The organism is Armatimonadota bacterium (assembly GCA_022563855.1).
In the GTDB taxonomy this organism is placed as follows: Bacteria; Armatimonadota; Fimbriimonadia; order Fimbriimonadales; family Fimbriimonadaceae; genus JADFMN01.
The window spans coordinates 115344-165426 of record JADFMN010000008.1 but is presented as its reverse complement, the minus strand read 5'-3'; the positions used below and the strand labels follow the sequence as shown (position 1 = coordinate 165426).

General features: G+C 60.7%; 43 protein-coding genes, 3 tRNA genes and 1 other RNA gene. 26 read left to right on the top strand and 21 right to left on the bottom strand.

Annotated elements, in window-relative coordinates; genetic code table 11:
• Positions 1-58: 58 nt before the first annotated feature.
• Together IH944_11080 and IH944_11075 are read right to left on the bottom strand one after the other, a co-directional pair.
• The gene (locus IH944_11080) at positions 59-847 is read right to left on the bottom strand and encodes a DUF1080 domain-containing protein (protein MCH7905089.1); all 789 of its coding nucleotides are present in this window, start codon (positions 845-847) and stop codon (positions 59-61) included.
• A 95-nt stretch (positions 848-942) separates the two neighbouring features.
• Positions 943-1016, bottom strand: a tRNA-Gly gene (locus IH944_11075).
• A 73-nt stretch (positions 1017-1089) separates the two neighbouring features.
• Here IH944_11075 and rfbA point away from each other — a divergent pair.
• The 5 genes from rfbA to IH944_11050 all read left to right on the top strand — a co-directional run bounded on the left by rfbA (position 1090) and on the right by IH944_11050 (position 6056).
• Positions 1090-1965 carry a glucose-1-phosphate thymidylyltransferase RfbA gene (gene rfbA / locus IH944_11070; GenBank protein ID MCH7905088.1) on the top strand — a complete coding sequence of 292 codons (876 nt, stop codon included), beginning with the start codon at positions 1090-1092 and terminating at the stop codon, positions 1963-1965.
• An 86-nt stretch (positions 1966-2051) separates the two neighbouring features.
• Positions 2052-3332 carry a nucleotide sugar dehydrogenase gene (locus IH944_11065; protein ID MCH7905087.1) on the top strand — a complete coding sequence of 427 codons (1281 nt, stop codon included), beginning with the start codon at positions 2052-2054 and terminating at the stop codon, positions 3330-3332.
• Positions 3332-3949, top strand: coding sequence for a sugar transferase (locus IH944_11060; GenBank protein ID MCH7905086.1), 618 nt, complete (start codon positions 3332-3334; stop codon positions 3947-3949). The genes IH944_11065 and IH944_11060 overlap by 1 nt, the downstream gene beginning before the upstream one ends.
• Positions 3946-4854, top strand: a complete 909-nt coding sequence (locus tag IH944_11055; protein ID MCH7905085.1) for a GNAT family N-acetyltransferase — start codon at positions 3946-3948, stop codon at positions 4852-4854. Before IH944_11060 ends, IH944_11055 begins: the two co-directional genes overlap by 4 nt.
• Positions 4855-4871: 17 nt before the next feature.
• Positions 4872-6056 carry a DegT/DnrJ/EryC1/StrS aminotransferase family protein gene (locus IH944_11050; protein ID MCH7905084.1) on the top strand — a complete coding sequence of 395 codons (1185 nt, stop codon included), beginning with the start codon at positions 4872-4874 and terminating at the stop codon, positions 6054-6056.
• On the opposite strand, the gene IH944_11045 is transcribed toward IH944_11050, so the two are convergent.
• The 6 genes from IH944_11045 to IH944_11020 are packed head-to-tail and all read right to left on the bottom strand — an operon-like array spanning position 6034 to position 13659.
• Positions 6034-7203 carry a glycosyltransferase gene (locus tag IH944_11045; GenBank protein MCH7905083.1) on the bottom strand — a complete coding sequence of 390 codons (1170 nt, stop codon included), beginning with the start codon at positions 7201-7203 and terminating at the stop codon, positions 6034-6036. The genes IH944_11050 and IH944_11045 overlap by 23 nt on opposite strands.
• Positions 7200-8339 (bottom strand): glycosyltransferase family 4 protein, encoded by a 1140-nt coding sequence (locus IH944_11040; protein MCH7905082.1) that lies wholly within the window; start codon positions 8337-8339, stop codon positions 7200-7202. Before IH944_11040 ends, IH944_11045 begins: the two co-directional genes overlap by 4 nt.
• On the bottom strand, positions 8332-9633 hold the full coding sequence (locus tag IH944_11035; GenBank protein MCH7905081.1) for an oligosaccharide repeat unit polymerase: 1302 nt from the start codon (positions 9631-9633) through the stop codon (positions 8332-8334). The genes IH944_11040 and IH944_11035 overlap by 8 nt, the downstream gene beginning before the upstream one ends.
• Positions 9634-9658: 25 nt before the next feature.
• Positions 9659-10984 carry an oligosaccharide flippase family protein gene (locus tag IH944_11030; GenBank protein MCH7905080.1) on the bottom strand — a complete coding sequence of 442 codons (1326 nt, stop codon included), beginning with the start codon at positions 10982-10984 and terminating at the stop codon, positions 9659-9661.
• Positions 10981-12216, bottom strand: a complete 1236-nt coding sequence (locus tag IH944_11025; GenBank protein ID MCH7905079.1) for a hypothetical protein — start codon at positions 12214-12216, stop codon at positions 10981-10983. The genes IH944_11030 and IH944_11025 overlap by 4 nt, the downstream gene beginning before the upstream one ends.
• A 48-nt stretch (positions 12217-12264) precedes the next feature.
• A complete protein-coding gene (locus tag IH944_11020) occupies positions 12265-13659 on the bottom strand; it encodes an SLBB domain-containing protein (protein MCH7905078.1) in 1395 nt (464 codons plus the stop codon).
• Between the two features lie 185 nt (positions 13660-13844).
• Between IH944_11020 and IH944_11015 the strand changes: the two genes are divergently transcribed.
• The 3 genes from IH944_11015 (at position 13845) to IH944_11005 (ending at position 18524) form a co-directional block, all read left to right on the top strand.
• Positions 13845-15776 carry a polysaccharide biosynthesis protein gene (locus IH944_11015; protein ID MCH7905077.1) on the top strand — a complete coding sequence of 644 codons (1932 nt, stop codon included), beginning with the start codon at positions 13845-13847 and terminating at the stop codon, positions 15774-15776.
• Between the two features lie 47 nt (positions 15777-15823).
• Complete coding sequence (locus tag IH944_11010) at positions 15824-18001, top strand: ABC transporter ATP-binding protein (GenBank protein ID MCH7905076.1); 2178 nt, start codon at positions 15824-15826, stop codon at positions 17999-18001.
• Between the two features lie 64 nt (positions 18002-18065).
• Positions 18066-18524 (top strand): DUF1854 domain-containing protein, encoded by a 459-nt coding sequence (locus IH944_11005; protein MCH7905075.1) that lies wholly within the window; start codon positions 18066-18068, stop codon positions 18522-18524.
• Positions 18525-18588: 64 nt separating this feature from the next.
• On the opposite strand, the gene IH944_11000 is transcribed toward IH944_11005, so the two are convergent.
• From IH944_11000 to IH944_10980, 5 genes are all read right to left on the bottom strand, one after another.
• Positions 18589-21240, bottom strand: a complete 2652-nt coding sequence (locus IH944_11000) for a PAS domain S-box protein (GenBank protein ID MCH7905074.1) — start codon at positions 21238-21240, stop codon at positions 18589-18591.
• 3 nt (positions 21241-21243) lie between these two features.
• Positions 21244-21387, bottom strand: a complete 144-nt coding sequence (locus IH944_10995; GenBank protein ID MCH7905073.1) for a hypothetical protein — start codon at positions 21385-21387, stop codon at positions 21244-21246.
• 186 nt (positions 21388-21573) lie between these two features.
• Positions 21574-21648 (bottom strand) — tRNA-Thr (locus IH944_10990).
• Between the two features lie 13 nt (positions 21649-21661).
• Positions 21662-21747, bottom strand: a tRNA-Tyr gene (locus IH944_10985).
• Between the two features lie 37 nt (positions 21748-21784).
• A complete protein-coding gene (locus tag IH944_10980; protein ID MCH7905072.1) occupies positions 21785-22048 on the bottom strand; it encodes a hypothetical protein in 264 nt (87 codons plus the stop codon).
• 71 nt (positions 22049-22119) lie between these two features.
• Here IH944_10980 and leuC point away from each other — a divergent pair, with 71 nt between their 5' ends.
• The 9 genes from leuC (at position 22120) to tadA (ending at position 34106) form a co-directional block, all read left to right on the top strand.
• Complete coding sequence (gene leuC, locus IH944_10975; GenBank protein ID MCH7905071.1) at positions 22120-23505, top strand: 3-isopropylmalate dehydratase large subunit; 1386 nt, start codon at positions 22120-22122, stop codon at positions 23503-23505.
• A gap of 115 nt (positions 23506-23620) precedes the next feature.
• On the top strand, positions 23621-23755 hold the full coding sequence (gene rpmH, locus IH944_10970) for a 50S ribosomal protein L34 (protein MCH7905070.1): 135 nt from the start codon (positions 23621-23623) through the stop codon (positions 23753-23755).
• A 43-nt stretch (positions 23756-23798) separates the two neighbouring features.
• The gene (gene yidD / locus IH944_10965) at positions 23799-24269 is read left to right on the top strand and encodes a membrane protein insertion efficiency factor YidD (protein MCH7905069.1); all 471 of its coding nucleotides are present in this window, start codon (positions 23799-23801) and stop codon (positions 24267-24269) included.
• An 18-nt stretch (positions 24270-24287) separates the two neighbouring features.
• Positions 24288-25652, top strand: coding sequence for a membrane protein insertase YidC (locus tag IH944_10960; protein MCH7905068.1), 1365 nt, complete (start codon positions 24288-24290; stop codon positions 25650-25652).
• 26 nt (positions 25653-25678) lie between these two features.
• Positions 25679-26506, top strand: a complete 828-nt coding sequence (locus IH944_10955) for a KH domain-containing protein (GenBank protein MCH7905067.1) — start codon at positions 25679-25681, stop codon at positions 26504-26506.
• Positions 26503-27423, top strand: coding sequence for an LD-carboxypeptidase (locus IH944_10950; GenBank protein ID MCH7905066.1), 921 nt, complete (start codon positions 26503-26505; stop codon positions 27421-27423). Before IH944_10955 ends, IH944_10950 begins: the two co-directional genes overlap by 4 nt.
• The gene (locus IH944_10945) at positions 27411-28787 is read left to right on the top strand and encodes a phosphodiester glycosidase family protein (protein ID MCH7905065.1); all 1377 of its coding nucleotides are present in this window, start codon (positions 27411-27413) and stop codon (positions 28785-28787) included. Before IH944_10950 ends, IH944_10945 begins: the two co-directional genes overlap by 13 nt.
• Before the next feature lie 107 nt (positions 28788-28894).
• A complete protein-coding gene (locus IH944_10940; GenBank protein ID MCH7905064.1) occupies positions 28895-32092 on the top strand; it encodes a PD40 domain-containing protein in 3198 nt (1065 codons plus the stop codon).
• A 130-nt stretch (positions 32093-32222) separates the two neighbouring features.
• A complete protein-coding gene (tadA, locus tag IH944_10935; protein ID MCH7905063.1) occupies positions 32223-34106 on the top strand; it encodes a Flp pilus assembly complex ATPase component TadA in 1884 nt (627 codons plus the stop codon).
• On the opposite strand, the gene rnpB is transcribed toward tadA, so the two are convergent.
• Together rnpB and IH944_10925 are read right to left on the bottom strand one after the other, a co-directional pair.
• Positions 34106-34428, bottom strand: an RNA gene (rnpB, locus tag IH944_10930) — RNase P RNA component class A. The two genes, tadA and rnpB, sit on opposite strands and share 1 nt — an antisense overlap.
• A gap of 80 nt (positions 34429-34508) precedes the next feature.
• The gene (locus IH944_10925; GenBank protein MCH7905062.1) at positions 34509-35387 is read right to left on the bottom strand and encodes a polyprenyl synthetase family protein; all 879 of its coding nucleotides are present in this window, start codon (positions 35385-35387) and stop codon (positions 34509-34511) included.
• Between the two features lie 54 nt (positions 35388-35441).
• Between IH944_10925 and IH944_10920 the strand changes: the two genes are divergently transcribed.
• The 5 genes from IH944_10920 (at position 35442) to IH944_10900 (ending at position 40891) form a co-directional block, all read left to right on the top strand.
• On the top strand, positions 35442-36719 hold the full coding sequence (locus tag IH944_10920) for a DUF1015 domain-containing protein (GenBank protein MCH7905061.1): 1278 nt from the start codon (positions 35442-35444) through the stop codon (positions 36717-36719).
• Positions 36719-37525 carry a hypothetical protein gene (locus IH944_10915; GenBank protein MCH7905060.1) on the top strand — a complete coding sequence of 269 codons (807 nt, stop codon included), beginning with the start codon at positions 36719-36721 and terminating at the stop codon, positions 37523-37525. Before IH944_10920 ends, IH944_10915 begins: the two co-directional genes overlap by 1 nt.
• 124 nt (positions 37526-37649) lie before the next feature.
• Positions 37650-38564, top strand: a complete 915-nt coding sequence (locus IH944_10910; protein MCH7905059.1) for a tetratricopeptide repeat protein — start codon at positions 37650-37652, stop codon at positions 38562-38564.
• 68 nt (positions 38565-38632) lie between these two features.
• The gene (locus tag IH944_10905) at positions 38633-39241 is read left to right on the top strand and encodes a hypothetical protein (GenBank protein MCH7905058.1); all 609 of its coding nucleotides are present in this window, start codon (positions 38633-38635) and stop codon (positions 39239-39241) included.
• A gap of 732 nt (positions 39242-39973) precedes the next feature.
• Complete coding sequence (locus IH944_10900) at positions 39974-40891, top strand: PD40 domain-containing protein (GenBank protein ID MCH7905057.1); 918 nt, start codon at positions 39974-39976, stop codon at positions 40889-40891.
• A gap of 131 nt (positions 40892-41022) precedes the next feature.
• On the opposite strand, the gene IH944_10895 is transcribed toward IH944_10900, so the two are convergent.
• Positions 41023-42534: a cysteine--tRNA ligase gene (locus IH944_10895; protein MCH7905056.1), complete on the bottom strand. Its 1512-nt coding sequence runs from the start codon at positions 42532-42534 to the stop codon at positions 41023-41025.
• A 264-nt stretch (positions 42535-42798) separates the two neighbouring features.
• On the opposite strand from IH944_10895, the gene IH944_10890 reads away from it, so the two are divergent.
• The 4 genes from IH944_10890 to IH944_10875 all read left to right on the top strand — a co-directional run bounded on the left by IH944_10890 (position 42799) and on the right by IH944_10875 (position 45721).
• The gene (locus IH944_10890; protein ID MCH7905055.1) at positions 42799-43131 is read left to right on the top strand and encodes a hypothetical protein; all 333 of its coding nucleotides are present in this window, start codon (positions 42799-42801) and stop codon (positions 43129-43131) included.
• A 73-nt stretch (positions 43132-43204) separates the two neighbouring features.
• Entirely contained in the window at positions 43205-43951 is a 747-nt protein-coding gene (locus tag IH944_10885; protein ID MCH7905054.1) for a YebC/PmpR family DNA-binding transcriptional regulator, read from the top strand.
• Between the two features lie 88 nt (positions 43952-44039).
• Positions 44040-45047, top strand: coding sequence for a rhomboid family intramembrane serine protease (locus IH944_10880; protein MCH7905053.1), 1008 nt, complete (start codon positions 44040-44042; stop codon positions 45045-45047).
• Positions 45044-45721, top strand: coding sequence for a lysophospholipid acyltransferase family protein (locus tag IH944_10875; GenBank protein MCH7905052.1), 678 nt, complete (start codon positions 45044-45046; stop codon positions 45719-45721). The genes IH944_10880 and IH944_10875 overlap by 4 nt, the downstream gene beginning before the upstream one ends.
• Before the next feature lie 17 nt (positions 45722-45738).
• Here the strand turns inward: IH944_10875 and IH944_10870 are convergent, their stop codons facing one another.
• From IH944_10870 to rpsU, 5 genes are read right to left on the bottom strand one after another with little or no spacing between them, the layout of a single operon-like run.
• The gene (locus IH944_10870; protein ID MCH7905051.1) at positions 45739-47235 is read right to left on the bottom strand and encodes an HlyC/CorC family transporter; all 1497 of its coding nucleotides are present in this window, start codon (positions 47233-47235) and stop codon (positions 45739-45741) included.
• On the bottom strand, positions 47232-47942 hold the full coding sequence (locus IH944_10865) for a diacylglycerol kinase (protein MCH7905050.1): 711 nt from the start codon (positions 47940-47942) through the stop codon (positions 47232-47234). Before IH944_10865 ends, IH944_10870 begins: the two co-directional genes overlap by 4 nt.
• Positions 47943-48368 carry an rRNA maturation RNase YbeY gene (gene ybeY, locus IH944_10860; protein MCH7905049.1) on the bottom strand — a complete coding sequence of 142 codons (426 nt, stop codon included), beginning with the start codon at positions 48366-48368 and terminating at the stop codon, positions 47943-47945.
• Positions 48358-49851, bottom strand: coding sequence for an HDIG domain-containing protein (locus tag IH944_10855; protein MCH7905048.1), 1494 nt, complete (start codon positions 49849-49851; stop codon positions 48358-48360). Before IH944_10855 ends, ybeY begins: the two co-directional genes overlap by 11 nt.
• 48 nt (positions 49852-49899) lie before the next feature.
• Positions 49900-50070, bottom strand: coding sequence for a 30S ribosomal protein S21 (gene rpsU / locus IH944_10850; protein MCH7905047.1), 171 nt, complete (start codon positions 50068-50070; stop codon positions 49900-49902).
• Positions 50071-50083 lie beyond the last annotated feature (13 nt).

Below are 50083 nucleotides of genomic sequence, written 5' to 3'. Positions count from 1 at the left end.
ATTCCGAATAAACCCTAAAAAACCCGAACAAACCCCACCCCCCCCCCCCCCCCCTGTTCTAATCAAGCACCATGATCTCGATCTTGCGAAACTCGATCGGGTGGCTCTCGGACTGTAGCGAGATCGTCCCGCCCGACAGCATCAGCTGGCCGTCGATGATCAGCTTCTGAGCCTCTTTGTCGCCTGGGTCGTACTGCGGAGCGCCGTACTCCAGCACGACCACGCCGTTGATCATGTGCCGCACGAGCTTGTTGCCGCGCACTTCAATCTCCGCGCGCACCCACTCCTCGCCGTGGAAAGTCGGCGACGAGGAGTTCGTGCAGTGCCGCGTGTGCAGCTTGCCCGCCATCACGACGTGCGTCCCCGGAGTGCACAGATTCCCAGTCGGACGATCCCCAGAACCGCTGCCGCCGAGCAGCTGCACTTCGATCGAAACGGGGAAAGACTGATCCAGACCCATCGACGAAGCGCGCTGGCCGTGGATCATGATGCCGCTGTTCTTGAACGCCCACCCGGGGCCGCCCTTGACCTGGTCGCCGACGAACCGGTACTCGAGCCGCATGCGGTAGTTCGAGTACTCCGTCTTGTAGAACAGGTGCCCGAACCGCCCGTTGAACGGCCCCTCGTACTTGTCGTACCGCACGACGATCTTGCCGTCCTCGACGCGAAACGTGCCATACGGATCTTCGCCAAGCTCCTGCCCGACGATCTTCGGCGTCCACCCGTCCAGCGTCTTCCCGTCGAAGATGCTGACCCACCTATCCTGCCTAAAAGGGGCCAGCGCCAGGACAGCCACGACCAACAGAGAGGAGACGACCGCAGTGACCGGCAAGGGGCGAAGAATCATGCCAGTAACTTACCAGAGACAGCGAAGCGAGAGACAGCGCAGCAAGAGTCAGCAATGCGAGCGTCAGCGTAGCTATGGACAGCCAAAGGCGAAACTGGAGCGGGCGACGAGAATCGAACTCGCATGATCAGCTTGGAAGGCTGGAGCTTTACCACTAAGCTACACCCGCGCCAATCGCCATTGTACCAAGTCCCCGGGGCTCTGGTAACCTCGATACCCGGAAGAGCGGAACAACAAAACGTATGGTCAAGAAAGGAATCATCCTGGCCGGTGGCTCGGGGACGCGCCTGTATCCTGCGACGATCGCCACGAGCAAGCAGCTCGTGCCGGTCTACAACAAGCCGATGATCTACTATCCGCTCAGCGTCCTGATGCTGGCCGGGATTCGCGAGGTCGTCGTGATCACGACGCCGCACGAGCAGGACGCGTTCCGCCGGCTGCTCGCCGACGGGTCGCCCTGGGGCATGTCGATCGAGTACGAGGTCCAGCCAAAGCCCGAGGGTCTTGCTCAGGCGTTCATCATCGCTGAGAGCCGGATCGCAGGCGACCCGTGCGCGCTGATCCTCGGAGACAACATATTCTTCGGCCGCGGATTGACGAAGATCGTGCGAGGGGCTGCCGAAATCGAGAAAGGCGCGGTCGTGTTCGCCTATCAGGTTGAGCGACCGCAGGATTACGGTGTGGTCGAGTTCGACTCCGATGGCGCGGCGGTGAGCATAGAAGAGAAGCCCTCGGAGCCCAAATCCAGGTTTGCCGTGACCGGCCTGTACTTCTATGACGGAACGGTAGCCGAGCGGGCGAAGAGCCTGAGCCCGTCCGCGCGAGGGGAACTGGAGATCACGGACCTGAATTGCCTCTATCTAGCCGAGGGGTCGCTGACCGTAGAGACGCTGGGGCGTGGGTTCGCGTGGCTCGATACCGGCACTCACGCCTCGCTGTTGCAAGCGTCGAACTTCGTCGAGGCGGTCGAACTGCGGCAGGGCCTCATGATCGGCTGCCCAGAGGAAATCTCCTTCCGAAACGGCTGGATTGACGAGGAACAGATTTTGGCGCTCGCCAAGCCTATGGAAAAAACCCCTTACGGCCAATACTTAACACGTGTTGTTAAGGATTTGTAATCGCCAGGTTCCAAATCAGGCGCGTTAGACTCTTGTCCGCTTGAGCAGCGTTGGCGGCACACCCAGATTGCAGGGAGTAGCGTCAAATGAAGAAAGTTTGTGTCGTCGGCTTAGGCTATATCGGACTGCCAACAGCGGCCATGATGGCTGCGAAGGGGTTCCAAGTACTCGGCGTCGACGTTGATCAGAGCATAGTAGATACGGTCAATTCTGGCCACGTGCACATCGAGGAGCCGGGCCTCGTTGGGCTTGTCCGCCACGTGGTTTCCGCTGGCACGCTCACGGCAGCCATACGCCCCCAGTGGGCTCACGCGTACATCATCGCGGTTCCGACGCCGGTCAACGCAGATGGATCAGCTGATCTAGGGGCCGTTCGCGCAGCAGCCAGATCGATTGCGCAAGTGTTCAAGAAAGGAGCGCTGGTCGTCTTGGAATCGACTTCGCCTCCGCGCACGACGATCGATGTCGTCAAGCCGATCTTGGAGGAGTCTGGGCTCAAGGCCGGACCGGACTTCTATCTCGCATATTCGCCAGAGCGCGTGCTGCCCGGACGCATCGTCGAAGAGCTGAGAAGCAACGACAGAGTCGTCGGCGGGATCGATGATCCGTCAACCGAGGCTGCGGCGCGGCTGTACGAGCAGTTCGTAGAGGGCGAGATCCACCGCACGACGTCTTCGACCGCCGAAATGGTCAAGCTCATCGAGAACACGTTCCGAGACGTCAACATTGCGCTTGCCAACGAATTTGCGTTGGTCGCCGAAGTCGTCGATGTCAACGTATGGCAGGCGATAGCTCTCGCCAACTGTCACCCAAGAGTGAACATCCACTCGCCGGGGCCGGGCGTCGGCGGTCACTGCATCGCCGTTGACCCGTTCTTCCTCGTTGAAGCCGCGCCGGACCAGGCGAAGATCATCGCGCTCGCGCGGCAGATCAACGACGGCATGCCCGCCCATACGATCAGCGGCATTCAGGCTGCGGTACGCCAGGGCGCAACGATCGCGTGTCTCGGCCTCACCTTCAAGCCAAACGTCGACGACGTTCGAGAGAGCCCTGCATTGCAGATCGCTCACACGCTGAACGCTCGCGGCTATCGAATCCGGGCTCACGATCCGCACGTAGCCCCGGATGGCCTCGATTGCTTCAAAACCGTCGAGGAGGCGGTGGATGGTGCGGACGCGGTCGTCCTGCTTGTGGATCATCGCGAGTACTGGCAGATAACTCCGGAGACCTTGCAGCGGATGGCGGGTCGGAGTATCTTTGACACGCGCTCGTGCCTGGACGAGCAGCTATTCTTGGACGCAGGCTACGAATACCGCCTGCTCGGCGCAGGGAGTTTCATCAGCAAGAGACAGTTGGCGGCGGCGTAATGTTCGCTCCGCTCGACGCATTGCTGAAGCGGACGGTAGACATCGTCGGCGCGGCGTTCGCGCTCGTGCTGTTCGCGCCACTTTTCGTTTTATTGGCGGTTTGGATTCGGCTTGACTCGAAAGGCAAAGCGCTCTTCCGCCAACCCCGTCTTGGGAAACACGGCAGGCAGTTCACGTTCCTCAAGTTCCGGACGATGGTCGTCGATGCTCCTGATATTCGAAATGAAGACGGATCGACGTTCAACGCCGAAGACGATCCGAGAGTAACGCGGGCTGGCAGGTTCTTGAGGAAGACGAGCCTCGATGAGCTGCCGCAGTTCTGGAACGTCCTGATGGGTTCGATGAGCCTCGTCGGCCCCAGGCCGGACCTGGTGTCCCAGATGGAGCAGTACGACGCGAACGAACGAGCGAAGCTGAATGTTAAGCCGGGCATCACCGGACTGGCGCAGATCAACGGGCGCAACACGATCAGCTGGGTTCGGCGCAAGGAGCTGGACGTACAGTACTCCCGATCGCACAACGTGCTCTTCGACATGGCGATCATGGCGAAGACGGTCGTTTACGTCTTGAGCAGACGCGGAGTGTACGCCGAGTCGTCCCAAGGAGCGAGCCAGTGAGCGCGGCGCAGGCCTTGCTTTCAGGCGCCCTCGTTAATACTGTCAGCCTCCAAGCGCTGCACGACCTTTGCTCCCCGAATTTGGATCCTCGGCTGGCGTCGATCAGCAGGAAGCGGGCGATCGATGCGCTCTCCGGCTACGCTTGCTGGATTTGCGAGGATCGAGGAGAGCTGACCGGCATCGCGTGTGTCGATTCCGACTGTTTTGAGACCTCTGTGATCGGCAGCGCGTGCGGAAAGATCAGCTTGTTTCTTGCCACAGATCGTGAGACAGCCGGCGCGCTGCTCGACGGCCTGTCCAAGCACGCTGGCGCGCACAAGCGCCTATCGGTGAGGGTCGATAGCGACGCGATTCACTCCGTTCAAGCGTTGGAGGCAGCCGGGTTTCGGACCGTCGATGGGCTGTTGACGTACGGCAAGGAAGTGAAGGACGTCAGGAAGCCGAGGGGCGTTCGCGTCTGCCAGAAGAGCGATGCGTTCGGTATCGGAGCGCTGGCAGAGGCGTCGTTCGTGCAAGGGCGCTACCACGCTGATCCGTGGATAACGAGCGATCAAGCCGACGATTTGTACCGACAGTGGGGCGAGAACGCCGCGCTGGGGCGCATCGGCGGCACCACCCTGGTGCTCGACGGCGAGGAGGGCATCGCGGGGTTCGTGCTGTGCAGCGCGCACAGGACAGAGCAGGATTCAGTGGGATCGATAGATCTGATAGCGGTGGACAAAGCGGCGCGCGGTACGGGAGTCGGCAAGCGACTCGTGCGCGCAGCGATGCTGTGGTTCTTCGCCCAACAGTGCGGGTACGCGACGGTCGGAACCCAGAGCGCCAACGTCGCGGCGTCGAGGTTTTATCAAGCAAGCGGCTTCAGCTTGGTGTCCAGCAGCGTCACTCTCGCACGTGGCGCGTGACAGGTGTAGAATTGAAGATGGCTGTGTCAAGCGCGAATCGCAAGCGTAGATCGGAGATGCTGCCGTTCTCTCCGCCGCTGATCGGCGAAGAGGAGATTCAGGAGGTCGTCGACACCCTGCGGTCGGGCTGGCTCTCCACCGGCCCGAAAGTTAAGCTGTTTGAAGAGGAGTTTGCTGACAAGGTCGGGTCTGAATCGGCGCTGGCGCTGAACTCTTGCACCGCAGGTTTGCACCTGTCGCTGGCCGCTCTTGGCATCGGACCCGGCGACGAAGTGATCGTTCCCTCCATGACGTTTTGTGCGACCGCGAACGTTGTCGTGCATCTCGGCGCGACTCCCGTGATCGTCGATGTCGAGCCCGACACGCTCAACATCTCTCCAGACTGCGCCCGCGACGGTATGACAGAGAGGACGAAGGCGATCATGCCGGTGCACTATGCAGGTCATCCAGCAGACATGGACGCCGTACGCGCGATCGCGGCTGATCGCGGCGTTGCGATCGTCGAAGACGCGGCGCACGCGGTAACGGCGAAGCACCGGGGGGAGTTCGTCGGATCGGGCGCGAATCCGGCCGCCTTCAGCTTCTACGCGACCAAGAATTTGACGACGGGAGAGGGCGGCATGTTGACAGGCCCGCCCGACTTCATAGACCGCTGCCGCACGCTCAGCCTGCATGGGATGAGCCGCGACGCATACCGCCGGTACGACGCTGGCGGATCTTGGTATTACGAGGTGACCGAACCCGGCTACAAGTGCAACATGTCCGACATCCAGGCGTCGATCGGAATCTGGCAACTGCGAAAGATCGCGGCGTTTCAGGAGCGACGACGAGAGATCGTCGCACGCTACACCGCAGCTTTCTCAAGCCGGTCGGAGCTTCAGTGCCCGATCGAGCGAGACACCGTCGAGTCCGCCTGGCACCTGTACGTCCTGCGGTTGAGTCCAGACTTGCTCCAGATTGATCGAGCGCAGTTCATCGAAGAGCTGCGCGAGCGCAACATCGCGACGTCTGTTCACTACATTCCGCTGCACATGCAGCCGTACTACAGGGATCGGTTTGGACTCTCCCCGTCCGACTTCCCGGTCGCGACTCAAGCTTACGAAAACATGTTCAGCCTGCCGCTGAACGTCTGCATGACCGACGAGGACGTGGACGACGTCATCGCCGCAGTGCTGGAGATCAGTTTCGAGTTCGCGCGCTAGCTTCGTCCAGAAGCTGGTTGTAGAGATCCCAAGTTTCATCGAACATGCGTTTGATCGTGTACTCGCGCCGCACCTTGGTATGGGCGGCCTTGACGCACGCATCGGCCAGCGCCGAGTCGGTGGCCATTCGAACGATCGCAGCAGCTAGTCCATCGACCTCCCGGGCTTTTACGAGCAAGCCGGTCTCGCCGTCGTCGATCAACTCCGCGTTTGGAAGGATGTCGGTCGTGACGATCGGCTTCTGAGCGGCCATCGCCTCCATGATCGAGATCGAAAGCCCCTCCCAGAGCGACGGGCTGCAGAAAATATCGCACGCGGCGACGATGCGCGGTACGTCGCGCCGGAACCCAAGCATCCTGACGTTGTTCTGCAAGCTCAGTTCTTCTATGATCGCCTCTAGTTGCTCTCGCGCAGGTCCCTCGCCGGCGAGTACGACCACAACCGGCGTTTCGGCGAGTCCCTCCCTGATTTGCGGCAGCGCCCTCAGCAGATACGGCAGTCCCTTTTGATCTGCCAGCCGGCCGGTGGCCGCGATCAACAGCGTGTCCGGGTCCACGTCGATCTCCTTGCAGAACGCCAGCCGATCTACGTCTCGCGCTGCCAACTCCCACGGCTCGATGTCGATGCCGTTGCAGATCGTGACCAGCTTGTCCGCACGCCCGATTCCGAGCGTCTTCGACTGCTCCATCACCGCGTGGCTGACGCAGATGCTCTTCGTCGCGGCGTTGATGGCCATGCTCTCCAACCGGCCGAAGATGAGGCGGTGCGCCCGGCTGGAGAACTCCGAAACCGGGAATCCAGCCTGATGGTGCATCACGACTGGTACAGGGCTGAACTTGCCCACGATTCTGCCGAGAAAGCCGGGGGTCGAACTGTACGTGTGGAGGACGTCGTATTCTTCCTGCTTGAGCAGCGAACGCAGCGCGAACGCCGCGCGCACGATCTTCAGAGGAGAGATTTCGCGCGGGATGAGAACGTCGGCCATGATGTGAAGGCCTGGAATCTCGATCAGCTGCTCGATCGTCGGCTCGTCGGTCGTGAGGGCGTGCACTTCGACCCCTTTGTTGAGCAGGTAGCGGCACCACTCGATCAAGAGGTACGTCGCTCCGCCGAACTTCGAGTCGCCAACGATTTGGATCGTCTTCATTTCGCTTTTCCGCAGACCTCCTCGTACAGATCGCGAAGCCTCTTGCTCATGATATCGGGCCCGAACTGGTCGTGAAACAACTCTGTCGTGCGGATTTTGAACTGCTCTCGCTGTTGGTCGGTTCGATTTGCGAGCTTCTTGAGAGCGTCGTCCAATTCGGCCACGTTTCCGTACTCCACCACCTCTCCGAGATCGTGCCGGATCACGTCGTCGTCAACGCCGGTGTTGCGCGCGACGACGACCGGTACGCCGACCATCATGGCTTCGTACAGCTTGTTCGGACTCGAGTGTCGATGGTTCGGAAACGACGGGTCGTAGGTGATCGGCAGCACGTCTGCCACGGACGTGTGCTCAAGAACTTCGGAGTACGGGATCTTTCCGATGAACTGTACGTTCTCGCGGCCTTCTGCCACTTCGCGAATCTCGGCCTCGTCTCCGCCGATTCCTCCGATCACCAATTGCCAATCAGCGTGTCTTGCTACGACCTCCACTAGCTCGCGGAGGCCTCGCCGGACAGAAAGCACGCCGACGTACAGGACGACAAAGCGGTCGGGCTCTCTTTCTCTTTTGCCGGTTGGCTGCTGCGGTGGAACGTTCGCCAGGATCGTCAATCTCGGTGGCTCGACCTTGCCGAACAGCACACGCCGCGACTCGGTCGGCATCACGACAGCATCGCTCCTTTTGACGAAGAACATCTCCATCCTGTGCGCGAGACGGGCAAGCCAGGCCGGGCCGGTCGGAAACCGACTGACGGAGTAAAAGTCGCAAATATCGTAGATGAACTTTGCACGGCAAAGCCGCGCGCACATCCAGCACGGCAGCGCGGTATCCAGATCCATCGCGTGGATGGCGACCAAACGCCTCCTGCGCCGCCAAAGCGTCCAGAAAAGCCACCAAGACCAGCACGCGAGCGGCCACAGGTTCTTGATGCCTGCCCCGTGCTGGCCTGAGAACGGTGCCTGGACGAACTCGACATCCGGCCAATCCGGCGGAGTCCCTCGACTTTCCCGGGGCCAAGAGAGCGAGCACGCCGAATACCCCGCGTCTGCAAGCCATCGAACGGTGCGTTGGCTGCGGGCGTCGCTCGCCACGTCTGTTGCGCGTGCGACGGTCACGAGATTGCGCCCGCTAGACATCGCCTCCCGCTGAGGCCGGGCTCCTTTCCGCTTTCCAGACAAGGCGGATGCGCGGTAAGAGATCGTAAATGGCCGCGACCACGATCATGTTGATGAACAGGAAGGCGAGGGCCTGGAACCCCGCTCTCAGATACACCGCGGCCATCATTAGAAAGTAGCACCAGACAAGAAAGTGGTGCGGCCTGGACGCGCAGAACCGGCGCGCCAGTGCGATGATCACTCCGTAGAGGAACAGGTTGAGGCCGACGCCGGCGACGTCGAACTGCGCGAAGCCCTCTCCCCAGGCGGTGAACGTCCAGATCTGTACGGTCCCTCCGGGATCGAACTGAGAGCCGAACAGCTCCACCGTCATCCTGTTCTCGAACGCCGTCAAGGGCTTCTCAGGCCAAAGGTCGCGCGGGATGAACGTGAGCCACATCAGCGAGTAGTTCTTGCCGTACTCGTAATCGACGTCGCCATCGCTCAGCTTGGTGTACAGCATGGCCATCGGCTCGACGAAGTACGTGCTGGTCCCGAACGAGCTGAACCGGACTAGCTTGTCTTCGGAGAGATCCGAGATCGCGAAGTCGAGCCCCCCTCCGCGGAGCATGTTGAAGAACGCCGCCATGAGCACGAAACCAGCCGCCAGCGCGGCCAGCGCAGGCATCGTCAGCCGACGCACGTGATAGTGGAAGTAGAACGCCGGAAGCATCAGTATCACGAGAAGCTGAAGCCGAGTCGTGAACATCATGAAAACGCCGACGAACAGGGCGGCGTAAAGCATGCCGGCAGCCAGCCAACGCTTTCGCTGCAGCGTCACCATGATCAAGATCAAAAGCCCGACCTGGAACACGGTCATGACGTAGTTCAAGATCATGCCGAACCCGAGGCTCTTAGCCAGGGAGTACACGGTCACGCGCTCACCCAGCAGCCAGTCGAGGATCGAAATACCGGCGATCGTCGAGTACAGCTTGGCGATGGCCAGGGACGCCAATAGGTAGATCACGGACGCCGCTATCAGCCACACGCGCGACGGCGATCTGAGTCGCGGGCCGGCGCCAGCCGGACTGGTATTCGGCGGGATAACGTATAGCCCTGCGTAGAGCGCGATCTGACCCACCAACAGCGTTAGGCCAAAGCTGACGTCGGTCGCAAGAAGGTTTCGCGCAAGCGGGCTGAGCAGCGAGCCGACGAACAGCAGCAACACGATCGCTACGTCTATCAGCGAGGTCACAGCGAACGGATCGATGCGGCCGTGCCGACGATAGATCCAAGCCTGGTGCGCGATGGCAACGATGAGGAACAGCCAGTGCATACAGCCTCGCAGACCCTGTTCGAGTCTACCTGTGCACCTCCTCAATGCTAGTCCCCCCAGAACTTCGGTTGACGCGTTGCAAGTACGCGAACGACGTCGCCATGTGCCAGCCGTGACCGACGAGATATGCGATCGCCATCCCCTCTGCCCCGCCGTCCAACAACAGGATCGCTGCGGTGATCGTCACGACCGACGTCGCAGCGTTGAGCGCCATCCCCGCCCACGCCTTGTGAAGGCTCAAGAGGATGTTGCCGATCGGAACGGTCGCACCTGTGAGAACGGCGCTGACGACTAGCAGCTTTAGAACCGGCAGGCCGGATGCGAAGTCCTCGCCGTACGCTTCGATGATGAGCGAGGACCCAAGGTAGACCACGAGCGCAGGGGCAGCAACAGCCAGGGCAGAGATGCCTATGTTCGCGCGGCACAGCCTGCCGAACGATCGAGCGTCGCCTTCGCCAAGCGCGCTGTTCAGGAGCGGCACGAAGGTGGTGGCGATCACGCTCGGCAAGAACAGCAGCGCGAGCCGCCAAGTCAGACCGGCGTTCAGCAGCCCCATCTCGGCGAATCCTCCGGGCTCCCTGATCAGCATCACGGCGATCAACCAAGAGATCGGTACGTATGCAAGAGCGGAAAGCGTTTTCGGGACGAAGATCGAGGCGAACAGCTTGCGCTCCGCCTTGTCCGGGCGATCACCGATCGGCACTGACTCGTCTTTCAGCAGTCGCCGGATGACCATCAGGTTGCCGACGCATCCGATCAAGTTGAAAGCGCCCAGCCCGATGAGCGCACCCATGACCCCGAAGATCGGCACGAGCACCAGTTGGAGAGATATCCCGACCGCCGCACGGACGAGCCCGACGAGCGCCAGTGGCCGGAATCCCTCAAACCCCGTAATGACGCCCCGCGTGGTTCCATCGACGGCTACGAGCCCGAGCACGACGGAGGCCACGAGAAACTCCTCGACGAGGTGTGGAGCGTCGAAAACGTACTGGGCCAAAAAGGGCGACAGGCCGGCGAACACGAGCGACACCGCTACTGCGAGCGAGATGCCGACGTGCAGCGAGTGCCGCACGAACCGCCCTGTCTTGGCCAAATCCTGGACGCGGTACTCTGCGATGAACTTTGCCGAGGCTACCGCCAGCGCCGGACCGGCGAACACCGTGAAGGTGGCGATGCTGATTTGCAGCGCGCCAAGCTCGCCGTACTCCGACTTGCCCAACCATCGACCGACGACGACGGCGACGAAGAGGTTGGCCATCTGTGTGAGGCCGGTGCCCACCGTCGCCCAAGTGATGCCTGAGACGATGCGCTTCCGCCAGTTCGGCCCTAGGGCGGCTGTGTTCGGGCTCAACTGACCTTGAGCCTTCGAATCGCCAGGTAGATGCCGATCAGCAGACCCAGTATCGCGCCGGCGGTGGCAGAGCGAGGATAGCGCTTGTTGACCGGCTTATCGAGTATATGCGGGGGGTCTAGGACCTCCCACGCCAACGGGTCGCGGGAAGCCTCGACCAGCGCCCTGCTATGGCTCGTCTCAAGCTCGCCGACGGCTTTTGCGAGGTAGTCCGTTTCCGCAAAGAGCATCCTCATTTGCATGCTCTCCTCCGGCATGGTGCTCACCAGCACCTTCAGTGCGTCGACCTGCGCTTGGAGCGACACGCGCCTCGTCTCAAGGGTCGCCAAACCCTGTGCCTCGCCCAGGCCTAGAGTCGCGTCTTCGATCGCCACCAGGTACAGCTCGATCTCAGATGCGAGCGACTCGCGCGTAGCGCTGACTCGCGCCTCCATCCGCCCGATGTCTGGGTGCGAGGGCCCTAGCACCGCCCGCGATTCGGCCAAGGCGAGTTCCGCATTGGCCAGCGTTTGCCTAAGGTCCTGCAGTGGCGCGGTATCCAGGCTCAGATTCTCGGGGTCGGACACTGCCCCCCTGAGCCTGGATCTGAGGTCAGCCAGCGCTGCGATGACGCTTGCAAGCTCCCCCTCCCTGGTTCGCAGGTCGATCTTGAGCACCTGCGCCTGATCCCCGTCGGTCATCGCCTGCTTTCGATAATCTCGCAGCTTCTGCTCTGCCTCGGTAAGGTCGGCCCGTTTCTGCTCGATCAGTTCGGCGAGCAGCGTTACAGACTGGCGGCGGCGGGATTTCCGCAGACGCTCGTCGATCTCTCGGAGCGATACGATCGACGTTTTGACGATGTCCAGGATCAGGTCTTTGTCGCTGTTGGTCGCAGAGATCTCGATAATCCCAGCTCGCAGGTCAACCGAGACGTCGCGGAGCTTCTCTACTCGCTCATTGGTTGTTCTAGTCGCCTCGGAGACTGCAGTGAGGTTGGTATTGCTCTTGAGCATTCCGGCCAGCAATTCGATTCCGGTGCCGCTGCGAAGCATCGGGATTCCTGCAACACTCGCCGTATCCGGAACCACCAATACCGTTACGCGCGCCTTGTGAATCGTGGGCTGGATGTACGCGTACAGAAGCGACGCGATGGTAAAGGTGAAGCACCACCCCAACACGATGAGCGGTCGCTTCTTAAACGCCTGGCCGATGAGGCCGACGTTGACCTCCGTCACCTTCTCGCGACTGTCCATGTCGTTCATGCTATTTCGTTGCGCGGCGAGTCTACCGTTCGGCGCCGGCTACCGCCCTCCGAGGAATACGTCGAACAGCAGGGCCGCGGACGCGAGCTTTGTAATCGAATCGATCGTGATGCCCTTAGGCTCGCCGAAGTATAGAAAGTCGCCGGGGAGCATCGCGGGGTTCGCTCCCTCAATGCCGTCCTTTAGGAATTCGTCGATGTGAAACGTCTGGACGACGTACTTGCCATCCGGACCGACCCGGACGAGCGCGACCCGGCGGGTCGTGCCTTCTGCGTTCACTCCTCCTGCGAGCGACAGGGCGTCGGCAGCTGTCAGTCGCTCGTTGTCGCGGATCGCGTACCGCCCTGGCCGTTCTACCTCTCCCAGGACGTAAACATACCGGCGGTTGTCCGGCACGAACACGATGTCGCCTGGCATTAGAGCGAACTTGTCGTATCGCCCTTCGCCGTCCAATCTCGCGGATAGATCGAGCCGCACCGTCTCGCCGTTGCGGAACACCAGGACGCCGTCCAAAGTGCCGTCGGATAGGAGCCCGCCGGCCGTGGTCACCGCCGCCATGACATCGCTTCCGGAGCCGAGCGTGAGCTTGCCTGGGCTCTGCACTTGCCCTGCGACGAAAACCTCGATGCGCTGGGGGGGAAGCGCCGAAATCGTATCGCCGGCCTGAATACGGAAACTGTGGGCTATGATGCCGAATCGCGCGGAAAATCCGAACTGCTCGCCACCTCGCCTAACCACGATCTCCATCTGGTCCAGGAGCGTCTCCTGACTTGCGCTCGAGGAAACACCGATTGGCGGGGCCAGCCCACCGGCGAATGCGACCGCTTGGGCAAGCGACGAGCCAGCGGGCACGCTCATTTCGCCAGGATTGGTGAACTGGCCGACGAGCCAGATGCGGATCGTGGGCTTCGTCGCAACAATCACGACGTCCTGAGGCTCGAGCGGACCGACCCAAACGTCGCTCCCTTCCAGCAATGCAGCCATCTCAACAGTGCGGATAGGCTTTCCAGATCGGTACACCGTGGCTAAGAACTGTCCCGGATCTTCGATCTCGGTTCCGGCAAACAGCCGGCGCAGGTCCGTGCCGGGCGTATAAGGGACAGAACCGTTGGAAACCGCAGCGCCGACCACGTAAATGACCGCGCTGGCCTGTGATTTGAAGGAGAGAAAAACGCGCGGATCGGTGAGCAGGCCGAGCAATCGCTCTCGAATCTTGCCCTCAGCCTGCTCAAGGCTCTGGCCTGCCACGGCAAGGTGTCCAAACCCTGCGCCGCTGATCCACCCGTCGCTAGCGACCGTCAGCTCGCCCGAATACTCCTCAAAGCCGAGAACGTCGAGCCTCAACACGTCTCCGACCCCGATCGTTGCCGGCTCATCGGCCCAGGCGAGCGAAATAGAGAGAATCGCACACAGAATTCCAGCTGCGGTACGCATGGCCAGGAATATACCGCGCTACTTGGCTCCATTCATCTCGACAAATGTGTGGAAATTGTGGAAAGACGAGCCGACAATTAGCGTCGGGGCAGCCTGAATCGTAAGGGTAATGATACGCAGCAAAAACACCTATAATTGTCCATACAGGCTAGACGGATTTCCGCCCGGTTGTCTTCACCAGGAAAATGATTGCTAGAGACGCGCTTGACGGACTGAAACGGCGACCAGCCAGTACCTGGGTTGCCGTTCTTTCGGTCTTGAGCGTAGACTTGGTCCTTGTGTGGGCCAGCCTGATACTTGGGCTTGCATTGGCGCAAGGCGCGCCGTCCATATCCGGCCTCGCACAGACGGCGGTGCTATACGGTGTGCCCATTTCTGGCGTGGCCTGTTTCATGTTCGTGTGGCGGCGCCTATACAGAATCAACAACCGGTTCCTGGGGGTCTACGACGTCCTGAACATTGCGTTCGTCGCCGCCGCGCTAGGAACAAGCCTGCGCGTTGTCGAGATAGCTTTCAACGCTCCGATATCCGCCGCAACTCCGTGGGTTCCGGCCATCCTGCTCGGATTCTTCTCTGCGACTCTGCTGACCATAGCTAGGCTGTACCCGCGCTTGGTCGAGGCTCGGCACCTCATGCCGATCTCAGCCCAAGCGACTCAAGGGGTGCGACGGACGCTGATCGTGGGTGCAGGCGATGCAGGAGAGGCGGTATTCAGAGAGATCATGCGGCCAGGGGAATCTCGATACAAAGTCGTCGGCTTCGTCGATGACGACCCAGCGAAACAGCGTTCGACGATTCACGGCGTGCCAGTCTGCGGCGGCATAGATGACTTGCCGGAACTCGCCTCAAGGCTCTCCGTCAGTGAGATCATGATCGCCATTCCGACCGCTTCGGGGCCTGAGATGCGGCGCATTTCTCAACAGTGCATGCAAACTACGGCGCGCGTGCGCACGCTTCCGTCGATCAGCTCGTTCGTCAACGGTAACGCGAGGGTGCTGCCGATGCTGCGAGAGATGAGTGTCGAGGACCTCGTCCGGCGCGAAATGCTTGAAACTGACAGCACGCAGATCGCCAGCCTGATTACCGGGAAGAGAGTCTTGATCACGGGGGCCGGCGGATCGATCGGATCCGAGCTGTCCAGGCAAGTTTCGCGGCTGGTGCCGAGCAGCCTAGTTCTCCTCGGACGTGGCGAGAACAGTATTTTCGAGATCGATCACGAGCTTCGAAGCACACAGGCGTTCCACGGAACTCCTGTCATTTGCGACGTGCGCAACACTCGAAACCTCGGCTCCGTGTTCGACCGGCACTCGCCGGAGGTCGTGATCCACGCCGCCGCGCACAAGCACGTGCCGCTCATGGAGTCTGCCCCGATCGAAGCGATTGAGAACAACGTGTTTGGCACGTTGAACGCCGTCGACGAAGCCGTTCGAGCCGGGTCGCAGCACTTCATCCTGGTTTCAACGGACAAGGCGGTCAACCCTCAGAACGTGATGGGCGCCACCAAGCGGTTAGCTGAAATCATCATCGCTTCTGTTGCTAGCGAGTTCTCCGGATCGTATTCAATCGTCCGGTTCGGCAATGTGCTGGGCAGCCGGGGCAGCCTGGTGCCGATTCTCAGAAAGCAGATTCTTCGCGGCGGCCCGCTGACGATCACCCACCCAGACATGGAGCGGTTCTTCATGACGATTCCAGAAGCCGCTCAACTCATTCTGCAGGCTGGCTCGATGGGGGATCGCGGCGAGATATTCATTCTGGACATGGGCGACCCGATCAAGATCATCGACCTGGCCGAGGACATGGTGCGGATGCACGGCCTCGTTCCCGGTCAGGACATCGAGATCAAGATCACCGGCATCCGCCCGGGCGAGAAGCTGAGAGAGGAGCTTTCGGCGACGGATGAAAACCTGGTCGCTAGCGAGCACGAGAAGATCGGCATCGTCAAGAACGGGCAGGCCGTTGATTGGCGATGGCTACAGGACGAGCTGACACATCTGAAGTCGCTTTGCCACGAGGGCATGGAAGAGGAGGCGCGCGAGCTGCTGATGGAGCTCGCTTGGGGGAGGATCAAGTCCACGATTCCCGCCATTGGTACGGAGTTGCGGGTTGCGCAGGGCTAAAATAGAGCCAGCTTCAGGGCGCTTGTGCTCAAGCCCGCCACCCGTCTATGATCCAGCAATCGCAGACCGATGCGCCTGCCGTCGATTCTTACCTGATCGACCTGCAAGCCGATATGACCGAGGACGCCGAGTTCGGCGTCCGGCGCTTGGTCGTTTCTAAGGCCGAGGTAGTCGTGCTCGATGAAGCTGGCGCTGTGGTTCTGCGAGTGCCGTTTTCTGAGATTGAGACCGCGAGAAACGAGCCGGTCGTCTCGGGAGGCAGGCTGTTGCTGCGAACCAAGGCCGGGGAGGACATCGTCGCGACTTCTTACTCCCTCACGCACGCAGACCTGTTTTCAGAGGCGGCGCGGGGTATCGAGCAGCTCGCGAAGGGCCAAGAGCTTTCGATCAACCTAAAGCTGGAGAGAACCCGCTGCGAAAGTTGCGGAAGGCTTCTGCCTGAGAAGGACGGCGTCTGCCCGGCTTGCCTGAAGCGGGGCAAGACGTTCATGCGGGTTGCGGCTTATCTGAAGCCGTATCGCAGGCATCTTGGCGTCTTGGTGACGATCTCGCTCTTGGCGACCGGCCTGAACCTGATTCCACCCCAGTTTCAAAGGCTGATCGTCGATCGCCTGACCGCTGGAGAGCTTGAGCTCGGCGGCTTGATGCAATTGGTCGGTGCGTGGTTCGCCATCGCAGCAACAGCGGTCACGCTCCAGGTCTTCAGCAACCGGATGATGACGTTTCTCGGTTCAAATATCGCTGCGGACCTGCGCGCGTCGACCTTCAACACCGTACAGCGACTCCACGTCGCCTACTTTGACAAGAAAACGGTCGGCGCAATTACAAGTCGCATCACGCACGATACAGATCGAATCTGGATGTTCCTCGTGGACGGCATGCCGTTCATGGTCACGAACGGGCTCGTCCTCATCGGGGTCATCTTCTTCCTGTTCCGCGTCGACTGGGTGCTCGCGCTCGCCATCATGGCTCCGCTCCCCCTCATGGCGGTTCTGGCGGTGACGTTTTGGAAGCCGCTTTCGAGCATGTTCCACAAGGTCAGCCAGAAGTGGGCTCGAATCTACATGCACATCAACGAGGCGGTCTCCGGCGTGCGCGTCGTGAAAGCGTTCGTCCGCGAAGACCACGAGTTTGCAAGGTTTCAGACAAGGAACAACGAGTGCCTGAAAGCGGCGATGGCCGCCGACCAGCGGTGGTACACGATCCTCGGTGCAATGTCGCTTTGTGTGTCGCTGGGAGTCCTCATCAACTGGGGGCTCGGGGGCTACTTCGTGCTGATCGGAAGGCTGACCCTTGGAGAGTTCATCATGACCAACGCGTATCTGATCATGGTGTACGGGCCGCTCATGTGGTTTGCTCAAATCAACAACTGGTTCAGCCGAGCGATGGCGAGCGCCGAGAGGATCTTCGAGATGATGGACATGCCGCCTGACGCCGGAGATGGCGACGGTATCGAGCACGAGATCGTCGGCGAGATCCAGTTCGACAACGTGCGATTCGGCTACGACAAGTCGAACCCGGTGCTGAAGGGCGTATCGTTCACGGCGAAGGCGGGCGAGATGATCGGGCTTGTCGGCCACTCTGGCGCAGGCAAGTCGACGACCATCAACCTGATCGCGCGGTTCTACGAGCCCGACGCAGGCACCTTGAAGATCGACGGGATCGACTACAAGGACCTCAACCTCCACAGCTACAGAAGCCAGATCGGCATCGTGATGCAGGATCCGTTCCTCTTCCACGGGACGATCGCGGAGAACATCTCGTACGGCAAGCCGGACGCGTCGATAGAGGAGATCATGGCGGCGGCCCGCGCGGCCAACGCGCACAACTTCGTCCTGGCTAAACCGAACGGTTATGACACGATCGTCGGGGAGCGCGGGGCGAAGCTCAGCGGCGGAGAAAGGCAGCGCATCAGCATCGCGCGCGCCATCTTGCACGACCCTCGGATCCTGATCCTCGACGAGGCGACCAGCAGCGTCGACGTCGAGACGGAGAAGGAGATACAAGAGGCGATTTCGCACCTCATCAAGGGTCGCACGACGTTTGCTATCGCGCACCGCCTGTCCACGCTCCGCAACGCAGACCGGCTGATCGTGCTCGAGCGCGGCGAGGTCAGCGAAATCGGGACGCACGCCGAGCTGATGGAGAAGAAGGGCACGTTTTACAAGCTCGTCCAGATCCAGAGCGCGATCAACGAGATCGTTGGCGTAGGGGTGATCGAATGAGCGTGACCGCGAGAGAGTTCGAATTCGGCAGAGACAGGCTAAGCCTTGCTTGGGAGGTTGGCTTGTGAAGCTGTTCTACAAGCCGGAGGGACGGCTGAGGCTAGAAACGGAGGATCGCTGCTACCTCCAGGTGCGCCCAACGTGGGCGGCGCCGATCTCGCAGCCTGGCAAGTTCCTTTCGCTGCTCGACGGAAAGGACAGGGAGATCATGACGTTCCCTGACGGGTTGCGCGGGCTGGACAAGGAGGCGCGCCGCATCTTGGATGGTGAATTGAAGCACCGATACCTCACCGCGTACATCAACAAGATCGTTCGCGCTCACACGGAGTTCGGTGCGACGTACTGGACTGTTGAGACCGATCGCGGAGGAAAGGACTTCGTGACACAAAGCTTGCAGGAGAACGCGCAGTGGCACACCCCCACACACTTGGTGCTGGTCGACGTCGATGGCAATCGATTTGAAATCCGCAACACCGCCGAGCTTGACGAAGACAGCCGGGTATTGCTGCTGAAGATCGTCTAGTCCCAAGCCGCAGACGCTCTCAGGCGGTTCAAGAGACGAAGTCGCCTTGTCTGATGCGAGCACCCTATTGTGGCTGCAACTCTTGCTTTGCAGGCGCCTCGGCGGGCAGCCTAATGGTGGCAGTCGTACCTGAGCCCTCTTCGGACTCTATTCGAATTTCACCAGCCATAGCCCGCACTAAAGCGTCGGCTACAGCAAGTCCGAGGCCGGAGCCTTCGACGTCGGTTTGTTCTGCACCAAGACGGTCGAACGGCGTGAAGACTTGGTCGAGTTTTTCAGCAGGGATACCGACGCCGGTATCCACGACTGAAATGAGGACGTGCCCGTCGTCTTGCCTCGCGTCAATGATCACGGTACCGCTCGGAACGTTGTACTTCACTGCGTTGGAAACGAGGTTCAGCAGCACCTGGGCCAGGCGCCGCTCGTCGCCGTACACCGTTAGCCCGGGTTCGATGTTCAGCTGGCTGATCGTGACATCGCTCTCCTCGGCTATCGGCTTCATGATATTCACGACTTGTGCGACGATGTTTGGCACGTCGAGCAAAGCGCAATCGATGCTAATGCGACGATCCTCGATTCGGGCGATATCGAGCACGTCGTTGATGAGCCCTAGGAGGTGCCGGCCTGCGTACAGGATGTTCGCAACGCCTTCTCGCTGGCGGTCTGCCAACGATTCCATCTCAAGCAGCTGCGCGAACCCCAAGATTGTGTTGAGTGGGGTCCTCAGTTCGTGGCTCATGCGCGACAGAAACTCGTTCTTGGCAGTGATTGCGCTCTCAGCCGCGGCCTTGGCGGCTACGATTTCCTTTTCGGCTTGCTTCTGGGCAGAGATATCCTCGTAAGTCCCGATGTAGCCTGTCAGCTTGCCGTCGAGCCAGGTCTTGACCGTGTGCGTCCGCGCCCAGAACTCTTCACCGTTGCGAACGCCAGGGATTTCCCCAGTCATGCTCTTCTCTGCTGAAGCGGTGAACTCATGCCACATCCGTCTGGCCTCCTCTCTCAAGTCGGGTTGAACCAGATCAAGCCAGCCCCCACCCATCGCTTGCTCAGGCTCGATCCGGTTGATGCGGCAAAACGCTTCGTTGACGTAGTCGAGAGATCCGTCCGCATCGTGCGTGAAGATTCCGATCGGCGAGCTTGCTGCCATAGAACGGAATCGTTCTTCGCTGGCCGCCAGCTGTTCTTCGGCGATGTGTCTCTGGGTGACGTCGTGGGTGATGGTAACGAAGCCTAATTCGTCACCGCTGTATCGAATCGGCGCAGACGTCGTCTCGATCCAACGGACTTTTCCGTCGACCAGAATTCTATGCTCCGATCGGAAGAGCACATCCACGCCCGTATTCACGGCTGTGATGAACTCCGCTACACCGCGATCGACTCGCTCAAGGTCGTCGGGGTGCAAAGACTCTAGGAACTGCCGACCTCGGAGCTCGTCGGCCGGAACACCGAGGATCAATGCCAGGGCCGGGTTCGCGTACACCATCATTCCGTCGCTGTCCCGAATTGAAATGCCCATTGGCGATCCTTCTGCAAGAGCGTGAAATCGCTCCTCGCTCGCTCGAATCAGATACTCGAACTCGACTTGATCGGTAATATCGTGCACCTCGTTTGCGTACCGGACGCTACCGTCGGACAGGTACATAGGAACGGTAGTGGTTGAAACCCACTTCGTAGTCTCGCCGACGATAATGCGGTGCTTCGATCGGAACACCGCCCCATCCCCCTTTCTGGCATAGTTTAAGAACGCTGTAAGTCGAGCGCTCAAATCATCAGCGTCCGCAGGGTGAACTGTGGCTTGATAATTGGTGCCCACCAACGACTCGACGTCCTGCCCGATGATTGCAGCGATGGCGCGGTTTGCGTATACGACCACGTCGTCGCTGTCGCGGATGATGATCCCAACCGGGGAGTCGTCTGTGACTGCACGGAACCGCTCTTCGCTCGACCTGAGTTTCGCCTCGGCAGCCTTATCCGCCGTGATGTCTTGGAGGGTCGCCACCAACCCCGTCAGTCGCCCATCCTGGATCATCGGCGAGACGATGGACCTGACCCATTTAACGTCGCCGTTCTTGAGCAGCAGCCTGTGCTCACGCCTGAACGGGCCAGACGAAGCATCGTGTGATTCCCAGGCCGCTGCCAGCTCTTCGATGTCGTCGGGATGCACGACCTGCCGATGCCCCATATCGAAAGCCTCATCTGCGGTCAAGCCGGTGATCTCCGTATACCGCTCGTTTACGTGATACGCCATCGAATTCGGCTCCGTCACGATGATGCCGAACGGCGACGCGTCGCTGATTGCCCTGAACCGTTCTTCGCTCGCTTTCAGAGCGAGGCTCTGCTTTCTCTGGTCGGTGATATCCTCCATGGTCCCGATCCAGCCGACGTGCGTCTTGCCGCTCCAGATCGGCGTCAAGATGATCCGGACCCACTTGACCGTTCCGTCCTTGAGCTTGATCCTGTGCGCGCGCTCAAACTTGCCGGCCGAGACGTCGTGCGACTCCCACTCGCGGATGAGCCAGCCGCGGTCGTCAGGGTGGATGACCGACCGGTGCCCAAGGCCAAGCGCCTCCTCGATTGTCAGACCTGTGATCTCCGTGTAGATCCTGTTGACGTGATCGACGCGAGCTTCAAGGTCGGTGACGAAAATCCCAAACGGGGACGCCTCGTTGATTGCGCGGAACCGTTCTTCGCTGGCTTTACGCCCAATCCGAGCCACGGGCTAACCCTGCGCGGTGGCCGCGAGCGTGTCCGACCAGTTGGTGGTGACGGGGGCCAGGATCGACTCGTGAACGACGAGCCTCGCGGACCAGTTCTGGAACAACGGGATCAGTTCCGCTTCGGGCAGGTTCAAATAGTCTGCCATCAGGGCCCGAGTCTATCCCGAAAGCCCGGGTTCCTGCACCCAGTTCACGTGAATGGGGCTCTGGTTCACGACCCGGAGCCTCTGTCGCCCTGTCGGCGCCTGATCGACCCGGCGACCATCAGGCGACGGCGAAGCCGACGACAGCGAAGCGGCCGACAGCGAAGCGGACGACGCTCCATCAAGATCTGGAGCCCTCGACGAGAATTGGACTCGTGACCTCCTCTTTACCAAAGAGGTGCTCTACCACTGAGCTACAAGGGCTTGCGTGAGACTCTGGTGGGGAGTGCAGGATTTGAACCTGCGTAGGCATCAGCCGGCAGATTTACAGTCTGCTCCCATTGACCACTCGGGCAACTCCCCACGCAACGACAATGTATACCTTAAGTCGGCCTGGAGCTCAGTCTGCGACAGGGTCGGCTTGGGCCTTGTTCGGCCGGAAGAAAATGTATGCGGTAACGGCGGTGCCGATGAGCACACCGATCCAGAACGCGATCCAGATGTTGTTGCCTGACTGAGCAAGAGCCTCGTCAGGAATGTCGGTGCCCGCCGGGCGCGACATTTGGGAGATACCGACGAAGACGGACGTCCCAAGCGCGGCGACGGTTCCAGAACCGATAGCCGTCACGGTGGCCGCTGCCACGAACTGCACGTACTTGCGCATCTAGCCGATTGTAGACCGATTCCGGCTGGCCAGGACTGGGATCACATCGTTGGGCGTAGAATAAGCGTTCGATGCCGAAGACGCTGTTCGAGAAGATATGGGCTGCGCACGTCGTGACCGAGCTGGACGACGGCGGCGCGCTGCTGTACGTCGACCGGCATCTGGTCCACGAGGTCACTTCGCCGCAGGCGTTCGACGGATTGCGCGAGGCAGGCCGGTCCGTCCGACGACCAGACCTCACGTTCGCAACCGTCGATCACAACGTGCCGACGGACGGTCGGGAGATCGAGGCAGACAGCTTGAGCGGGCGGCAGATCGCCGCGCTGTCGCGAAACGCGGCTGAGTTTGGCGTGTCGCTGTTTGGATATGGGGACAGCAGGCAGGGCATCGTGCACGTCATCGGCCCGGAGCTTGGGCTGACGCTCCCTGGTCTGACGATCGTCTGCGGCGACAGCCACACGAGCACTCACGGGGCGTTCGGCGCGCTCGCATTCGGCATCGGGACGACCGAGGTCGAGCACGTTCTCGCGACGCAGACGCTGCGAGTGCCGACGCGGCCGAAGAGCATGAGCATCGAGTTCCTCGGGAAGCTCTCCAAGGGCGTCTCTGCGAAGGACATGATTTTGGCGACGATCCGGATGCTGGGCGCCAGCGGCGGTACCGGATACGTCGTCGAATACCGAGGAGACGCGATTTGCGACCTTCCGATGAGCGGGCGCATGACTGTCTGCAACATGTCGATCGAGATGGGCGCCCGAGCCGGTCTTGTCGCTCCTGACGACACGACCTTTGAGTACATCGGCACAGGCAAGAGGCCGTACGCGCCATCGGGAGAAGCCTTTATGCAGATGGTAGAGCGGGCCAAGGCTCTGAGAACTGACGCCGGCGCAACCTTCGACCGTGACGAAAGGCTGGATGTAGACTCGCTTCAGCCGCAAGTAACGTGGGGCACGAATCCGGGCATGACGATCGATATCGGTGCGTCCGTTCCAGAACCGGCGAACGCCGGCGAGGAGAGGGCGCAGATGTACATGGGCCTCAAGCCGGGCGTGCCGATGAGCGATCTGCGGATCGACACGGTGTTCATCGGTTCGTGCACCAACGCGCGCCTAGAAGACCTGGTCGAGGCCGCTGCATTGGTCAAGGGGCGCAAGGTCGCGTCGGGCGTTCGAGCGATGGTAGTCCCAGGCTCGGAGGCGGTGCGGGTAGCTGCCGAAAAGGAGGGGCTTGCCGAAATCTTCACGGCGGCAGGGTTTGAATGGCATCACAGCGGCTGCTCGATGTGCCTTGGCATGAACGGCGACATTCTCAGGCCGCAGCAACGCTCCGCATCTACGTCCAACCGGCCTTACGAGGGCCGCCAAGGCCCAGGCTCGCGCACTCACCTCGTGTCGCCCATGACGGCAGCGGCAACGGCGCTGACCGGAAGGTTGACAGACCCGCGCGAGTATTCGTAGCTGGATAATTGGAGAGCCAAGTTCGGCAGAGGCAGAGGGTGCCCTCCCAGGCCCACGCAGATTCAGGTCCAGCGGGTACTATCTTGGTTCAAATTCCGTATCTTGGACGAGTCAAATGAAGCGCACTTTCCAGCCTAACAATCGAAAGCGTCACAAGAAGCACGGCTTTCGCGTGCGTATGCGCACGACGGACGGTCGCAATCTTCTTAAGCGTCGACGCGCAAAGGGGCGAACACGATTGTCCGCCTGAGAGGACCCACGAAGCGCTCATTTGACCAACTCTTCAAACTAGGATGGCGTACAAACGGACGTTGGATGCGAATCTACTCGTTGCCGGGCAACGGACGGGTGGGCATTGCAACACCCCGATCCCTGGGCAACCAACCGAGACGCGCCAAGGTCAAGCGCCAGATTCGCGAGATGGTTCGAGCGATGAGCAGCGACTGGCTGGCCGAAACGGACTTGGCGATCGCGTTGAAGTCGAGCGTCGACAGGGTTCCGTTCCTCGATCTGCAGAACGATCTGTTGGAGACGATGGCCAAAGTGCGCTCGCGATTGAACGACGATTCGGAGTCTTCATGATCCGTGTGTACCAGCGGTCGACGACGTGGATGCCCAGGGTTTGCCGGTTCACGCCGTCGTGCTCGCAGTACACGTTGGAAGCGGTCGTCAAGTACGGGCTTTTCAAGGGCTCTTGGATGGGCGTTCGGCGCATCGTCCGATGCAACCCGTTCAACCCGGGCGGTCACGACCCCGTACAGTAGACGAAACAGTTTGACGCAATGAGCAAGAAGCAACCACCTTCGCGAAAGCAATCCTTCGTGTCCATCATGCTGTGGACGGCAATGCTGTTCTTCGGCTACCAGATTTTCTTCGGAAACAAGGGGGCGCCAGAGACGCGCACCGCTGACGAAGTCTGGACGGCGATGATCGAGATGAACGCCAAGGGTCAGGACGTTCAGATCGCCAAAATCCTGCCAGCCTACATTCGCCTCCTGGACAACAATGTGAAGGCGAACACCATCACAAAGGACGACAAGGACAGCAAGACGTTCGACGCGAGACTGCTGGCGGCCGACACCCAGTACAAGAGCGGCCTGTATCAGTACGAGCTCAACAACGGCGACAAGGGGTACACCAAGATCGAAAAGGCGTACCGTCTGCTCCAAGGGCAGTTCAGGAAATACGGGCAGTCCGAATGGTGGGAGCGCCCGCTAACTGTCACGCCGGACAGCAGGATGCTGGCCACGAGCGTAACGGCGGCTTCCCTGTACGACCGCATCATCGAGGACATGAGCGAGCGCAACAAGACGAAGCTCGTCGTCGGCGTCGTGCCAGGCTACGACATCATCGACTGGCTCGTGCGCTTGACCGGCAGCAAACCTGGGCTCAGCTACTGGTTAGTCGGCCTGTTGCTGGCGATCATCGTGAGGCTTTCGATCTGGCCGCTCTTCTCCAAACAGATCATGCACGGACGGCGGATGTCGCTCTTGGGACCGCTCGTAAAAGAGATCAAGGAGAAGTACAAGAACAAGGAGACTGGGCAGACGACGGACGCTCAGGCGATGAACCAGGAGATGATGGCGCTGTACAAGGAGTACGGCCTGAACCCGTTCGCCGGATGCTGGCCCATTTTCATTCAGATGCCGTACTTCCTCCTGATCTACGCCTGCATGAGGCTCTATCAGTTTGAGTTCACCAAGGGCAGCTTCCTGTGGATCAACGAGAACGCTGGGTCGTTCTTGGGCATCCCGATCGCGCCGAACCTAGGCGAGCGCGATTACTTGCTGATCGGTCTGTACATGGTTTCGATGGTCGCGAGCACGCTGTTGCAACCGATCAACGATCCCAGCAACGCCAGACAGCAGCGGATGATCGGACTTGGCATGTCTGTCGCGTTTCCGATCATGATGCTGTTCTATCCGCTTGCATCGGCGTTCATCGTGTATTGGCTTTTCACGAACATGATGGCTGTCGGACAGTCGCTCTACCTGTATCGACTGCCTGTGCCGCCTCTTGAGAAGGTCCAGACTGTCCATGGCGGCATCCAACCCGAATCCAGCAACAGCTCCGCCAAGAAGCATATCGACGTAGCTCCTGGGTTCATCAGAAAAACGGGTAAGAAGCACTCAAAGAAGAAGAAGTGACGCCTAACGATTTCGCGAGTCAGAAAATGAAAACATTGGAAGTAACAGCCGCAACGGTTGAAGAAGCTGTTGAAATGGCGGCGAAGAAACTGGGTGTGGATGCAAAGGACATCCAGGCCACCGTCCTGGAGGAGACCCAGGGCCTGTTCGGCAAGGGCAAGGTCCGCGTCCGGGCCGAGGCGATTGAACCGGACGACCAGCCGTCTGAACCGGAGGCCGAAGAGGTCGCCGACGAACCCGAACCGGAGCCCGATCCTGCTACTGAAGCCGAAGAGCAAGATGCGCCTGCGGCGGATGACGAGCCGGAGCCACCGCAGGAGGAGCCCGATGACGAGCAGACTGAGACAGCCGAAGCCGAGCCCCGAGCCGAAGATACTCGGCCCGACGTGACAGCGACGGATGAAGACGCCGACCGAATCATCGGAATGCTGAACCAGCTTCTGGAAGCTGGCGAGTTCGACTCGAAGGCAGTCTGCACCGGGCTGAACGGCAGGTACGTCAACGTCGAGATCGACGGCGAGGACACCAGCTACTTGGTCGGTCGTCGAGGCGAAGTCCTCAACGCGCTTCAGTACCTGATGAACGTCTTCTCCAGCCGCAAGCTGGCGAACGGCGTGCGCGTGGTACTGGAGGGCAACAATTACCGCGAGCGGCGGGAGACGCTTCTTACGAAGTTAGCAGAAGATATCGCGGCCGAAGTTGCAAACCGCAAAGAGGAGGCCGTGCTCGACGCGCTGCCTGCGTTCGAGCGGCGAATCGTGCACAAGGCGCTGGTCGACTACGAGGGTGTCCGAACCTACAGCGAGGGCGAGGAGCCGAATCGGCGCGTCGTCGTTGCACCGGCCAATCAATGAGGAAGCCCCGGGCGTTGCGCCCTGGCGATCAAGTCAGGGTGGTTTCGCCTGCCTCGCCGCTCAAGCCGGAGCAGATTGAGAAGGGGGTTCTATTTCTTGAGTCGCAGGGGTACGCGGTCTCGATCGCCAGGCACGCTTTCGATGCCGACGGCTACTTGGCCGGCTCGGATGATGACCGAGCCCGCGACCTGCAAGATGCGTTCGAAGACCCGGACGTACAGTGCGTCTTCTGTTCGCGCGGCGGGTACGGCTGTGCCCGGCTGCTGACGCGGCTGGACATTGATAAGATGGCGCGGTCCGGCAAGATGTTCTGCGGTTTTAGCGACGTGACGACCCTGCATTTGGCGCTGAACCGCAGGGGACTGGCGACGTTTCACACCCCGATGCTGATCTCGCTCTCCGTCGATCGCGACCAGTGGGTGTACGATTCGCTGGCTGGCCTGCTTGCGGGCGAAAGTTCAGTTCCAGGCGGCGCGCCGACCGGCGAAACGCTCGTTCCCGGCACGGCGGAAGGCGTTCTGACCGGGGGCTGCCTAAGCCTGCTTGCTGACGGCATTGGGACTCCGGATGCGTTGGAGACGGTGGGCAAGATCGTTCTGATCGAGGACGTGGACGAGAAGCCTCAGCGAGTTGACGCTTTGCTGACTCACTTCCTGAATCTCGGATTGCTCCAGGCAGCCGAGGGACTGGTGATCGGAGAGATGTCGCGCACCGACGATCTTCTCGACAGCTCAAAGGGAGAGTGGCCGTGGCGGAAGATCATCGAAGATCGAATCGGCGATCTCGGGGTGCCGAGCGTCGTCAACTTCCCGTTCGGCCACATGAAGGGGATGCTCAGCCTGCCGCTCGGAGTGCAAGCGCGGCTCGACGCGAACAAAGGTACTCTGGAAATCCTCGAAACGCCATGCGCAGACTAGCTCTTCTTGTCGTCCTCATTCCTGTTCTGGCCAAGCCGGACGTAATGGAGTGGGAGAAGATCGTTCGTCCTGGGATCACGTACCGCGTGACGATCGACGACGAGATTCCGCGAGTAGTCCACGCCCTGCGCATCGCAAACGGCGCTGCCGGGCTCGGATTGCGCCCGGCGCTCTCCCAAGACCGCGTCTTCGGTCCTGACGCGGCAGATCAAGGGCGGCAAACGGTCGTGGGCATGATGAGGGACTCGTCTGCCATCGCTGGGATCAACGCGGACTTCTTTCCTGCGAACGGCGATCCGCTCGGTGCGATGGTCGTCGACGGAAGGCTGCTCAGCAGCGCGGCAAGGACGCGCAGCGTCGTGGCGTGGGGGCCAGCTGGTTTCCGGTTCGGGTATTTGCAATTCGCCGGGGCGATCACGTGGGGAGACGGCGATCCGGTCTCGATTTACGGAGTGAACGAGGAGTGCGGGGACAACATGGTCGTCCTCTATACGTCTGCCGCGACGGTCAGCCTATCGCGAGAGCCGGCCTTAAACGTCCTCATTGAGTCGGATGCCGAGTTCACGCCGAACGGCGAGTGGCAGGGAGTGTTCGTGCGGTTTTTCTCAGAGATCAACACGCTTGAGATTTCGGACGGACACGTGGCGCTGGCCGTTCGAGGCGTCCCGACCGAGCGGATTCTTGAATTGCGAGAGGGTGACGAAGTCACGATTTCGCTGCAGCACGAGGGCATCGACTGGGAGGGCGTTACGCACGTGGCCGCCGGGGGGCCGCTCCTTGTCAAAGCCGGCCAGAAGTTCATTCCGTTCGCCGAGGAAGGCTTCAAGCTGGAGTTCGCAGAAAACCGACATCCGAGAAGCGCGATCGGCGTGACGCCGGCCGGAGACGTTTGGCTGGTCGCTGTCGACGGCCGGCAGAGTATGAGCGACGGCGCGACGCTCGAAGAGCTGGCTCATGTGATGATCGACCTAGGATGCACCGACGCGATCAACCTCGACGGCGGCGGGAGCACGACCCTGGCGATTGCTGGTGTCGTGCTCAACCGACCGAGCGGAGGCCGGCAGCGGGCGATCGCAAACTCGATCCTCGTGATCGACGAGATCGCTGGCGCTCAGGACGATGGCGACTTTGTGATCGCTGGACCGGTGGAAGTTGAGCTGGGTCAGGAAACACCGTTTCGAGTTGTGAACGATAGGGGTGACGCGGTTCCGCACGTTGAGGTCTTGTGGGCCGCGACCGGCTCTGCATGGATCGACCAGAGCGGCATCCTGCGCGGATTCGAAGAAGGGGAGGTTACAGTCAAAGCTATAGTGAACGGTGTTCTGAGGGTGTTGACCGTCCGGGTCAAAGAGTACGAATCGTAATGCTTTGTGCCTTCTGCGGAAACCTATTGCCGCTGCCTTAGGTACTGTCTGATTGGGCACGAGGCCAGGATTGCGCCGTTGTTTGTGTTCAACCGAGAGGACCAAAAATGCTTGTTTCGACTTTACTCGCCGCTGGACTGTTGCAGTCCGCTTCGATGGACGTCCGCTTGATGCGGTTCCCCGATATCAGTGGAGAAAAAATCGTCTTCACATACTCTTCCGACCTTTGGCTCGTGGATGCCAGTGGAGGCGCGGCAAAGCGCCTGACCAGTCACCCCGGCACCGAATACCGTGCGAAGTTTTCGGCGGACGGCCAGTGGATCGCGTTCACAGGCCAGTACGACGGGGACAACGACGTTTACGTGATGCCGGCAGAGGGCGGAGAGCCCAAGAGGCTCACGTTCAGCGCCGGTAGCGACTTGGTCGGCGATTGGACGCCTGACGGCCGAATCGCGTTTTCGTCATCCCGGGGAAGGGTGCGGCCCGGCGGGAACTACTTGTGGTTCGTCAGCCCCGACGGCGGAATGCCCGTCAAGAGCGACGTGCACGAAGTCGTAGACATGTCGTTCTCACCAGACGGTTCAACGATGGCGTACAACCGCTCGTCGTCGTACCAGTTCAACTGGCGACGGTACCGAGGCGGCACGCAGGGGCGGATCAGCTTTTGGGATTTTGCGGCCCGCGAGTACAGCGAGGTGCCGACCGGTCGAGAGCAGAACTACTTCCCGATGTGGGTGGGCAACAGCGTCTACTACATCAGCGACCTCAACCAAGGGACGTTGAATCTGTACAAGTACGATACGAGATCGAAGAGCAAGACCCAGTTGACGCGATTTAGCGACGCCGACATCCGCTGGCCCGGCGCCGACAGCAAGACGATCGTCTACGAGCGCAACGGTCGACTGTACACGTACGAGGTGGCGAGCGGAGACGTGCGGGAGGTTAGCGTGACGGTGCGAAGCGACGAACTGAAGCGACGACCTTACTACAAGAACGTCTCTCAGTGGGTCGATGGCGTGGCGATGTCCCCGAGCGGCAAGCGGCTGGCGATCACCGCGCGCGGCGACCTTTACACGGTCCCGGCGAAGAACGGCGCGACCCGCAACCTGACGAACAGCCAGGGCGTGCGCGAGGAGATGGTCTCCTGGTCGCCCGACGGACAGGAACTTGCGTACATCAGCGACGTCTCCGGCGACACGAAGCTGTACCGCATCCCGCAGATGGGCGGCGAGGCGAAGATGGTCGAGACGCCTGAAGGCCACGTTATCGCAGGTTTCGCCTACTCTCCCGATAGCAAGAAGATCGGCTATGCGACCGAGGACAACGAGGTGTATATCATCGATCTTGAAAGCGGTGACAGCACGTTTGTCTTCAAGGATCCGCAAGGCTTCTCTGGGGCCGGGATGCCTGACTGGTCGAAGGACGGCAAGTGGATCGCCTACGTCAAGACCCAGCCCAGCCTCTTCGGGGCGGTCTACATCTACGACGTCGAGAAGGACGAGCACCACCAGGTCACCGACGGCTACTACAACGACGGCGCTGTCGCGTTCGACCTGAACGGCAAGTACCTCTACATCGTTTCGTCAAGAACGTTCGGGTTCAACCCCAGCGCGTTCGAGATCGGCGTCGGCCAGTTGAACGTTGACCGCGTGTACGTGATCCCGCTCAAGGCCGACATGACGAACCCGCTCCTTCCGGAGGACGACGAAGAGCCCGTGAAGAAGGGGGATGACGAGGAAGAGGAAGAAGAGGAGGAAGAGGAAGAGGAAGAGGAAGAGGATGACGAAGATGGGAGCGCGATCGACTTCGACGGCCTCGCCGAGCGCGCGATCGCGCTGCCGTGGGGGCCGGGCAGCTACCCGTTCCTGGTCGGCGCGGACAACGGCGTCTTCACCTTTTCCAACGGCACCTTGATGAAGTTCGACATGGGAAGCCGCAAATCGCAGAACATCATCTCTGGAGCGTCCGGCTTCGACTTCTCGCCCGATCGCACCAAGATGGCGTACAACGCCGGCGGCTCGTGGGCGATCACCGATATCAAGCCTGGGCTCACCCCTGGCGCAGACAAGGTCAGCTTCGGCGACGTCAACATGACGATCGACCCCGTCAAGGAGTGGCGGCAGATCATGCGCGACGCGTGGCGGTACCAGCGCGACAACTTCTACGACAAGGGCATGCTCGGCCTCGATTGGAACGCTATCGGCGAGAAGTACTTTGCGATGGTGGAAAGCGCGGGCGACCGCTCCGACGTGAACTACGTCTTGGGCATGATGATCGGCGAGCTGGGCACGGGCCACGCCTATAACGGAGGCGGCGACTTCGGCCAGCCAATCGGCAATCCGAACACAGGAATGCTCGGCGTGGACTACGCGGTGCGCGGCGACAACGTGGTCATCGAGAAGGTCTACCGCGGCCAGAACTACTCGGCAGCGCGGCGCGGACCCCTTGGAGCCCCCGGCGTCGACGTCAGGGACGGCGACGTGCTGCTCGAGATCGACGGACAGAAGGTCCACGCGGGCATCGACGTGCACCAACTGCTCGTCGGCAAGGCCGGCAAGTTCGTGAAGATCAAGGTCGCGAGCGGAGCGAGCGGGATCGACGCGCGCGAGTACAAGGTCCAGACGATCGGCAGCGAGCAACAGCTCCGCTACATCGACTGGGTCGAAGGCAACCGCAAGCGCGTCGAAGAGCTCTCGGGCGGGCGCATCGGATACGTTCACGTGCCGAACACTGCGGTGCAAGGCATCACCGAGTTCATGCGCGGCTACTACGGCCAGAGCGAAAAGGAGGCCTTCATCGTCGACGAGCGGTACAACGGCGGCGGCTTCATCCCGACGTTCTTCGGCGAGCGGCTGACGCGCCAAATCGTGACGGGCATCCAGCAGCGGCACGGAGAGAGCGTCATGTACCCGCCACAGGCTTGGGACGGCCCCAAGGCGATGCTGATCAACAAGTACGCCGGCTCTGGCGGCGATCACTTCCCCTGGCTATTCCGCTATCACAAGATCGGGCCGCTGATCGGAACCCGCACCTGGGGCGGCCTGATCGGAATCACCGGTGCGCGAGGTCTGGTGGACGGTGGCGGGGTCACCTCACCCGAGTTCGCGCTCTACGACCTGGAGACAGGCCAGATCATCGCGGAGAACAAGGGCATCGATCCGGACATCCTCGTGGACGACACGCCGGACCTGGTGTCTCGCGGACACGATCCTGAGCTTGAAGCGGCGGTCGCGTACCTGCTCAACGAGCTGAAGACGCCGAGGAAGGAGTACGCGAAGCCGAAGTTCCTGACCGGCGGAGGCTAGTCGAACCTACGGAGAAGTTCGCCAGCGATGGCGAGCTTCTCTCGATTCTTACCTGTTTTTCACCTGGTTCTTGCTTGTTTTCGAGCCTGTTCAGTCCTGCAGTCCTGCCTGTACTGGAAAACTCATATCAGTGCTCACAAATAACGCCGAGAAGCAGTTCGGGACCATGCTGGTCCAAATGGAGCTCATCCGACAGGATCAGTTGGAAGAGGCTTTGGAGCGGGGCAAGGAGACCGGCAAGAAGCTGGGTCAGAACCTCGTTGAGCTGGGCTACATCAACGATGCGCACATTCTTCAGTTGCTTGCGGCGCAAGAGGCGGCCACGCCTTGGATGCTCGACAGCGATCCGCCCGATCACGCTACTCTCAAGATTCTGCCGAAATCTGTGTGTGAAGAGCACAGCGTTATCCCCGTGTGCCGGCGAGGAGACCTGTTGCTCCTGGCCATGGCCGACCCGAATGACATTCAGGCGATACAGCGAGTCCGTGCCATTACCGGACTCCGGATCGAACCGGTCATGGCTGACGCGGACAAGATTCAGTCGATAATCCAGCACTTGCTGGATCCCTCTGCCACGCCCGTCGAGGACCAAGGCCGCCCAGAGCTTGCGAAGCTGATCAGCGATGCGCTTTCTACCGCTGAAGCAGGCGGCGAACCGGAAGGATCAGGCGACTGCCTGACCGAAGACGAGACCGCTCCCGTTATCGGGCTGGTCGATCAAATTATCGGCAACGCCATTCGCGCCAAGGCGACCGACATCCATCTCGATCCAACTGCGGAAGACGTCGGTATCCGCCTCAGGATCGACGGCTGCTTGAGGAACGTCGGATCGATCCCGAAGAGCTTGCAGAAGCTGTTTCTGGGTCGACTAAAGCTGATGGCCGGTCTTGATGCAGATGGGAGCGACGGCCCACAGACCGGACGAATCTCTGTCGAGTTGGAGAGCAAAACCGTCGAACTGCGCATGAGCGTTATGCTGACCTCGCACGGAGAACGGGTCACATTGCGGCTGCTCGACGATTCGGTCGGATTGAGGGACTTGAGCAGCCTCGGGTTCACGGAGCGATTGACTGAGACGCTTCGATCGCTCGTCAAGCGACCTTTCGGCCTGTTCCTAGTCACGGGACCGGTAAGCAGCGGAATTACGACGACCTTGTACTCGCTGCTGGGCGAATTGCAAGCTGGCGCGCTCAACGTCATGACCTGTGAAGAGCTGATCGAGTGCGACATTGCGGGCGTCAACCAATCACAATTCGGCGACGGTCCTGGATCGAACTGCGCCGGACAGTTGGAAGCGATTCTGCGCCAAGACCCGGACGTCGTCCTGGTGAGTAAAATCCGAGATGCGGAGACGGCTGAGATAGCTGTTCGTGCTGCGATCAACGGACAGCTAGTCATCAGTGGCCTTCAGTGCGCTGATGCAGCCGGCGCGATCGCGCGCATGCTCGCCTTTGGGATCGACCCGTTTTTGCTTAGCACGACCTTGATCGGCTCGATGGCTCAAAGACTCGTTCGCTCGCTGTGCCTGAGCTGCAAGAAATCTACGCTTGACGGTTGGACCGCCGGCGGGTGCGAAGAGTGCAGCAACATCGGATTGTCAGGGCGCACAGCCATTTGCGAGGTCATCGCGGTTACGCCGGAGATTAGCGAGCTGATTGCTCAACGGGCCTCCTCGCGCGAGATCGAGAAAGCGGCCGTGGAGGACGGTTTCTTGTCTATCCATCAGGATGCCATAGCGAAGGTCGAGGCTGGCCTGACGTCGCGAAATGAAGCAATTCGAGTCCTTGGCCACCTTCAAGACGCCGGTACTCCTTCCTTCCAACCGAGCGGTCACCAGGACGCGGAAGAATCGGAAACTGATGCCCGCGAATCGCTTCGTGCCAATTCCACCGAAATTCGGCTGGAGAGAGTGCGGGACTATCATGGTTTGAAGGACGAGCCGGATTTGGAGGCGCACTTCCATATGCAAGCGCACGAGCTGCCGTCATACCCCTACGAAGAAGACGCTGCGTAGGTTGGAGTTGGCCTGTAAGCCGGATTCTGTCTTTGTGCGGCGATCTGTCTATGCGGCCTACCCGGAGGGTCGCCGGGCCGGGTCAGTCCCTCCCTATTTGGCCTTGCTTCCGGCGGGGTTTACCTAGCCGCCGCGGTTGCCCGCAGCGCTGGTGCGCTCTTACCGCACCTTTTCACCCTTACCCTGACGAATCAGGGCGGTGTATTTTCTGTGGCACTTTCCGTCGGGTCGCCCCGCCCCCGGTCGCCCGGGGCGCCGTGCCCTGTGAAGTCCGGACTTTCCTCCCCGACCTTGAGATCGGGGCCGCCACCCGGCCAACTCCGCCCGTCAGCATACTCGGCGCGAGTGTCTGGAAGGGGTGCGCATCGGGCAATCTGCTCAGTCGCCCCGGTCGCATCGGCGTCAAGAGTGCCTTAAAATCGCGAACTCGGCAAGCTCGACGAGCGCTTCGGTATCGCCGTGCATAGGGCCGAGTACGTCGATAGCGGCAGTGGTCGATCGAGTAGCGGCTGACCGTGCCCCTGCCAATCCAAGAACGGCAACGTACGTCGATTTGCCGCGCTCGCGATCAGATCCCACGGCCTTCCCCATTTCGCTCTCGCTTGCCGTCTCGTTCAGAATGTCGTCGACGATCTGAAACGCTAGGCCGACTGATTCGCCGTACGCTTGCAGCGCCGCTATCTCAGGCTGATCTCCGCCGCCGAGGATTCCGCCGATCGCACAGCCGGCCGCGATCAGCGCGCCGGTCTTTCGCTGATGAATCCCTCGAATCCCCTTTTCGTCCAGGTCCGCCCCTTCGCTCAGCACGTCGAGCACCTCGCCGCCGACCAGTCCGGCGCTACCGCTTGCACAAGCCAGAATCCCAAGAACCCGCGCCGTGCGGTCGCTGTCGTACCCTGCGTCCGCGACGGTTTGGAAGGCGAGAGCGAACAGCGCGTCACCTGCAAGGATCGCCATCGATTCGCTGAACTGCATGTGGCACGTAAGTCGCCCCCTTCTGAGATCGTCATCGTCGATCGCCGGCAAGTCGTCGTGGATCAGCGAGAAGCAATGGATCATCTCAACCGCGCACGCGGCGTCGAGAACGTCTTCGGGAGAACCACCAACAGAGATCGAGGCGGCCATGCACAGCGCCGGACGGATTCGCTTGCCCTCAGCCAATGCCGAGTATCGCATCGCCTCGTGAAGCTGCTGTGGTACAGAGTCCTCATCAGGCAAAAGTGCTTGCAATCGCTTGTCTGCAAGCTGTTTGTAGGCCTTAAGTCGTGATTCAGCGAGCACAGAACAGAGTTTACCAGCGGGTTCGCCGGGGCTTGTGTAGACTCAACAATACACATGGCGACGATCCGGCCCTTTCGTGGGCTTCGCTTCGCAGGGGTTGCTGGCGACCTGAGCAATCTCGTTGCTCCGCCGTACGATGTGATTTCCCCGCAGGCCCGCGCCGCACTTGCCGAGCAGAGCCCGTACAACATCGTGGGCATCACGCTGCCCGAATCCAAGGACGGCGACCGCAGCAAGTACATCAAGTACGGACGAAGCGTTGCGCTCCTAGAGGAGTGGCGCAGCAGCGGAGCCTTGGAACTGGACGGCGAGCCGCGTTACTACCGGTACTCGCAGAAGTTCGCTGTTCCTGGCGCCGAGCGAACGGTCGTGCGAACAAAACTGCTCGCGACGATCAAGGTCGAGCCGTACAGCAACGGAGTCGTGCTGCCCCACGAGCAGACGTTCCCCAAGCACAAAGAGGATCGGATGCGAATACTTGAAGCAACCCGCAGCCATGTTGAATGCATCTTTGGGCTGTTTGAAGATCAGGATCGCTCACTGCACGAGCTCATCGCGTCGTCGCCGGCAGCCACGCTCGCACAGTTGGACTCAGGCGGCGTCGGCCATCAGCTCGAGCGATTCGACGATCCTGCCGTATGCGCGAGAATCACGGACGCAATGGCATCGCGAAGGGTTTGGATCGCCGACGGCCACCACCGATACGAAACCGCACTGGAATTTCGTGAGCGCCTTGGCGAAAAGAGCAACCTGATTCCGGAGGACTTCATGTTGATGGCGCTGTGCAGCATCAACGATCCAGGCCTCGTCATCTTGCCGACCCATCGCATTCTGAAGTCGATGCCGTGCACTGCCGATGAACTTCGCGCGAAGCTTGCCGAGCACTTTGAGATCGAGGAGGTGCCGAGCACGAAGATTCTACGCCGAATCGGCGAGATCGCACAGGGAGGAGGCCGTGCGATCGGCGTCGCGCTTCCGGGCGAGGTGGGTCTGGTGGCTGCGGTCCGAGATTTGGACCGAATCGTCGAGCAGCAGCCGGGTACGGGCTCGGTCAAATTGAAGCGCCTCGACGTGAGCATCTTGCACAGCTTCGTGTTCGAGCGGATTCTCGGTTTGAAGGGGCACGACTTCTTCGGCTACACGCGCGATGAGGCGGAGGCTTTCGCAAGCGTGCGCGACGGCTCCCCAGCGGCGTTCCTGATGAACCCGCCTACGGTCGATGATATGCGAGCCGTCGCCGAATGCGGCGACTTTATGCCGCAGAAGAGCACGTACTACTTCCCCAAGCTGCTGAGCGGGCTGGTGCTGTGGTCGCTCAAGGACTTTGCCTGATGGACGTGTCTCTCCTCGGCACAGGTGCGGCGGACGGCATACCTGCGTTCTTCGGCAATACGCGCGTCAGTCAGTACGCTCGCGAAAACGGAGGCAAAGACGTTCGGTCGAGATGCGCGGCGATAGTCGATGATCTTCTCAAAATCGATCTAGGACCCGACACTTGGCATCAGACCACGCGAGCGGGATTGGACACGCGTGACTGGATAGCGTTGCTGGTCACGCACTCCGACACCGATCACTTTTCTATCGACGAGCTGCAGTACGCCGTTTTCCCCTTCAACGACATGGAGTTCGTCGGCTTCCCGATTTATGCGAACGCCAACGTATGCCGGCGGATTCTTGAGCGATACCCTGATTGGCCGTTCGAACTGATCATGACGAAGAGCTTCTGTCCGATCAAGGTATCGGAGTACAAGGTTACGCCCATCCAGGCCAATCACAAGCACGATGAAGACTGCCACAACTTCCTGATCGACGACGGCCAGGCGACAATCCTCTACGGTGCGGATACGGGCGTTTGGTTCGAGCCGTCCTGGGAGTTTCTAGAACAACAGAAGCTGGACTGTCTCGTGCTCGAGTGTAGCGAGGGGGTGCATCCCACGCCGTACAACGGACACTTGGACATCAGAGAGTTCCTAGCGGTCATCGAGCGCCTGCGCCGGATGGGGACGGTGTCCGACAGCACGATAATTCTGACCACCCATCACAGCCATAACGGTGGCGCGACCCACGACGAACTGTGCAGGCTGCTTGAACCGCACGGTGTCACCGTTGGCTTCGACGGGCTCAAGATCACCTTTTGAAGGTGCTTTCGTCTGTGGCCCGTCGTCATTAGGTACGGCCAACGGAGTGGCGGGCGAACGGCTACGGACGGCCAACGACCTCGGGCTCATTCATCCGGAGCATGGTGATTAGGTTTAGAATCTGATGGAGCTGGTAGGCAAGTGGTTCGGCTTTGGCCGGAACGAGAACTACGACGCTGGGGTAAGGGCATTCGACGCGTCAGAGTACGAAGTAGCCGTAGAGCAGTTCAAGATTTGTCTGGCCAGCGATCCCGACGTTTCGACTCGCGAGCGTGCCAAGAACTACATGGCGGGCTCGCTGGGAAAGTTAGCCAAGCAAGAAGTCGCCAGCGGGGATTGGACAAGGGCGCTTCATTTTCTTGATGACGCGGTCAGTCTTCGGCCGGCCTACGCAGATTTGCGAATGCTCCGCGCTCTGGTATTCGACAGGCTCGGACGGCTAGAGGATCGGGAGTGGGAGATTTCGTTCTCGCTGTCCATGAACCCGCGATACGGTCTCGCGGTCCTGTATGACGGCATAGGAGCCCTTGAATTGGGCAAGAAGGAAGAGGGTTTGAAACGTGTCCGAGAGGCCGCCACTTGCGATCCGAGACTCGCCAGCCCTGAATACGAGGCTGCCGTCCAGGCCGTAGAGCAAGGCGATCTCGCCGCCGCCATCGATGCCCTGAAGGCTGTTCAGCCTATCCAGACGGTCGATGCCGAGGACATAGCCCGCGAGGCCGATGAACTGGCTCATCAGGGCAGGTACAGAGATGCTGAAGAGCGTTTCCGCAGGGCGCTTGAGATATCGCCTCGCTTTGCCGACGTGCGCTGCAAGCACGGCCAGGCGCTCATGCAAATCGATGAGATCGAACAGGCGATCGCCGAGTTCCGCGAAGCGATCAGCATCAACGATCGGTACGCCGACGCATACGCGTACCTCGGTGTCAGCCTGAAGCGCTCCGGACAGAACGAAGACGCCATGGTGGCGTTTCGCACAGCGCTTGAAATCGATCCGTCGCACGCCGTGGCACAGCAAGAGGTCGAGCGAACGTTGTAGAGCACGAGGGGTGTTCTTCGGAACCAACACGCGACCAGTACAGTTAACGATACCGAGCGCGATAAGAAATGCCTTGGACTGCCGCCATCCTGATTCACCTGCTCGTCACGCTCCACGGCGTCGATCAGGACAAGGTCATCGACAGGAACACGCTTCTCGAGACTGAGCTCATCAGCATGAGCGTGTCCGACCAAGCGGTCAGGAACCGAATGACGAAGTTCTTCCAGAGCGGAGAAGAGATTCCGCCCGAACTGGCGAAAGAGGTCGCACAAGTGGACAAGGCCAACCGCGAGCGGCTCAAGGAGATCGTAGCGGAGCACGGTTGGCCGACGTACGCCTTGGTCGGTGCGACGGCGGCGCACGCCGCGTGGCTGCTCGTGCAGCACTCGGATCGCGACATCGAGTTCCAGAAGAAGTGCCTCGCCCTTATGGAGCCTCTGGTCGAGAAGAATCAGGTCGGGAAGTCCGACTTCGCCTACCTCTGGGACAGGGTCGCGGTCAACGGCGGCAAGAAGCAGCGGTACGGCACGCAGATCGAGAGCAAGGATGGCAAGTGGCAGCCCAAACCTGTCGAGGACCCGAAAAACCTGGACAAACGAAGGGCTGAGGTCGGCTTGTCTACCATGTCTTACTACTTGAAGATGTTTGAACAGCTGTTCGGCAAAGCAAAGGGCTAGACCGTTGACTTCTTGACCCAGGTAGTGCCCTCTGGCGACTCGCGATGCCCCGCGTGCCGCTGTTGCTCGGATGCCCGTGCCAAACAGCAGTGTCACCCATTTAACAGAGCGCGGACTAAGAGTCTGCGCTCTGAATTCCCTCCCTAGGCCATCGCGTTTCCTGCTGACGCAAGCTCGCGTGGCCGTGGGAGGTTAGGAGGGGGTCGAAGCGACGCTTGACCGAGGGCGCGGTGTCGCAGGAGCGCCACCCTCCAACGCCCGGACAAACCCTTTTGGGGCCGACCGAGGCTCCCTCTGAATTCCCTCCCTAGGCCATCGTGTTTCCTGCTGACGCAAGCTCGCGTGGCCGGGGGAGGTTAGGAGTGGGTCGAAGCGACGCTTGACCGAGGGCGCGGTGTCGCAGGAGCGCCACCCTCCATTCGAGCACGGACAAACCCTTTGGGGCCGACCGAGGCTTCCTCTGAACGGAGCGCGGACTCTTAGTCCGAAATCTGCGGCGATCATACGGACAAGCCCTTGGGGTCTGACCGTGGCACACGGCACACAGCCGCACTCCGCGAACGACTCCCGGCCCTTCGTGGCTCGTTCGCGGCACCCCGTGAGCCGCCGACGCACTCCGTCCGCATGTTCATTTGAACCTAGGCCGTATCTGCATTTCCTCTGCCCCTTGCCCTGGTGCTGGATGCGGCCATTCCTTTGGTCAAAGATCAGAACTCCGTTTATAATGAGGGCATGAAGCGTGCGGCGTGGATATCCGGACTTCTGGTGATCGCACTGGCCACCATCGGTTCCGGCGGCGGAGACGGCGGGGACGGTTCCGCCGAGCCGCCAGTGAAGATAGCCTTCACCTCGAAGCGCGACGGCAACTTCGAGATATACGTGATGAACGCCGATGGCACGAACCAAGTGAGGCTCACGAACAACCTCACGTTCGACTTGGAGCCCTCGTTCAGCCCGGACGGGTCGAAGATCGCCTTCCTCTCGAAACCCGAAGGTAACTGGGAGATCTATGTGATGAACGCCGACGGCACGAACCAGGTGAGGCTCACGAACAACACCGCGTTCGACCGCAACCCCGCGTTCAGCCCAGACGGGAGGAAGATCGCTTACGCCTCGGACCACGGCGACGGCAACTACGAGATATACGTGATGAACGCCGACGGCACGCACCAGGTGAGGCTCACGAACAAAGCGGGCACAGACTGGTATCCCTCATTCAGCCCGGACGGGTCGAAGATCGCTTTCACCTCGCACCGCGACGGCAACGGTGAGATCTACGTGATGAACGCCGACGGCACAAACCCGGTGAGGCTCACTAACAACGAGGAGTTCGACTGGCAGCCAGCGTTCAGCCCTGATGGGACGCAGATCGCTTTCGCGTCGGCCCGCGACGGCAACTGGGAGATCTACGTGATGAACGCTGATGGCACGAACCAGTTGAGGCTGACGAACAATGCGACGGTCGACTGGGAGCCCTCGTTCAGCCCGGACGGGTCTAAGATCGCTTTCACCTCGGGCCGCGACGGCAACATGGAGGTCTACGCGATGAACGCCGACGGCACGAACCCGGTGAACCTGACGAACAGCGCGGCGAGCGACTTTCATCCGTCGTTCAGCCCGGACGGGTCTAAGATCAAACGGAAAGGATAGTTCAGTTCATCCCTCCACACTCGCAGTGTGGAGGATTCTGCTTTTATGCCTCAGTCTGATGCATGCCGCCCGATTCTTCGGGCAAGATGCCCGAGCTACTCATGGGCTGGAAGCCCATGCCACGTTCGAGTTCAGACCGTTGACTTCTTGACCCAGGTGGTGCCGTCGGGCGAGTCGCGTAGCTCAATCCCGGCCGCTGCGAGCTGGTCGCGCACCGCGTCTGAAGCTTCGAAATCCCTGTTCGCCTTCGCCGTAGCGCGCTCTTCGATCCATTCGCTAATCGTCTTGCCATCGACGGTCGGCTCGTCGTCCGCTTCGGCTTCACCAGGTGGGCAGCAGGCTCCGTAATCGCCCCGCACGATACCCAGCAGGGCGTTGATCCGGTCGAGGAAATCGAGCGCAGCGCGCGCGTCGCCGCTAGAAAACGAGCCGACATCCGCGCTGTTGATCGCCTTCGCGCCTTCGAGCGCCTTGGCGATCGCGACCGCAGTGTTGAGGTCGTCGCACATGGCGTCGAGCGCCTCGTCGTACAGCCGCGTCAGATCATCGCCGATCGCGTCGTCGCCCGCTGTGCCGGACTCGATCCCGTCTTTAGCCTTCTTCTCGGCGGCTCGGAACTTCTCCACGTTCCTCTCCGCGTCGCGCAGCGTCTGCATCGTGAAGTTCAGCGGCTTGCCGTACGGCACAGAGATCAAGGCGAGCCGCAAAGCCAACGGATCCGCGCCCTTGCCGTCGATCATGTCGCGCACGGTGTAGAAGTTGCCGTCGCTCTTCGACATCTTCTCGCCCTCCACCTGCAGGAATCGCACGTGCATCCAGTGGTTGCAGAACGGCTTGTCGCCGACGCTCTCGCTCTGCGCTATCTCGCACTCGTGGTGCGGGAAGACGAGGTCCTCGCCTCCTGAGTGTAGGTCCAGCGTTTCGCCGAGGTACATGTGTGCCATCACCGAGCACTCGATGTGCCAGCCGGGGAAGCCCCAGCCCCACGGCGAGAACCACTGCATCAGGTGCTTGTCGTCCTTCTTCCACAGCGCGAAGTCGGCGGGGCTCTTCTTGTTGTCGTCCTGCACGACGTCGCGAACTGCGACCTGTAGGCTGTCTTGTTCCTTGTTTCCGCTGAGCTTTCCGTAGTCGGCGAAAGAAGAGACGTCGAAGTACACTCCGGTCGGGGTCTCGTAGGCGTGCCCTGTGGCGATCAGCTCTTCGATCGCCTTGATCTGCTCGCGCATGTGCTGTGTCGCCTTTGGGCGCACCGCCGGCTCGCGCAGGTTCATGCGCCTCCAGTCGTGCTTGAAGGCTTCCGCATAGAACTCGCTGAGATCCCAGATATTGGCGAACTGGTCGCCTTCCTTGGACTTGAGCGCCTTCTCCATCTTGTCCTCGCCGCTAGCGTCCGCCACGTCGTCCTCGGTCAGGTGGCCGACGTCGGTGATGTTGCTGACGTAGGTGACCTTCCAGCCGAGCGCCTCGGCTGTGCGAACGACCAGGTCGGCGTTGAGGAAGGTGCGGAAGTTGCCGATGTGAGCGTAGCCGTAGACTGTCGGGCCGCACGAGTAGAAGCGCAAATGCCCTGGCTCGATGGCCTTCAGGGGCTTCACCTGCCCCGACATCGTGTCGCGCAGGCGGAACTCGCGCTCGCTCATGGCCGGGAGTGTACCAACGCGGGTTAGAAGGCGCTGGGCGACAATATGGTTCCAGAGGCTAGGGTCGAGGGTCGAGGGTGCCACGGTCTGTCCCGAAGGGCAGGCCGTGCGCGAGCGACGTGTGAGGGGCAACGCCAAATCCGAACCAATCCAAACCAACCCGAACCAATCCGAACCAACCCGAACCAATCCAAACTAATCCGAACTAATCGGAACGTCCGGACTCCCGAACTCCCGAACTCCCGACAGGTAAAATAATCGTCTATGGCGCGCTTCAAGGAAGGCAACCGGGTACGGGTGGTTTCGAGGCCCACGACCCCGGAAGAGTCCGCTGAGACCGGATACTACGATCACATGGCCGGCCTGACCGGTCGTATCGAGAATTTCTACAGCGACCAGGAGATCGCCGTCAGAGTCGATCTCGAATGCCTCCCCGACGTAGAGGGCAAGCTGCACCGCCGCGCCGCCAAGAGAATGCAGGACAAGTTCTTGGACTCGATCTCGGCAGAACAGCGAAAGCAACTGACGAACGAGGAGATCAGGTTCGTGCCGCATTATATGCTGCTCGTGCGTGGATCGGATTTGGAAAAGGTGTAGGTTCCTGGCCTAACGATCTGTGCGAACGCCGGTTGCAGACCGCCGTTGCATCGAATCTGCCAAAATAGCCCGTATGTCCGGCCATAGCAAGTGGTCAACCATCAAGCGGCAGAAAGGTCGAAAGGACGTCCTTCGCAGCAAGCTGTTCACTCGTTTGGCGAGAGAGATCATCGTAGCTGCAAAAATCGGCGGCGGCGATCCGAGCGGCAACGCCCGCCTGCGCGTCGCGATCGACAAAGCGAAGTCGGAGTCGCTGCCGAAGGAGAACATCGAGCGCGCGATCAAGAGAGGGACGGGCGAGATCGAGGGTGAGCACTACGAAGAGATCACCTACGAGTGCGTCGGGCCTGGCGGGGTCGGGATCATGATCGACTGCTTCAGCGAAAACCGCAACCGCACGGTCAGCGAAATCCGACACGCGCTGAGCCGAAACAACGGAAACCTGACCGAGAACGGCTCGGTCTCCTGGCAGTTCAAGCAAGTCGGCCAGATTCTCGTGAAGAAGGAAGGAGTCGACGAAGATTCGCTCATGCTCGCGGCGATCGACGGCGGAGCGGAAGACGTTATCACCGACGACGAGGAGTTCTTCGTCGTCGTAACTGCGGCCGATACGTTGCACAAGTGCAGCTCCCATCTCGCGGAGGCCGGTTTCACGATCGATGAGGCCAACCTGACCCGCATCGCGACGAACAAATCTGAGCCGACCGATGACGAACTGAGAAAAGTCGTGAGGCTGCTGGAGGCTCTCGAGGAGCTTGATGACGTAAAGGACACGCATGTAAACGCCGACATCCCGGAAGAGATTTACCAAGAGGCATGATCGCCCAGGAGTGTCCTAGCTGAGCTCGTCGCCTCGATTCCCGATTTTCTCAATTTCGCTGATCGCCATCAACATCGCGGTAGCGTTCTTGCAGCCGTTCTATCCGGGGTACATAGAGGCACTCGGATTCGACCCGTTTCATCCGACGCTGGTCACTGCCTTTGCATGCCTGTTCGTCCACCAGAACGTGCTGCACCTGCTCGGCAACATGGTCTTTCTTGCGGCCGTCGGCCCGATGGTCGAGGCGAAGACCGGTGCAATGAGGCTCTTCGCCGCCTTCATCGCAGGCGGCCTAGCGGGTGTCGGTGGGCACTGGCTGCTCGCTGTGGCAACCGGAGTCGGAAGCCCGCTGATCGGCGCCAGCGGGGCGATCGCGGGAGTCGTCGGATACTCGTCCGTCCGGTTCTTCAGCCGAAAGGTGCCGATCGCACCGCGAGTAAACGTCTCGGTAGCAGTCGTCGCAATCGTTTGGGTCGCGCTGCAAGCCCTGGGTGCCGTTTTCAATGTCGGCCAGACCGGAGGGCCGTCGTATTGGGCCCATCTATTCGGCTTTCTCGGCGGGCTGTTGATCGCGCTCATCATGCGCGCGCCGCACGAGGAGCGGCTCGAGCACGGACGAGAGGTGCTAGACGAAATGAGCAGCCGGAGCCCCGCCGCTGGATTGGCGGCTGCGAACAAGCACCTTGCAGAGCACCCGAACGACCTGAAGGCGATGTGGGATCGCGCCGACGCCTTGGGCAGCATGGATGACAAGGAGGGCGAGGTGGAGGCGGTAGTCGAACTATTGCGGGCAGCGCCCGCAGCAGAGCGGCCCGAGGTTATCCGCCGTCTTGCAGAGTGCGGCGGTCTTGGCCGAATCTCCTCGGTCGAAAGGATGAAGATGGCCGACGAGGCACAGATAGACCGCGCATTGAGGGAAGCGTTGCTCAGGAGCGTTGTGGAAGAGCACAAGGACGACCCTCAAAGGCCGCACGCTCTGCTCGCCATGGCGCAGCTCGATTCAGATGACGCCGATCGCTGGCTGAAGGAACTGAACGATCTGTACGGCTTGCACGACGCGGCTCAAGCAGCTCGCGACCAGGGGATGCTGCAGTGAAGCAGTTCTGGCGAAGCATCAGGCGGTACATCCTTCCCCCGATCGGCTATTTCCTCGCAAGGGCAGTGGGGGTGACGTTGAGGATTGAAGTTCGCGGAGCGGATCACTTCGACAAGGTATCAGGAGGAAAGATTCTGGCTGGCTGGCACGGAAGCACGTTCGTGGCGGCGAACTACTTCAAGGGTCAAGGGGTTTGGACGATCATCAGCAAGTCTCGCGACGGAGACATGCAGGACAAGATCTTTCGCCGGTTCGGCTTTAAGACGGTTCGCGGGTCGTCAGGCAAAGGCGGGGCAAGAGCCGTCGTCGAATCGATTCGCGTTCTAAAGAGCGGTGAGACGATGGCGTTCACCCCGGACGGCCCGCGGGGCCCGAAGGGAGTTGTTCAGCCAGGAATCATGCTGATGGCAAAGAGGTCCGGCGCTGCCCTTGTCCCCGTTGGCATCTCGGCTGATCGCCGGTGGCTTGCGCCGACCTGGGATTCGTACATGGTCCCAAAGCCCTTCGCAAGGTGCGTCATTCAGTTTGGAGAGCCGATCTACGTGCCGAGATCGGGGAACGACCATGAGGTGGAGCAGTTGCGCCTGAAGCTGGAAGCCGACATTTGCCGAAATCAGGCTGAGGCCGAGGCCAGTATGGGGCATGGCAAGCCTGAGGCTGGCGACGACGCCTAAGCGCCGGATTCGCTCGGTTACCGTTCAGCCGACGACCGGTCGGAGACGGTCCGGATCGAGAGCCTCAGTATCCGCTTCTTGTCGGATTCGGTAACCGTGAACTCATAGCCGCCTGACGCCACTGTATCCCCAACCTTCGGCAGGCGACCGAACAGCCCAAATACGTACCCGCCAATGGTGTCAAATTCCTCGCTTTCGAACTCGGAGCCGACCGCCTCGTTTACGTTGTCCAGCTCCACCATGCCGTCGGAAGAGAACCCGCCCTCGTGGGCGACGATTTGCGGCAGGTCCTCGTCGTACTCGTCGACGATCTCACCCATCACCTCCTCCACGATATCTTCAATCGTGACGATGCCAGCCGTGCCGCTGTGCTCGTCTTGCACGATCACCATTTGCGTCTTTCCTTGCCGCATCTCTTGCAGCAGATCGTGGAGGCTCTTGCTCTCAGGCACGAAGACGGGCGGGCGCATCAACTCTCTGACAGGCGTCTCACTCCTGCCGTGTACGATCGCGCTCAGAACGTCCTTGGCGTGGATCACGCCGAGAATCACGTCGTCGGTACCGTCGTACACGGGTATTCGCGAGTGGCCGGTCTCTTCTACCAGCTTGGCGATGTCTGTAAGGTTGGCCTCGACGGGAGCCGTCTTCAGATCTACGCGCGGCGTCATGACTTCGCGCACGGTCGTGTCTCCGAACTCGAAGACGGACGCAACCATTTCGCGCTCCTCTTCCTCAATCTCGCCGCTCTCCTCCGCTTCCTCCAGCAAGTCCTTGATTTCGTGTTCTGTCGGGTTGGCAACGGCGAACGTAGCGATGGCTCCAAACCGTTTGGTGAACAGTCCGCCGAGCACGACCGCAGCCCGAATCGGAATCGAGAACAGGTTGTTGAAAACGCACACAACCCGGTACAGCCTTAGCGAAGTTGAAATCGGATGCGCGACAGCGTAGCTCTTTGGAACCAGCTCGCCGAACACTACGTTGACGGCGGCGACTGGGAGGAGCAGCACGAGCAAAGTCAGAACCAAGACGAGCGGAGCCCGAGCGCTCTCACCTTCGGCGATCCACCGGTTCAGGTCGCTCCCTTCACTGGCCAGCCAGCCGACAACACCTTGGCTCGGAACGACCGTCAGTGCAACCATCCACGCGCGCATCGTCAACGAGCCCAAGAAGCACGCTGCGACGAACGTGGGCTTTCTGTCGATCAGGTCGAGCAGCGTCTTGCGATCTTCGGTCGAGTCGTCGCTGATCGCTCTCGCATGGGACGGCCTCAAGAGATCGATCGCTGTGTTTCCGGCTACGAATACGCCGTTCAGAGCGATTGTAAGCAACAGCAATGCCGAGATGCCAAGCCCCGTGCCAACGGAGACCTCGGCTGCTGCAATGAAGCTGGCAGCGGCCGCAAGACCGACCGTGGTCGGCGCCAGCCCGGCGATGATCGCGCCCCGATTCTCCCTGTTCGCGATACGTCGCCTTAGACGTTTAGGAGGGATTTCCATGTCAGCGTTGCGCGTCACTTTGGCATCACTCCGAATAGTAGTACGCCGAGGATGATCCCCACGGTTGCACCGAGCGTCAGTTCGAATACGGAGTGGAACTTCGCCTCCCACCGGCTTTGCGCTACGAGAGACGCCAGCCCGAGGCCGATCGCGGTGACTAGAATGTTGTCTGTCAGGAAGAACATCGCGGTCGCAAAGAAGAACCCGATGGCGGCGTGGCCGCTAACAATGCCTCCTCTGAGGATCTGCCCGTGCTTCCCAAGCCCCTTGCCAACGACCACGACCAGCAACACGATGACCGCACCCATGATGAGCCGTACGATTACTGGCGTTCCCAAGTCGTGGGACGTCAAACTGATGCGGATTCGCTCCCACTGGACATCGCCTACCGCGATCAGCGTTCCCACGACGATGGCCATGATCGTGGTAATCAACACGGCGCCCGCAGAGATGTCCTTGGCAAACTTGGCCAGTGGGTGATAGTTGGGAGAAACGAGATCGATGACAGCCTCGATCGCACTGTTGAACATCTCCGCGACCAAGACGAACGTGATCATGAACATCAACACGAGGATTTCGCGAACGTGCAGGTCCAGCAGCAGCGCCCCGAGCACGACGGTCATCGTGATGTAGAGGTGCACACGCATATGCCGCTGGGTGCGGAACGTATGGATGATTCCGTGGAACGCGGCTCGGAACGGGCTGACGTCTCCCTTAGATGCCACCTACGCGCTCCCTCCGTGCGGCAGCGAAGACCACTCCGAGTCGGTCGGGAGGCCAACCTTGTTGGCGATCTCGTTCATCCGCGCCAGCATATCCGCTCGCTCTTCGTCGGTGGAGTCATCGAATCCGAGCAGGTGCATACCGCCGTGAATCGCGAGCATCGCGATTTCGCACTCGCAGTCGACTCCGCGCTGGAGAGCGCCCGCCTCGGCAAATTCGATTGATATCGCAATGTCGCCGAGCTGTCCTGATACCGCGTGAGGAGCAGGGAAAGAGAGAACGTCGGTCGTCTCGTCGAGGTTCCGGAAGCTGCGGTTCAGGCGTTGCAGCTCGTCATCGCTTGTGATCAGCACGGATACTTCCGAAGCTTGCACATCGTATTCGGTCAAGAGCGTCAGCATCGCGTCACGTATGGGCTCAAGCTTCAATTGCCTTGATGATTCGTTCTTGATCGATATCCGATTCTTCTTCGCCGGGCTCGTCACTGTCCTGCCCAGGATACGCGATTCTCTCATGCCTCAGCGCGCCGAGCGCACGGTTGAACGATTCAGTGATCGTTCGCAGCTCTTGAAACGATAGGTCGGACTCATCGAGTTGACCGTCCGCTCGGCTCGCGTCGATGAGGCTGTTCACGACTTTCTCAAGCTGCGCCCTTCCTCGTACGGCGCGGCTGGCTGCCTCGACCATGTCAGCCAGGTGCAGAATCGCTGCTTCCTTCGTGCGCGGCTTTGGCCCGTCGTATCGAAAGTTCTCTTCCAGCACAGCCTCGCCGTCGCTCTGCTCGACCGCTCGATGATAAAAGTACGAAATCAGGCTCGTGCCGTGGTGCTGCTGGATGCCTTCGATGATGCTGCTCGGGAGCTTCGCCTTTCTCGCCATTTCAACTCCGTCCGATACGTGCGCGGAGATCACTTTGGCGCTCAGCGTCGGCGCCATTTCGTCGTGGACGTTTTCGTCGCCTTGGTTTTCGACAAAATAGCTTGGCCGGGTGAGCTTGCCGATATCGTGGTAGTACGCCATCGCCCGGCAGAGAATCGCATTTGCGCCGATCTCCCTTGCGGCCGTCTCTGCCAGGTTGCCGACTCCGACAGAGTGGGCGTACGTTCCTGGGGCTTTGAGGTTGAGCTCTCGGATGAGGTGGTTTTCAGGGCTGCAAAGCTCCAGCAGGGTCCAGTCCGAGACGATGCCGAATGCCCGCTCGAGAAGTGCGACGCCGAACCAGAACACGCTGAGCGCGATAATCGCCGCAAGCGCGGCCCAGCCAAGGGTCAGGATGGTGCTGGCCAGACCGCCGGCTATGGCTACGGCTGCGACGCCGCCGAGGATGATGTGGGCCACGATCTGTACTGAGAGCGCCCGGAACAGATCGCTGCGTCGCTTGAGGGGGCTGACCGTGTGCGCGCCGACGGCGCCGGCGAACCACGTCATAGCCAGCAGTTCAGGGGCGAGTGCGCCAAACGATCCCAGTAGCACCACGGTTACCGTTACTCCGATCAGGCTCGCGGCAGCGCCGAGAAGCGCCGAACTGAGCATGGCTTGCGCGGCGATCGGCGCGAGCAGGAGGAGGCTTTGCGGGCCGAACTCCTGGCCTCGGAGCTGGAGAACGAGCTGGACGCCGAGCAATCCGATCATGCCCGTCGTCCAGAGCAGGCGTTCTGCGACGCGCGGAGTCACGGCTCGAGGCGGCGCTTGGCGAAGGTGAAACCGGATCAGCAGGCCAGCGAGCAGGCTGGCGCCAATAGCCCCGGCGACTTTGAGCATGTCGTCCGGCCAGACGAGATGCATCGCCAAGACGAGCCCCATGAGAACGGCGCCCAGGCCGCGAGAAAAGACTCGGTACAGCTGCCACCGGTACCTCTTGGGGTCCAAGCGGTCGAATTGCCAAAGGCTGCGGAGTTTGAAGTCTGCCATGGGTGACCCGCGCTGTTCCCCTACAGGCGAGCCCAAGAGGGTGCGGATCTACGTTCGGTGCAGGCGTCGGCGCTGCCGCCGCCGTCTCTTGACGCTCGGCTTCTCGTAGTACGTATGCTCCTTGACCTCACGAAGCAGCCCGCTCTGCTGCAGCTTCATGTTGAAGCGCTTCAGGGCCTGGTCAATGGATTCGTTTTGGCCAACTGTGATCTGAATCAAACGGCATCGCCTC

Coding starts and splice junctions, on each gene's coding strand:
- IH944_11065 (MCH7905087.1), top strand. CDS start 2,052: ATGAAGAAAGTTTGTGTCGTCGGCTTAGGCTATATCGGACTGCCAACA.
- IH944_10945 (MCH7905065.1), top strand. CDS start 27,411: ATGCGCAGACTAGCTCTTCTTGTCGTCCTCATTCCTGTTCTGGCCAAG.
- IH944_10885 (MCH7905054.1), top strand. CDS start 43,205: ATGTCCGGCCATAGCAAGTGGTCAACCATCAAGCGGCAGAAAGGTCGA.
- IH944_10940 (MCH7905064.1), top strand. CDS start 28,895: ATGCTTGTTTCGACTTTACTCGCCGCTGGACTGTTGCAGTCCGCTTCG.
- IH944_11050 (MCH7905084.1), top strand. CDS start 4,872: ATGGCTGTGTCAAGCGCGAATCGCAAGCGTAGATCGGAGATGCTGCCG.
- IH944_10900 (MCH7905057.1), top strand. CDS start 39,974: ATGAAGCGTGCGGCGTGGATATCCGGACTTCTGGTGATCGCACTGGCC.
- IH944_10915 (MCH7905060.1), top strand. CDS start 36,719: ATGGACGTGTCTCTCCTCGGCACAGGTGCGGCGGACGGCATACCTGCG.
- IH944_11025 (MCH7905079.1), bottom strand. CDS start 12,216: ATGGACAGTCGCGAGAAGGTGACGGAGGTCAACGTCGGCCTCATCGGC.
- IH944_10895 (MCH7905056.1), bottom strand. CDS start 42,534: ATGAGCGAGCGCGAGTTCCGCCTGCGCGACACGATGTCGGGGCAGGTG.
- IH944_11010 (MCH7905076.1), top strand. CDS start 15,824: ATGATCCAGCAATCGCAGACCGATGCGCCTGCCGTCGATTCTTACCTG.
- IH944_10950 (MCH7905066.1), top strand. CDS start 26,503: ATGAGGAAGCCCCGGGCGTTGCGCCCTGGCGATCAAGTCAGGGTGGTT.
- IH944_10905 (MCH7905058.1), top strand. CDS start 38,633: ATGCCTTGGACTGCCGCCATCCTGATTCACCTGCTCGTCACGCTCCAC.
- IH944_10960 (MCH7905068.1), top strand. CDS start 24,288: ATGAGCAAGAAGCAACCACCTTCGCGAAAGCAATCCTTCGTGTCCATC.
- yidD (MCH7905069.1), top strand. CDS start 23,799: ATGGCGTACAAACGGACGTTGGATGCGAATCTACTCGTTGCCGGGCAA.
- IH944_11060 (MCH7905086.1), top strand. CDS start 3,332: ATGTTCGCTCCGCTCGACGCATTGCTGAAGCGGACGGTAGACATCGTC.
- IH944_10855 (MCH7905048.1), bottom strand. CDS start 49,851: ATGGCAGACTTCAAACTCCGCAGCCTTTGGCAATTCGACCGCTTGGAC.
- IH944_11015 (MCH7905077.1), top strand. CDS start 13,845: ATGATTGCTAGAGACGCGCTTGACGGACTGAAACGGCGACCAGCCAGT.
- IH944_10910 (MCH7905059.1), top strand. CDS start 37,650: ATGGAGCTGGTAGGCAAGTGGTTCGGCTTTGGCCGGAACGAGAACTAC.
- IH944_10920 (MCH7905061.1), top strand. CDS start 35,442: ATGGCGACGATCCGGCCCTTTCGTGGGCTTCGCTTCGCAGGGGTTGCT.
- IH944_11020 (MCH7905078.1), bottom strand. CDS start 13,659: ATGCGTACCGCAGCTGGAATTCTGTGTGCGATTCTCTCTATTTCGCTC.
- rfbA (MCH7905088.1), top strand. CDS start 1,090: ATGGTCAAGAAAGGAATCATCCTGGCCGGTGGCTCGGGGACGCGCCTG.
- leuC (MCH7905071.1), top strand. CDS start 22,120: ATGCCGAAGACGCTGTTCGAGAAGATATGGGCTGCGCACGTCGTGACC.
- IH944_11040 (MCH7905082.1), bottom strand. CDS start 8,339: ATGTCTAGCGGGCGCAATCTCGTGACCGTCGCACGCGCAACAGACGTG.
- IH944_11045 (MCH7905083.1), bottom strand. CDS start 7,203: ATGAAGACGATCCAAATCGTTGGCGACTCGAAGTTCGGCGGAGCGACG.
- rpmH (MCH7905070.1), top strand. CDS start 23,621: ATGAAGCGCACTTTCCAGCCTAACAATCGAAAGCGTCACAAGAAGCAC.
- IH944_10955 (MCH7905067.1), top strand. CDS start 25,679: ATGAAAACATTGGAAGTAACAGCCGCAACGGTTGAAGAAGCTGTTGAA.
- IH944_10890 (MCH7905055.1), top strand. CDS start 42,799: ATGGCGCGCTTCAAGGAAGGCAACCGGGTACGGGTGGTTTCGAGGCCC.
- IH944_11080 (MCH7905089.1), bottom strand. CDS start 847: ATGATTCTTCGCCCCTTGCCGGTCACTGCGGTCGTCTCCTCTCTGTTG.
- IH944_10980 (MCH7905072.1), bottom strand. CDS start 22,048: ATGCGCAAGTACGTGCAGTTCGTGGCAGCGGCCACCGTGACGGCTATC.
- IH944_11035 (MCH7905081.1), bottom strand. CDS start 9,633: ATGCACTGGCTGTTCCTCATCGTTGCCATCGCGCACCAGGCTTGGATC.
- IH944_10995 (MCH7905073.1), bottom strand. CDS start 21,387: ATGGCAGACTATTTGAACCTGCCCGAAGCGGAACTGATCCCGTTGTTC.